Annotated in this window: 54 protein-coding genes, 1 tRNA gene, 1 pseudogene and 1 riboswitch (1 of these 57 running past the window's edge); of the genes and pseudogenes, 30 read left to right on the top strand and 26 right to left on the bottom strand. The window is 71.2% G+C overall.

Features of this window, described 5'->3' with window-relative positions; genetic code table 11:
* Window positions 1-133: 133 nt before the first annotated feature.
* Window positions 134-2,143 (bottom strand): putative Ig domain-containing protein, encoded by a 2,010-nt coding sequence (locus ACZ51D_RS19860; RefSeq protein ID WP_465622591.1) that lies wholly within the window; start codon window positions 2,141-2,143, stop codon window positions 134-136.
* A gap of 561 nt (window positions 2,144-2,704) precedes the next feature.
* Window positions 2,705-2,930, top strand: a riboswitch (cobalamin riboswitch).
* Window positions 2,931-3,086: 156 nt separating this feature from the next.
* On the opposite strand from ACZ51D_RS19860, the gene metE reads away from it, so the two are divergent.
* The 4 genes from metE to ACZ51D_RS19880 all read left to right on the top strand — a co-directional run bounded on the left by metE (window position 3,087) and on the right by ACZ51D_RS19880 (window position 8,347).
* On the top strand, window positions 3,087-5,456 hold the full coding sequence (metE, locus tag ACZ51D_RS19865; protein ID WP_465663077.1) for a 5-methyltetrahydropteroyltriglutamate--homocysteine S-methyltransferase: 2,370 nt from the start codon (window positions 3,087-3,089) through the stop codon (window positions 5,454-5,456).
* Window positions 5,457-5,642: 186 nt separating this feature from the next.
* A complete protein-coding gene (locus ACZ51D_RS19870; protein ID WP_465622533.1) occupies window positions 5,643-6,029 on the top strand; it encodes a DUF485 domain-containing protein in 387 nt (128 codons plus the stop codon).
* A complete protein-coding gene (locus tag ACZ51D_RS19875; RefSeq protein ID WP_465663079.1) occupies window positions 6,026-7,756 on the top strand; it encodes a solute symporter family protein in 1,731 nt (576 codons plus the stop codon). Before ACZ51D_RS19870 ends, ACZ51D_RS19875 begins: the two co-directional genes overlap by 4 nt.
* A gap of 3 nt (window positions 7,757-7,759) precedes the next feature.
* Entirely contained in the window at window positions 7,760-8,347 is a 588-nt protein-coding gene (locus ACZ51D_RS19880) for a cysteine dioxygenase family protein (protein ID WP_465622531.1), read from the top strand.
* Window positions 8,348-8,441: 94 nt separating this feature from the next.
* Here the strand turns inward: ACZ51D_RS19880 and ACZ51D_RS19885 are convergent, their stop codons facing one another.
* The 5 genes from ACZ51D_RS19885 to ACZ51D_RS19905 all read right to left on the bottom strand — a co-directional run bounded on the left by ACZ51D_RS19885 (window position 8,442) and on the right by ACZ51D_RS19905 (window position 12,307).
* Window positions 8,442-9,944 (bottom strand): serine/threonine-protein kinase, encoded by a 1,503-nt coding sequence (locus ACZ51D_RS19885; protein WP_465663081.1) that lies wholly within the window; start codon window positions 9,942-9,944, stop codon window positions 8,442-8,444.
* A gap of 87 nt (window positions 9,945-10,031) precedes the next feature.
* Window positions 10,032-10,517: an NUDIX domain-containing protein gene (locus ACZ51D_RS19890; RefSeq protein ID WP_465622528.1), complete on the bottom strand. Its 486-nt coding sequence runs from the start codon at window positions 10,515-10,517 to the stop codon at window positions 10,032-10,034.
* A gap of 103 nt (window positions 10,518-10,620) precedes the next feature.
* The gene (locus ACZ51D_RS19895) at window positions 10,621-11,100 is read right to left on the bottom strand and encodes an NUDIX hydrolase (protein ID WP_465622526.1); all 480 of its coding nucleotides are present in this window, start codon (window positions 11,098-11,100) and stop codon (window positions 10,621-10,623) included.
* Entirely contained in the window at window positions 11,097-11,333 is a 237-nt protein-coding gene (locus ACZ51D_RS19900; protein WP_465622525.1) for a hypothetical protein, read from the bottom strand. The genes ACZ51D_RS19895 and ACZ51D_RS19900 overlap by 4 nt, the downstream gene beginning before the upstream one ends.
* 518 nt (window positions 11,334-11,851) lie before the next feature.
* The gene (locus tag ACZ51D_RS19905; protein ID WP_465622524.1) at window positions 11,852-12,307 is read right to left on the bottom strand and encodes an SRPBCC family protein; all 456 of its coding nucleotides are present in this window, start codon (window positions 12,305-12,307) and stop codon (window positions 11,852-11,854) included.
* A gap of 311 nt (window positions 12,308-12,618) precedes the next feature.
* On the opposite strand from ACZ51D_RS19905, the gene ACZ51D_RS19910 reads away from it, so the two are divergent.
* Complete coding sequence (locus tag ACZ51D_RS19910; RefSeq protein WP_465622523.1) at window positions 12,619-14,388, top strand: hypothetical protein; 1,770 nt, start codon at window positions 12,619-12,621, stop codon at window positions 14,386-14,388.
* A 175-nt stretch (window positions 14,389-14,563) separates the two neighbouring features.
* Here the strand turns inward: ACZ51D_RS19910 and ACZ51D_RS19915 are convergent, their stop codons facing one another.
* Window positions 14,564-15,022: a DUF8189 domain-containing protein gene (locus ACZ51D_RS19915; protein WP_465622521.1), complete on the bottom strand. Its 459-nt coding sequence runs from the start codon at window positions 15,020-15,022 to the stop codon at window positions 14,564-14,566.
* A 599-nt stretch (window positions 15,023-15,621) separates the two neighbouring features.
* On the opposite strand from ACZ51D_RS19915, the gene ACZ51D_RS19920 reads away from it, so the two are divergent.
* The 4 genes from ACZ51D_RS19920 (at window position 15,622) to ACZ51D_RS19935 (ending at window position 17,358) form a co-directional block, all read left to right on the top strand.
* Window positions 15,622-16,053 carry a peptidoglycan-binding domain-containing protein gene (locus tag ACZ51D_RS19920; RefSeq protein ID WP_360504391.1) on the top strand — a complete coding sequence of 144 codons (432 nt, stop codon included), beginning with the start codon at window positions 15,622-15,624 and terminating at the stop codon, window positions 16,051-16,053.
* 48 nt (window positions 16,054-16,101) lie between these two features.
* Window positions 16,102-16,491, top strand: coding sequence for a peptidoglycan-binding domain-containing protein (locus ACZ51D_RS19925; RefSeq protein WP_465622520.1), 390 nt, complete (start codon window positions 16,102-16,104; stop codon window positions 16,489-16,491).
* A gap of 83 nt (window positions 16,492-16,574) precedes the next feature.
* Window positions 16,575-16,955: a hypothetical protein gene (locus ACZ51D_RS19930; RefSeq protein ID WP_465622518.1), complete on the top strand. Its 381-nt coding sequence runs from the start codon at window positions 16,575-16,577 to the stop codon at window positions 16,953-16,955.
* A gap of 31 nt (window positions 16,956-16,986) precedes the next feature.
* Window positions 16,987-17,358 (top strand): peptidoglycan-binding domain-containing protein, encoded by a 372-nt coding sequence (locus ACZ51D_RS19935; protein ID WP_465622517.1) that lies wholly within the window; start codon window positions 16,987-16,989, stop codon window positions 17,356-17,358.
* Window positions 17,359-17,487: 129 nt separating this feature from the next.
* Here ACZ51D_RS19935 and ACZ51D_RS19940 read toward each other — a convergent pair whose 3' ends face one another.
* Window positions 17,488-18,021: a hypothetical protein gene (locus ACZ51D_RS19940; RefSeq protein ID WP_465622515.1), complete on the bottom strand. Its 534-nt coding sequence runs from the start codon at window positions 18,019-18,021 to the stop codon at window positions 17,488-17,490.
* 799 nt (window positions 18,022-18,820) lie between these two features.
* On the opposite strand from ACZ51D_RS19940, the gene ACZ51D_RS19945 reads away from it, so the two are divergent.
* On the top strand, window positions 18,821-19,084 hold the full coding sequence (locus ACZ51D_RS19945; protein ID WP_465622514.1) for a hypothetical protein: 264 nt from the start codon (window positions 18,821-18,823) through the stop codon (window positions 19,082-19,084).
* Window positions 19,085-19,105: 21 nt separating this feature from the next.
* Here the strand turns inward: ACZ51D_RS19945 and ACZ51D_RS19950 are convergent, their stop codons facing one another.
* Window positions 19,106-19,228, bottom strand: coding sequence for a hypothetical protein (locus ACZ51D_RS19950; RefSeq protein ID WP_465622513.1), 123 nt, complete (start codon window positions 19,226-19,228; stop codon window positions 19,106-19,108).
* A gap of 91 nt (window positions 19,229-19,319) precedes the next feature.
* Here ACZ51D_RS19950 and ACZ51D_RS19955 point away from each other — a divergent pair, with 91 nt between their 5' ends.
* The 4 genes from ACZ51D_RS19955 (at window position 19,320) to ACZ51D_RS19970 (ending at window position 23,071) form a co-directional block, all read left to right on the top strand.
* Entirely contained in the window at window positions 19,320-20,192 is an 873-nt protein-coding gene (locus tag ACZ51D_RS19955; RefSeq protein ID WP_465663083.1) for an SIS domain-containing protein, read from the top strand.
* 88 nt (window positions 20,193-20,280) lie between these two features.
* Window positions 20,281-21,276 carry an ROK family protein gene (locus ACZ51D_RS19960; RefSeq protein WP_465622510.1) on the top strand — a complete coding sequence of 332 codons (996 nt, stop codon included), beginning with the start codon at window positions 20,281-20,283 and terminating at the stop codon, window positions 21,274-21,276.
* Window positions 21,273-22,217 carry a 1-phosphofructokinase family hexose kinase gene (locus tag ACZ51D_RS19965; protein WP_465663085.1) on the top strand — a complete coding sequence of 315 codons (945 nt, stop codon included), beginning with the start codon at window positions 21,273-21,275 and terminating at the stop codon, window positions 22,215-22,217. The genes ACZ51D_RS19960 and ACZ51D_RS19965 overlap by 4 nt, the downstream gene beginning before the upstream one ends.
* Window positions 22,208-23,071, top strand: a complete 864-nt coding sequence (locus ACZ51D_RS19970) for a class II fructose-bisphosphate aldolase (RefSeq protein WP_465622507.1) — start codon at window positions 22,208-22,210, stop codon at window positions 23,069-23,071. Before ACZ51D_RS19965 ends, ACZ51D_RS19970 begins: the two co-directional genes overlap by 10 nt.
* Window positions 23,072-23,078: 7 nt before the next feature.
* Here the strand turns inward: ACZ51D_RS19970 and ACZ51D_RS19975 are convergent, their stop codons facing one another.
* From ACZ51D_RS19975 to ACZ51D_RS19990, 4 genes are all read right to left on the bottom strand, one after another.
* Window positions 23,079-23,864, bottom strand: coding sequence for a DeoR/GlpR family DNA-binding transcription regulator (locus tag ACZ51D_RS19975; RefSeq protein WP_465622506.1), 786 nt, complete (start codon window positions 23,862-23,864; stop codon window positions 23,079-23,081).
* 442 nt (window positions 23,865-24,306) lie between these two features.
* Window positions 24,307-25,197, bottom strand: a complete 891-nt coding sequence (locus ACZ51D_RS19980; RefSeq protein WP_465622504.1) for an alpha/beta fold hydrolase — start codon at window positions 25,195-25,197, stop codon at window positions 24,307-24,309.
* A 92-nt stretch (window positions 25,198-25,289) separates the two neighbouring features.
* Complete coding sequence (locus ACZ51D_RS19985) at window positions 25,290-26,294, bottom strand: NADP-dependent oxidoreductase (protein WP_465622502.1); 1,005 nt, start codon at window positions 26,292-26,294, stop codon at window positions 25,290-25,292.
* Window positions 26,295-26,421: 127 nt separating this feature from the next.
* Window positions 26,422-27,108 (bottom strand): SDR family oxidoreductase, encoded by a 687-nt coding sequence (locus ACZ51D_RS19990; RefSeq protein WP_465622501.1) that lies wholly within the window; start codon window positions 27,106-27,108, stop codon window positions 26,422-26,424.
* Window positions 27,109-27,222: 114 nt separating this feature from the next.
* On the opposite strand from ACZ51D_RS19990, the gene ACZ51D_RS19995 reads away from it, so the two are divergent.
* Together ACZ51D_RS19995 and ACZ51D_RS20000 are read left to right on the top strand one after the other, a co-directional pair.
* Window positions 27,223-27,783, top strand: coding sequence for a TetR/AcrR family transcriptional regulator (locus ACZ51D_RS19995; RefSeq protein ID WP_465622500.1), 561 nt, complete (start codon window positions 27,223-27,225; stop codon window positions 27,781-27,783).
* A gap of 522 nt (window positions 27,784-28,305) precedes the next feature.
* Window positions 28,306-29,283: an endonuclease/exonuclease/phosphatase family protein gene (locus tag ACZ51D_RS20000; RefSeq protein ID WP_465622499.1), complete on the top strand. Its 978-nt coding sequence runs from the start codon at window positions 28,306-28,308 to the stop codon at window positions 29,281-29,283.
* A gap of 59 nt (window positions 29,284-29,342) precedes the next feature.
* On the opposite strand, the gene ACZ51D_RS20005 is transcribed toward ACZ51D_RS20000, so the two are convergent.
* Both ACZ51D_RS20005 and ACZ51D_RS20010 read right to left on the bottom strand, forming a co-directional pair.
* A complete protein-coding gene (locus ACZ51D_RS20005; RefSeq protein WP_465622498.1) occupies window positions 29,343-29,900 on the bottom strand; it encodes a hypothetical protein in 558 nt (185 codons plus the stop codon).
* A gap of 169 nt (window positions 29,901-30,069) precedes the next feature.
* Window positions 30,070-31,017 carry an AraC family transcriptional regulator gene (locus tag ACZ51D_RS20010; protein ID WP_360504359.1) on the bottom strand — a complete coding sequence of 316 codons (948 nt, stop codon included), beginning with the start codon at window positions 31,015-31,017 and terminating at the stop codon, window positions 30,070-30,072.
* Window positions 31,018-31,165: 148 nt separating this feature from the next.
* On the opposite strand from ACZ51D_RS20010, the gene ACZ51D_RS20015 reads away from it, so the two are divergent.
* The gene (locus ACZ51D_RS20015; RefSeq protein ID WP_465622496.1) at window positions 31,166-31,882 is read left to right on the top strand and encodes an SDR family oxidoreductase; all 717 of its coding nucleotides are present in this window, start codon (window positions 31,166-31,168) and stop codon (window positions 31,880-31,882) included.
* A 477-nt stretch (window positions 31,883-32,359) separates the two neighbouring features.
* Here the strand turns inward: ACZ51D_RS20015 and ACZ51D_RS20020 are convergent, their stop codons facing one another.
* Window positions 32,360-32,929 (bottom strand): hypothetical protein, encoded by a 570-nt coding sequence (locus ACZ51D_RS20020; RefSeq protein WP_465622495.1) that lies wholly within the window; start codon window positions 32,927-32,929, stop codon window positions 32,360-32,362.
* 157 nt (window positions 32,930-33,086) lie between these two features.
* Between ACZ51D_RS20020 and ACZ51D_RS20025 the strand changes: the two genes are divergently transcribed.
* Entirely contained in the window at window positions 33,087-33,293 is a 207-nt protein-coding gene (locus tag ACZ51D_RS20025) for a maleylpyruvate isomerase N-terminal domain-containing protein (protein ID WP_465622493.1), read from the top strand.
* Here ACZ51D_RS20025 and ACZ51D_RS20030 read toward each other — a convergent pair.
* The gene (locus tag ACZ51D_RS20030; protein WP_465663115.1) at window positions 33,242-33,736 is read right to left on the bottom strand and encodes an endonuclease domain-containing protein; all 495 of its coding nucleotides are present in this window, start codon (window positions 33,734-33,736) and stop codon (window positions 33,242-33,244) included. The two genes, ACZ51D_RS20025 and ACZ51D_RS20030, sit on opposite strands and share 52 nt — an antisense overlap.
* Before the next feature lie 342 nt (window positions 33,737-34,078).
* Between ACZ51D_RS20030 and ACZ51D_RS20035 the strand changes: the two genes are divergently transcribed.
* A complete protein-coding gene (locus ACZ51D_RS20035) occupies window positions 34,079-34,378 on the top strand; it encodes a DUF4193 domain-containing protein (protein WP_360268914.1) in 300 nt (99 codons plus the stop codon).
* A gap of 133 nt (window positions 34,379-34,511) precedes the next feature.
* On the opposite strand, the gene ACZ51D_RS20040 is transcribed toward ACZ51D_RS20035, so the two are convergent.
* Window positions 34,512-35,225 (bottom strand): hypothetical protein, encoded by a 714-nt coding sequence (locus ACZ51D_RS20040; protein ID WP_465622492.1) that lies wholly within the window; start codon window positions 35,223-35,225, stop codon window positions 34,512-34,514.
* 321 nt (window positions 35,226-35,546) lie between these two features.
* Between ACZ51D_RS20040 and ACZ51D_RS20045 the strand changes: the two genes are divergently transcribed.
* Window positions 35,547-36,071, top strand: a complete 525-nt coding sequence (locus tag ACZ51D_RS20045; RefSeq protein ID WP_465622491.1) for a MepB family protein — start codon at window positions 35,547-35,549, stop codon at window positions 36,069-36,071.
* Between the two features lie 200 nt (window positions 36,072-36,271).
* Here the strand turns inward: ACZ51D_RS20045 and ACZ51D_RS20050 are convergent.
* Window positions 36,272-36,348: transfer RNA gene (locus tag ACZ51D_RS20050), tRNA-Met, on the bottom strand.
* Window positions 36,349-36,939: 591 nt separating this feature from the next.
* On the opposite strand from ACZ51D_RS20050, the gene ACZ51D_RS20055 reads away from it, so the two are divergent.
* Both ACZ51D_RS20055 and ACZ51D_RS20060 read left to right on the top strand, forming a co-directional pair.
* Window positions 36,940-38,058, top strand: a complete 1,119-nt coding sequence (locus tag ACZ51D_RS20055) for a serine hydrolase domain-containing protein (protein ID WP_465622489.1) — start codon at window positions 36,940-36,942, stop codon at window positions 38,056-38,058.
* Window positions 38,059-38,706: 648 nt separating this feature from the next.
* Complete coding sequence (locus ACZ51D_RS20060) at window positions 38,707-39,462, top strand: DUF4232 domain-containing protein (RefSeq protein WP_465622488.1); 756 nt, start codon at window positions 38,707-38,709, stop codon at window positions 39,460-39,462.
* 146 nt (window positions 39,463-39,608) lie between these two features.
* On the opposite strand, the gene ACZ51D_RS20065 is transcribed toward ACZ51D_RS20060, so the two are convergent.
* A complete protein-coding gene (locus ACZ51D_RS20065; protein WP_360510166.1) occupies window positions 39,609-40,049 on the bottom strand; it encodes a VOC family protein in 441 nt (146 codons plus the stop codon).
* 192 nt (window positions 40,050-40,241) lie between these two features.
* On the opposite strand from ACZ51D_RS20065, the gene ACZ51D_RS20070 reads away from it, so the two are divergent.
* Window positions 40,242-40,751 carry a transglycosylase SLT domain-containing protein gene (locus ACZ51D_RS20070; RefSeq protein ID WP_465622487.1) on the top strand — a complete coding sequence of 170 codons (510 nt, stop codon included), beginning with the start codon at window positions 40,242-40,244 and terminating at the stop codon, window positions 40,749-40,751.
* Window positions 40,752-41,078: 327 nt separating this feature from the next.
* Here ACZ51D_RS20070 and ACZ51D_RS20075 read toward each other — a convergent pair whose 3' ends face one another.
* Entirely contained in the window at window positions 41,079-41,723 is a 645-nt protein-coding gene (locus ACZ51D_RS20075) for a dihydrofolate reductase family protein (protein WP_465622485.1), read from the bottom strand.
* A 500-nt stretch (window positions 41,724-42,223) separates the two neighbouring features.
* On the opposite strand from ACZ51D_RS20075, the gene ACZ51D_RS20080 reads away from it, so the two are divergent.
* The 6 genes from ACZ51D_RS20080 to ACZ51D_RS20105 all read left to right on the top strand — a co-directional run bounded on the left by ACZ51D_RS20080 (window position 42,224) and on the right by ACZ51D_RS20105 (window position 48,791).
* On the top strand, window positions 42,224-42,799 hold the full coding sequence (locus tag ACZ51D_RS20080; RefSeq protein ID WP_465622484.1) for an RNA polymerase sigma factor: 576 nt from the start codon (window positions 42,224-42,226) through the stop codon (window positions 42,797-42,799).
* Window positions 42,796-43,839: a hypothetical protein gene (locus tag ACZ51D_RS20085; protein ID WP_465622482.1), complete on the top strand. Its 1,044-nt coding sequence runs from the start codon at window positions 42,796-42,798 to the stop codon at window positions 43,837-43,839. Before ACZ51D_RS20080 ends, ACZ51D_RS20085 begins: the two co-directional genes overlap by 4 nt.
* A 153-nt stretch (window positions 43,840-43,992) precedes the next feature.
* Entirely contained in the window at window positions 43,993-44,616 is a 624-nt protein-coding gene (locus ACZ51D_RS20090; RefSeq protein ID WP_465622481.1) for a hypothetical protein, read from the top strand.
* 639 nt (window positions 44,617-45,255) lie between these two features.
* Window positions 45,256-45,954, top strand: a complete 699-nt coding sequence (locus tag ACZ51D_RS20095) for a hypothetical protein (protein WP_465622480.1) — start codon at window positions 45,256-45,258, stop codon at window positions 45,952-45,954.
* Window positions 45,955-46,124: 170 nt separating this feature from the next.
* Window positions 46,125-46,436 (top strand): hypothetical protein, encoded by a 312-nt coding sequence (locus ACZ51D_RS20100; protein ID WP_465622479.1) that lies wholly within the window; start codon window positions 46,125-46,127, stop codon window positions 46,434-46,436.
* A 141-nt stretch (window positions 46,437-46,577) separates the two neighbouring features.
* Window positions 46,578-48,791, top strand: coding sequence for a protein kinase domain-containing protein (locus ACZ51D_RS20105; RefSeq protein ID WP_465622477.1), 2,214 nt, complete (start codon window positions 46,578-46,580; stop codon window positions 48,789-48,791).
* Between the two features lie 741 nt (window positions 48,792-49,532).
* Here the strand turns inward: ACZ51D_RS20105 and ACZ51D_RS20110 are convergent.
* The 5 genes and pseudogenes from ACZ51D_RS20110 to ACZ51D_RS20130 form a co-directional block, all read right to left on the bottom strand.
* Window positions 49,533-49,787 (bottom strand): annotated as a pseudogene (locus tag ACZ51D_RS20110) (glycosyl transferase); the annotation flags it as partial.
* Window positions 49,788-49,945: 158 nt separating this feature from the next.
* Window positions 49,946-51,502, bottom strand: a complete 1,557-nt coding sequence (locus tag ACZ51D_RS20115; RefSeq protein ID WP_465663087.1) for an FAD-dependent monooxygenase — start codon at window positions 51,500-51,502, stop codon at window positions 49,946-49,948.
* Window positions 51,503-51,718: 216 nt separating this feature from the next.
* Window positions 51,719-52,315, bottom strand: a complete 597-nt coding sequence (locus tag ACZ51D_RS20120) for a dihydrofolate reductase family protein (protein WP_465622462.1) — start codon at window positions 52,313-52,315, stop codon at window positions 51,719-51,721.
* A 36-nt stretch (window positions 52,316-52,351) separates the two neighbouring features.
* Entirely contained in the window at window positions 52,352-53,341 is a 990-nt protein-coding gene (locus ACZ51D_RS20125; protein ID WP_465622461.1) for a GNAT family N-acetyltransferase, read from the bottom strand.
* Window positions 53,342-53,839: 498 nt separating this feature from the next.
* A complete protein-coding gene (locus tag ACZ51D_RS20130) occupies window positions 53,840-55,309 on the bottom strand; it encodes an MFS transporter (RefSeq protein WP_465622459.1) in 1,470 nt (489 codons plus the stop codon).
* A 151-nt stretch (window positions 55,310-55,460) separates the two neighbouring features.
* On the opposite strand from ACZ51D_RS20130, the gene ACZ51D_RS20135 reads away from it, so the two are divergent.
* On the top strand, window positions 55,461-55,941 hold the 5' portion of the coding sequence (locus ACZ51D_RS20135) for a TetR/AcrR family transcriptional regulator (RefSeq protein WP_465622458.1). It continues 83 nt past the right edge of the window; only the first 481 of its 564 coding nucleotides appear in the window; the start codon lies at window positions 55,461-55,463; its stop codon lies beyond the right edge, outside the window.

Genomic DNA, 55,941 nt, shown 5'->3' on the forward strand with positions numbered 1-55,941 from the left:
GCGCCGCCCCGCGCCGCCCGGCCGCGCCGCCCCCCCCCCCGGGGGGGGGGCCGGGGGGGGCGGGGGGGGTGGGGGGGGGGGGGGGGGCCCCCCGGCCCCCCCCCCCCCCACGGATCGTATGGTCAGGAGATGGTCAGGACACGGTGAGGGCCGTGTCGTCGATGACGAAGCTCGTCTGGAGGGAGCTGTCCTCGGTGCCGGTGAACTTCACGGTGACGTTCTGGCCGGCGTAGGCGGAGAGGTCGAAGGTGCGCTGCTGGTAGCCGGCCGCGGCGTCCACGTTGGAGTAGGTCTTCAGCGTGGTGCCATTGACCGAGACGGTCAGCTTGTCGTACGCGGTGCTGCCCGACTCCGCGGTGTCGATGTGCAGGTAGAAGCTGAGGGCGGCCTTGCAGCCGGCCGGTACGGCCAGGGTCTGGGCGAGCGTGTCGGTGTGGGCGGAGCCGTAGCCGTCGAGCCAGGACTTCCAGCTGCCGCCGTGGGCGGGCTCACTGCCGGAGTTGTCGATCACGCCGGCGCTGGCCGTCCACGGGGTGGCGCTGCCGGTCTCGAAGCCGGGGTTGCCGAGGAGCTGGGCGGGGGTGCAGCCGCCGCCGGCGCCGGTGACGGTCCAGCCGAAGGTGGTGGAGCCGCTGGCGCCGGTGCCGTCGGTGGCGGTGACGGTCACGGTGAAGGTGCCGGCGGTGTTCGCGGTGCCGGTGATCAGGCCGGTGGCGGCGTCGACGCTCAGGCCGGCGGGCAGGCCGGTGGCGCCGTAGCCGAGGGACTGGCCGGAGGCCGAGTCGGTGGCGTGGATCTGCAGGCTGACGGCGGAGCCCTGGGCGGTGCTCTGGCTGCCCGGGTTGGTCACGGTGACGGTGTTGCCGCCGGTGCTGCCGTTGGTGAAGGCGGCGGTGCCGTTGGGGGTGCCGAGGCCGGTCGGGCCGTCGTAGCCGGCGGCGGCGGTGCACAGGTAGGACGGGGAGCAGCTGCCGTTGGCGCCGCTGGTGACGTCGTACAGGGAGCCGGTGTGCGCGTACGGGTAGGAGGCCGGGGCGGTGCCGGCGGCCGGGGTGCCCGCCAGGGCGTAGACGGAGGCGATGATCGGGGAGGAGGCGCTGGTGCCGCCGTAGACGTTCCAGCCCGAGCCGCCGTAGGTCTGGTAGACGGCGACGCCGGTGGCCGGGTCGGCGACGGCGGAGACGTCGGCGACGGTGCGCTTGCCGCAGCCGGTGTCGTGCTGCCAGCTCGGCTTGGCGTCGTAGGCGGAGCAGCCGGAGCCGGCGCCGTTGCCGCCGGAGCTGCTGCCCCAGACCTTCTCGGTCCAACCGCGGGCGGTGGAGGCGCGGTTGAGGCTGGTGCCGCCGACGGCGGTCACGTACTGGGAGGCGGCCGGGTACTCGACGCCGTAGCCGGAGTCACCGGAGGAGACGGTGATGGCGACGCCGGGGTGGTTGAAGTAGCTGGTGTCGGAGCTCGGGTCGGTGGAGTCCTCGCCGCCGCCGTAGCTGTTGGAGACGTACTTGGCGCCCATCGAGACGGCGGTGTTGACGGCGGCGCCGAGGTTGCTCATGTTGGCGTCGTCGGACTCGACCAGCAGGATGTGGCAGTTGGGGCAGACGGCGCTGACCATGTCGACGTCGAGCGAGATCTCGCCGGCCCAGCCGCTGTCGGCGGTCGGGTAGCTGGTGCCGCCGCGCTGGTCGACCTTCCTGAAGCAGCCGTTGGCGGTGGTGCAGGCGGGCAGGCCGTACTGGGAGCGGTAGGTGGCGAGGTCGGACTCCGCGTTGGGGTCGTCCTGGGCGTCGACGATGGCGACGGTGGCGCCGGCGCCGGCCGAGGTCGGGAGGTTGTAGGCGGAGGCGAGGTCGCTGGGGCCCAGGCCGGAAGGGTTGATGTCCGGGGCCAGGGCGAGGTGCTGGACGAGGTCGGTGCGGGCGAGCGCGAGGCAGGCCATTTCGCCGGGGTGGGTCGGGGCGGCGCAGACGTGCTTGGTGGTGACACCGGTGGTGGGGCCGGTGCCGGCGGTCCCGCCGGGGACGGCGGCGGCGCCGGGGGCGGTGGCCGCGAGCAGGCCGGTGGCGGCCAGCGCGAAGGCGGGCAGGGCGGCGAGCAGTCTGCGCGCCCGGGCAGGGCGCGCACCGCTGGGGGAGTGGAAGCGCAAGAGTCGACCCTCCGTGGGGGTGAGGGCGCGGCCGGTGCCGGCAGTTGGGGTGCTCGCCGGGACGGGCTCGGGCCCGTGCTGACGGATCGCGTGCAGGTGCTCGCCGGCCACGGCGGATGGCCGTGGACCGGCATGGTGCTTGCGCTGTACGGGAGGTGGGGCACGCACCCCGGGTGAGCAGGGTGGTGTGGCCATGACATGCATGGGCATGTCGGAGGCCCGTACCGTTCACGGTCGGGCCCGGCCGCTTCGGTACCGCCATGAGGTTACTGACGGGTGTTCGACAACCTCAAGGTGCCGTTCGCAGCCTTTACCGGGCTTTGCCCATCAATTGTCCGGAGGATGAGGCGGGTTGCTCCGCACCGGCGGAGGCGGGCTGCTCCGCACCGGCGGAGCCGGGTCGCGACGCCGGTGGGTGTCGGTGGGTCCCGCCGTGACGAGCCGTCATGTTCCGACTCCCGCGATGGGGAAGCCCGGTCCTCCGGCCGCTCCTCGCGTCGACGCCGTCCCAGTATCCGGACGATTTGAGCGAATCCCTGTTCAGCTCCCGCGGTCCTGCGCCTAAGCTGGCCGTGCAGCTGGTTCGCCCTGTCCGCCAGGCAGGCGCGTCGCAAGAGGGAACCCGGTGGGAATCCGGGACTGCCCCGCAGCGGTGAGTGGGAACGACCGCCGTCATACGCACTGGGCCCGGGACGGGTCTGGGAAGCGACGGCCAGTAGGTGTCCGCCCTGGAAGCAGGGCGGCTGTGCCCGCGAGTCCGAAGACCTGCCACTGCCCGCGCGCGACCGATCGCGCGCGGAGATCCGGTGACCTCGAGGGCGGGTCGGCGTACCTACCAGACGGAGCCGCGCCCACGTGCGGGCGCCCGTCCGGTTCGTCACCCCTTCGCGCCTTCGTCCCGTCATCGGGGACCAGAGGAATCAGGCTCGCGAAGGAGAGTCCCTTGACAGCGAAGTCCGCAGCGACCACCACCAGCACCACCGCAGTCGCCACCACCGCCACCACCACCGGCGCCGCAACCACCACCGCAGCCACCGCGTACGGCTACCCCCGGCAGGGTCGCAACCGGGAACTGAAGAAGGCGATCGAGGGGTACTGGAAGGGCGCGGTCACCGCCGAGGCGCTGCTGAACACCGCCGCCGACCTGCGCCGGGAGAGCTGGGCCCAGCTCGCCGAGGCCGGGGTTGGGGAAGTCCCGACCGGAGACTTCTCCCTCTACGACCACGTGCTGGACACGACGGTCGCCGTCGGCGCGATCCCCGCCCGACACCGGTCCGCGGTCGACACCGATCCCCTGGACGGCTACTTCGCCATGGCACGCGGCACCCAGGAGGTGGCGCCGCTGGAGATGACCAAGTGGTTCGACACCAACTACCACTATCTCGTACCGGAGTTGGGCCCCGACACGGTCTTCGCCGCGAACCCGGCCAAGGCGGTCGCCGAGCTGCGCGAGGCCCTCGTCCTCGGTCACGCCGCCAGGCCGGTGCTGGTCGGTCCGGTGACCTACCTGCTGCTCGCCAAGCCCGCTCCCGGGGTGGCCGAGGACTTCCAGCCGATCACCCTGCTGGACCGGCTGCTGCCCGTCTACGCCGAACTGCTCGCCCACCTGCGGGCGGCGGGCGCCGAATGGGTGCAACTGGACGAGCCCGCCCTCGTCCAGGACCGCGCCCCGGCCGAACTCAACGCCGCCGCCCGCACCTACCGCGAGCTGGGCGGCCTCGCCGACCGGCCCAAGCTGCTGGTCGCGAGCTACTTCGACTGCCTCGGCGACGCCCTGCCGGTGCTCGCCAAGGCCCCGGTCGAGGGCCTGGCGCTGGACTTCACCGGCCCGGCCGCCGCCAACCTGAACGACCTCGCCGCCGCCGGCGGCCTGCCCGGCAAGCGGCTGGTCGCGGGAGTCGTGGACGGCCGCAACATCTGGATCAACGACCTGGAGAAGTCGCTGGCCACCCTGGCGACCCTGCTCGGCCTCGCCGACAGCGTGGACGTCGCGCCGTCCTGCTCCCTGCTGCACGTGCCGATCGACGCCGCCGCCGAACGCGACATCGACCCGCAGATCGCCCGATGGCTGGCCTTCGCCCGGCAGAAGGCCGCCGAGGTCGCCCTGCTGGCCCGCGGTCTGCGGGAGGGCGCCGGTGCGATCACCGCCGAACTCGCCGCGAACCGCGCCGACCTGGCCTCCCGGGCCACCTCCCCGATCACCCGCGACCCGGCGGTCCGGGCCCGGGTCGCCGCCGTCACCGGGGCCGACACCCGCCGCGCCCAGCCCTACCCCGTCCGGGCGGCGGCCCAACGCGCCCGGCTCGGCCTGCCGCTGCTGCCGACCACCACCATCGGATCCTTCCCGCAGACCACCGAACTGCGCGTCGCCCGCGCCGACTTGGCGGCCGGTCGGATCGACGCGGGCGCGTACCGCGAGCGGATGGCGGCCGAGGTCCGCGAGGTCATCGCCTACCAGGAGAAGGCCGGACTGGACGTCCTGGTGCACGGCGAGCCCGAACGCAACGACATGGTCCAGTACTTCGCCGAGCAGCTCACCGGCTACCTGGCCACCCGGCACGGCTGGGTGCAGTCCTACGGCACCCGCTACGTGCGGCCCCCGGTCCTCGCGGGGGACATCTCCCGCCCGCGCCCGATGACCGTCGACTGGTTCCGCTACGCGCAGGGCCTGACCGCCCGCCCGGTCAAGGGCATGCTCACCGGCCCGGTCACCATGCTCGCCTGGTCCTTCGTCCGCGACGACCAGCCGCTCGCCGACACCGCCCGCCAGGTCGCCCTCGCCCTGCGCGACGAGGTCACCGACCTGGAGGCCGCGGGCGCCGCCGTCGTCCAGGTCGACGAGCCGGCCCTGCGCGAAACCCTCCCGCTGCGGGCCGCTGACCGCCCGGCGTACCTCGACTGGGCCACCGAGTCCTTCCGCCTCGCCACCTCCGGCGTCCGCGCCGACACCCAGGTCCACACCCACATGTGCTACGCCGAGTTCGGCGCCATCATGACGGCGATCGACGACCTCGACGCGGACGTCATCTCCCTGGAGGCCACCCGCTCGCACATGGAGGTCGCCGGAGAGCTCGCCGAGGCCGGCTACCCGCGCGAGGTCGGCCCCGGCGTCTGGGACATCCACTCCCCGCGCGTCCCGAGCACCGACGAGGCGCTCACCCTCCTGCGGGCCGGCCTCGCCGCCATCCCGGCCGAGCGGCTGTGGGTCAACCCCGACTGCGGCCTGAAGACCCGCGGCTGGCCGGAGACCCGCGCGTCCCTGGACAGCCTGGTCGCCGCCGCCCGCCGCCTGCGCGAGGAACTCGCCGGCTGACCCGTCGGCCGACGGCCACCGGGGCGGAGGCGGCACTCGCCGCGTCCGCCCCGGTGGGCCGGGCCGTTGCCGGTTGCCGGTCGCGGATCGCCGGTTGCCGCCGCCGGTCGCTCGTTGATCGCTTGTCTACCGCGCACTTCTACGGTCGGGCCATCGGCAAGTTCCGCACCGCTCAGAAGGATTCCCATGATGGACCCCACCGTGTCGTCGGGCCGCGACGCGCCCTGGATCGGCGACGATCCGCGATTCACCGAACTGCGCGCCGCCTACCGCACGTTCGTGTTCCCGGTGACGGCGGCCTTCCTGCTCTGGTTCCTGGCGTACGTGCTCTGCTCGGCCTATGCCCGCGACCTCATGGCGACGAAGGTCGTCGGGAACGTCAACGTGGCCCTGGTCTTCGGACTGCTGCAGTTCGTCTCGACCTTCGGCATCGCCCTGGCCTACGGCCGGTTCGCCGCCCGGCGGCTGGACCCGCTGGCCGCGGCCCTGCGGAGCGTGGCGGTGTCCCACCCGACAGCCCCGGCCCCGGCCGGCCACGGCGGCGACCAGGAACCGACGGAGAACCAGGCATGACACAGCACCTTCCGCTCGCCGCGACGACGGCGCAGTCGGCATCGAACAAGGCCCTGACGATCGGCCTGTTCGTCGCCCTGGTGGCGGTGACCCTCGTCATCACCCTCTGGGCGCGGCGGAGCACCCGGGGCACCGGCGGCTTCTACACCGGCGGCGGCGAGTTCTCCGCGCTGCAGAACGGCATCGCGATCTCGGGCGACTACCTGTCCGCGGCCTCCTTCCTCGGCATCGCCGGGATCATCGCGCTCTCCGGGTACGACGGCTTCCTCTACTCGATCGGCTTCCTGGTCGCCTGGCTGGTCGCGCTGCTGCTGGTCGCCGAACTGCTGCGCAACACCGGCCGGTTCACCATGGCCGACGTGCTGGCCGCGCGGCTGCGCAGCGGGCCGATGCGCACCGCAGCGGGCGTGTCGACCATCGTGGTCTCGATCTTCTACCTGATCGCGCAGATGGTCGGCGCGGCGACGATCGTGGGGCAGCTGCTCGACGTCAAGGGCAGCGCCGCGCAGATCTGGACCATCGCCGGGGTCGGCGCCCTGATGATCGTCTACGTCGTGGTCGGCGGGATGAAGGGCACCACCTGGGTGCAGATCGTCAAGGCGGTGCTGCTGATCGCCGGCGCGGCGACGATGACCGTGTGGGTGCTGGCGAAGTACGGGTTCAACATCAGCCACCTGCTCGGGGACGCCGCGGCGGCGTCCAAGAAGGGCGACGCCTTCCTCCAGCCCGGCCTGAAGTACGGGGCGACCGACGGCTGGTCGAAGCTCGACCTGGTCAGCCTCGGCACCGCCCTGGTGCTGGGCACCGCGGCGCTGCCGCACGTGCTGGTCCGCTTCTACACCGTCCCGACCGGGCGTGACGCACGCAAGTCGGTGAACTGGTCGATCGGCATCATCGGGGTGTTCTACCTGATGACCCTGGTGCTCGGCTTCGGCGCGGCCGCGCTGGTCGGCACGGCGACGATCAAGGAGAAGGACCCCTCCGGCAACACCGCCGCCACCCTGCTGGCCGAGCACCTCGGCGGCGGCGCGGGCACCACCGGCGGCTCCCTGATGCTCGCCTTCATCGCGGCGGTCGCGTTCGCCACCATCCTGGCGGTCGTCGCCGGGCTCACCCTGACCTCCTCGTCGTCGTTCGCCCATGACCTGTACGCCAGTGTCATCCGCAAGGGCCGGGCCACGGAGCGGCAGGAGCTGGTCACGGCGAAGGTCGCCGCCGTGGTCATCGGCGCGGTCGCGGTCGCCCTGTCGATCTTCGCCAGGGACCTCAACGTGGCGTTCCTGGTGGCCCTGGCCTTCGCCATCGCGGCCTCGGCCAACCTGCCGGCGATCCTGCTGACCCTGTTCTGGCGGCGCTTCACCACCTTCGGCGCCAAGTGCGGCATCTACGCGGGCCTGGTCAGCGCGATCGGCCTGGTGCTGCTCTCCCCGATCTGCTGGGGCGGCGCGAGCAGTACGGTCCACGCCGTGAAACTGACGGCCGCCCAGGCGAAGGACTGCGGGGTGCCGGCGGCCGGCAAGCAGGTCGGCAACGCCACGGCGCTGATCTCCTGCACCACCACCGCGCCGATCCCGCTGCAGAATCCGGGCGTCATCTCGATCCCGGTCGGGTTCGCGGCCGCGGTCCTCGGCTCCCTGGCCGGCGGCCGCCGCCGTCGCGACGAGGAGTCGGACCCGCGCCGCTTCGAGGAGTTCGAGGTCCGCGCGCTCACCGGGGCGGGGCGGTAGACCGTGGCACCGGGCTCCAACCTCGACGAGTTCCTCTCCGACCTCGCGCGCTACGCCGCCGCGGACGTCCTGACCGCCCAGCTCACCGCCGACACCCTGCGCAAGTACCTGCGGGCCGGACTGATCGTTCCCGACGACCTGTGCGCCGGCGACACCGACGGCTACGCGCAGCGTCTGCTGCATGCCGGACGGACACACTCCGTGGTGGCCCTGACCTGGCTGCCCGGGCAGTCCACCCCGATCCACGACCACGTCGCCTGGTGCGTGTCGGGTGTGGTGGAGGGCGTCGAGGTGGACGAGGCGTACCGGCTGTGGCGGCTCCGCCGCTCCGGCCGCCGGGTGCTCGCGCCGGCCGGCCGGACCACCTGCTCGCCCGGCCGGGTGCAGCTCCTGGTGCCGCCGGACGAGGACATCCACCGGGTGTCGAACGGCGGCACCGGCCGCGCGGTCTCCCTGCACGTCTACGGCGCCGACATCTCGCTGAACGGGGACAGCTCGATCAACCGGGTCTTCGGGCAGGACCTCGTGGACGCCCCGCCGGACGGGGCCCGCCTGGTGAGCTGGCGGCGCCCGGACGCTCTGGCCCCCTGACCGGCACCCGGCGCCCTGACGGGCTGCGGACTGACGGGCCGTCCGATGTGCACGGCCCGTCAGCCGCGTCCCGGGCGGGCATGCCGCCGCCGCGTCACGCGGGGTGGCGGGCGCCGGGGATCTTCCACCAGAGGAGCCAGACGCCGGTGGAGACGATCAGCGCGTTCACGACGATCGGGCCCGGCATCGGGCTGTAGCCGTGCAGGCCCATCCACCCGATGGAGTCGACGTACATGACGGCGTAGAACAGCGCCACGTCGAAGATCAGGAAGAGGGCCCACACCAGCCCCGGGTGGAGACGCGGCCGGGGCAGCGCGTGCACGAGCGAGATCACGGCCGTGGCGGCGATCACGCGCGAATAGTAGGAGGGCGGCAGGTAGGACAGGTCGTTCCACGGCAGCGCCAGGCCGACGGCCCAGAGCAGCGCCATGCTGCCGATGAAGCGCAGCAACCGGACGACGGCTGGGCTGGTCCCGGGCGTGCCGTCGGTGCCACCGGTGCCGTCGGTGCCGTCGGTGCCGTCGGCGGTCGGCGCCACCGCCGGCGGGTAGGGCGGGGGCTGCTGGTGCGGCACCCGGGCGCCCTCGGCCGTCGGTACCGGGTGCGGGTGCGGCTGCGGGTGCGGACCGAGTACCGACCGCAGCGGTGCCGTGGGCGTCACCGGCACCGGAGGGACGGGTGCCGGGTAGACCGGGGGCGGACCGAACCCGCCCGACCCGAACCCGCCCGACCCGGACGTGTCGACCTGCGTCGGCGGGGCGACGAGCGGAGCCACCTCGCCCCGGGCCACCGACTCCAGCGCCGCGAGCGCCTGTTCGGCCGTCAGCCGCTGCGCCGGGTCCTTGGTGAGCAGCCCCGCGAGCACCGGCGCGAGCGCACCGGCCCGCCGGGTCGGGCGCGGGGGCTGGGTGACGACGGCGATGCAGAGCGCCGTGAACGACTCCGCGTGGAACGGCGCCTCGCCCTCCACCGCGGCGTAGAGCGTCGCACCGAGTGACCACAGGTCGTTGGCGGAGGTCGGCGGCCTGCCCTCCAGCTGCTCGGGGGCCATGTAGGCGGGGGTGCCGATGACGGCGCCGGTGCGGGTGAGCGCGGTGGTCGCGTCAGCCATGTGCGCGATGCCGAAGTCGGTGAGGATGACCCGCTCGTCCATCAACAGGACGTTGTCCGGCTTGAGATCGCGGTGGACGATCCCCGCCGCGTGCGCCTGCTGCAGCGCCTTGAGCATCGCGGCGCCGATCTCGGCCACCCGCCGGACCGGCAGGGCTCCCTCCCGGTCGAGCAGCGAGGCGAGGGAGGCCCCGGTCACGTACTCCATGACGATCACGGGCGCGCCCTCGTGCTCGACCACGTCGTGGACGGTGATGATGCCCGGATGGTTGAGCCGCGCGGCGGCGAGCGCCTCGCGCAGCGTGCGCTGCAGGAGTTGCTCGCGGTGGTCGTCGGCGACGCCCTCCGGCAGGAGCACCTCCTTCACGGCGACATCCCGACCGAGGGTCTCGTCCCGCCCCCGCCACACGCGGCCCATGCCGCCTTGCCCGATGAGGTCGTGGAGGCGGTACCGGCCCCCGACGACTGCCCCGCTCGTCGCTGTCACGGGCTCATACCTTAGTGCGGCGGCCCTGCCCCGGACACGCCCCGGCGCGGACCCGTCGGGAGGCCGACGGTGTCGGCCCCCCTGCTCTCACCCGCCGACCAGGGTCCGCGGGTCGAAGGGCTTGCCGTCCCAGCCGTGGGCGGAGAAGCCGCGCCCCCCGGACAGGTACAGGGTGAGGGCGGCGTGGGAGGTCGGGAACATCGGCAGCGGCAACGTGTCGGCCGGGGACCAGGTGACGGTGAGGTGCTTGTCCGGCTCAGTGTTCGTCAGCTCGCCGCGCCAGGCGGTGGCGAGGAACACCGACAGCAGGAACGGGCCCTTGCCGTCCCAGCCGGTACGGACCTGGACCGTGTGCACGAGCCGCAGGCCTTCCGGGTCGACGATCAACCCGGTCTCTTCCCGCAGTTCACGGGCGGCGGCCTCGTCCAGGCGCTCGCCGACCTCGACCTTGCCGCCAGGGATCGTCCACGCCGGGGTCGTGCTCCAACGGTTCGCGGCGTAGTGGATCGTCGCGATCCGGCCCCGGCCCCGGTCATGGGCGATCACGGCCACGGCCTGGCGAAGGCTTTCCACAGTGCTACCTCCAAGACGGTTGAGCGAACAAGGATTTCAGACGGTCGGGGGGCCGGCCGCGCCGCGCAGCAGCCGGTCGGCGTCGTCGGGGAGGGCGGCGCGGTCATGACGGCCAGCCGACGGTGGACAACGGGTTGCCGCGGGTGACCTCGGCGAGGGCGTGCGCGGTGTACGGCACGATGTCGGCCGGCAGCCGGTCGAGCGGCCACCACCGCAGTTCCTCGCACTTGTGCGGCTCCGCGTTGCGCACCTGCCCGCCGTAGCGGGCGGGGCGGAAGAAGAGCTGGAGACGGCTGCGCCCGTCGTCGGCGTCGAGGTGGTGCAGCGTGTGGACGAGTTCGAGGTCGTCCTCGGCGATGGTGATGCCGAGTTCCTCCTCGGCTTCGCGGGTCATGGAGCGGGTGACGTGCTCGCCGCGCTCCATGTGCCCGGCCGGGAGGTGCCAGAGGCCGTTGGCGTAGCTGGTGTTGCGGCGTCGGCCGAGCAGGACCGCGCCGTCGCCGGCCAGGACGAGGTGGACGCCGACGACCAGCGTCAGCGGGTCCGTCCCGGGCGCGCGGCCGGTGTGGTCGAGGTGGGTCACGAGGTCCTCCCGGTGGATTGGCCGTTCGCCGCGGTGAGCAGCGGCAGGTAGTGGTGCATGTAAGGCGGGACCTTGAGGTCGAGTACCTCGTCGAAGGGGACCATGCGCACGGCCAGGCCCTCGTCACCGAGCCGCAGGTCGCTCTCGGGGCCGTGCCAGACGGCGTATCCTCCAGACGCGGAGCGGTGCGCGGGCGTGCGGAAGCGCCGGATTCGGCCGACGAGAAAGCGCAAGGTGGCTTGTCTCAAGCCGAGTTGACGGAGTTGTTACGGGCGGGTGGCGTCCGATGATGCTGCTGTTCGAATGCGGTGTTCAAGTGGATTACCTCCGGGCGATCCCGAGGCGAACAGGGACACTTCGAGCACCTCCCGGGCGCGGTCCAGCGTGTCCTCCAGCTGGTCGATCACGGGGCGGAGGGCGGCGGAGCCCAGTGCGCAGGCGGCGAGCGCCTGTTCGAGCGCGGCTCCCGGCCGGGTTCGATGCGGTCGCGGACGCCATGGTGGGTGAGGAGGTCGCGCAGCGCAGAGCCGCCGACAGATTCACCCGTTCGGCTGGTCACGTACACGAGCAGGTTTCGGGCCGCGGACGGGGTCATGATCCTGGGTTCGGACCGCCGGATGTCCGGCGAGCCGGTCGGCTGCTTCTTCCGGCGGCCCTTCCACGTCCGAGTCGCCGCCCTCGATGTCTACCGGGCGGCGGAGGCCGCCCAGGCTGAGGGCGGGCAGGCCTGGTCCTGGCCGATTCGCGGTCGTCAGCCGCCCTCGGGCGACGGCCGGGGGCCGGCCCCCGCGTCGCGGTCCTCGATGAAGTGCTTGAAGCGGCGCAGGTCGCCGCGTACCTGGACGCCGAGCACGCCCAGCTTGTCGGCGGCCTTCTCGGCCAGGCCGGTGGGCTGGAAGACCATGGTCATCCTCACCCGGGTGCGGGCTGCGCCGAGCGGCTCGAAGTCGACCGTGCCGGTGTGCTTCACGCTCTCGCCGGTGGTGCGCCAGGCGACCCGCTCATCGGGCACCCGCTCGACGACCTCGGTCTCGAACTCCCGGGACAGCCCGGCGATCCTGGTCCGCCAGTGGGCACGGCGGTCGTCCAGCTGCCTGACCTCCTCCACGCCGTCCATGAACTTCGGGAAGTCCCCGAAGGTCGCCCACTGGTCGTAGACGACGCGGACGGGCACGTCCACGTCGATCGACTCCACCACCGTGCTCATCGCTCACCTCTCCACGCTGTCCTGTCGGCCGATCCGCCGCGCGGCCGCCGGGAGGGAGGTTCGCGGACGGCGCCCCTGTCAGTCTGGGCCGTGCGCCGGGCGTCGGCGACCGGTCGGTCGGGGTTCCCGGGGGCTCGGCGCCCGCCGCCGGGCGGTCGACGGCGGGTCCGCCCGGGTGACCGGCCCGGTGGCAGGAGCGAGGGGCCCGGCGTGTCAGCCGGGCCGACCGTGACCGCTCTGCCAGCGTGTTCCGCGGCCCGGTGCCGGACGAGCCGCACACCGGCACAGTGATCCGACCCGAGGAGCCCCGCTTGCCTCACCGGTTGCCCCTTCCCCGGCTGACGGCCGTCGTCGTGGCCCTGCTCCTCGGGCTCTCCGCCTGTTCCAGCTCCGGCACCGGCTCCGGCTCGGGAGCGCGCCCGGCCGACTCGCACGGCAGTTCCCCGCCCGCCGACGAGGTGGCCGCGGGCGGTCCGCTGGTCGGCGACCCCACCCTCGTCTCCGGCGAACAGTCCTGCGCGGCCGCGGAGGGCAACGCTCCGTGGTATCCGACCATCGCCGCCTTCGAGGTCCACGACTCGAACCGGACACACCGCTACGCGTGCGCGCACTTCGCGGGCGCCCCGTCGAACAACCAGGTCTACGCCTACAGTTCGCAGCAGGTCTACGCCACGCCGTACAACATCGTGGACCGCGGCCCCGACGAGCTCTACGTCTACGGCGGTGGCTACGGCGACGACCCGGCCGCCTCCGGCTCGTTCGTCTCGCGGGTGGAACCCGGAACCTTCAACGAGGTCTGGCGGCAGGTGCTCATCAACACCCACGCGACCGACGAATGGGACTACCCAGGCGTCCTGAACGTCCTGTCGGACGGCAGCCTGGTGGTCATCTACGGTTACCACATCGCCCGGATCGACCCGCAGACCGGCAAGGTCCTCGCCCGGACCACCCTTCCCACCGGCCAGTCGGCCCCGCGCGACACCGCGTACAACGGCTACGACGCGCTCTCCGACGGGACCATCGTCGCCAAGACCGTCAACCGGCAACCCGGGTGCACGGAGCAGGGTTTCAGCGCCTTCCTCAACTGCCCCGACCCGACGGCCGTACCGCCCTCGATCATGGTGGCGATCGACCCGAAGAGCCTCCAGGTGATCTCCCAGGTCACGCTGCCCGAGATGATGGGCGGCCGCATCACCACCTCGACGCTCAACGACACGCAGGAGATCTACCTGCCCGGAGCGACCAAGCTCTACCGCTACACCTACCAGAACAGCGCCTTCGCCCCCGACCCCTCGTGGGGGCCGGTGCCCTACCTCAAGGACGGGCAGACGGCCGCGTCCGCCATGGCCGTCATCAACGATTACGTCGTCGCGATGACCAACGGCGGGAAGCCGACCCCGACCCCGATGAGCGTCGTCGCCGTCTCCCAGAGCGACTCCACCAAGGTGGCGAACGTCCAGCCCTTCGCCGACAGCGGCAGCAAGAACAGCTTCATCCCGTCGATGGTCTCGGTCGACCCCGAGAACAACCGCGTCTACGCGATGGACGCCGGAGCGGGCAAGCTGGCCGGGATCGACCTGACGAACGGCGCGCTGTCGGTGGCGTGGACGCAGGACCAGACGACGCTCAGCTTCACGACCCTCATCGGCCCCGGGGACCAGCGCGTCCTGATCGGGACCGACATCCCGGTGAAGTTCTTCCAGGGCCTCAAGAAGTACACCACCGAACAGGTCGTGTGGCGCAGGGCCCAGGACGGCACCGAACTCGCCCGGTCCAGCCAACTGCCCAAGATGACCCAGGGAATCCTGGTCACACCCGGCTACGCCGCACTCCAGTACTTCCTCACCGCGGACGGCCACGTCACCGGGCTCCAGGTCGCGCCGAAGCCCGCGTCCCCGTCTCCTTCACCCGCCGCTCCGGGCAGCCCCACGAAGTCCACGTCCCCGGCGTCTCCCGCGTCCCCGGCGTCCCCGGCGTCCTCGGCGTCCTCGGCGTCTCCTGCGTCCCCGGCGTCCCCGGCGTCCCCCGCGTCGTCCGGCTCGCCAGGTCCGTCCGGCACCGCCACGGTGACCCCGTCCTGAACCTGTTCACGCACCTCGTCGGCCTGCCACCGGCCACCCATCACCGTCCCGCCCGTCGCCGTCCCGCCCGTCGCCCCGAACGACCGAGGAGCCCGAGCGCACCCGCTCGGACTCCTCGGTACCGGCGAACCGGCCCCGGGCTGGAGACCCGAAACCCCGGGTGTGAAGCACGGGGTCAGACGGCGGCCCACCCGGTCCAGTTGCCGTTGGTGTCACGGACGCGGCTCCAGATGCGGCCGTCGGTGCCCTTCGCGCCGACCTCGAAGTTGCCGAAGCCCATGTCCGTGGCGAGGATGCCGACCGGGCCCGCCAGGACACCGCCGAGGGAGAGCCAGCCGCTCTTCTTGCCGGACTTGTCGACGGTCCAACGCGTCCACACGGCGTGGTCGGTGCCGATGACGAACACCTCCTGGCGGCCGTCACGGAAGTAGTACGTCGCGGTGCCGGCGCCGTACTCGTCGCCGCAGAGGTAGTTGCCGCCCCACACCGGGCTGCTGCACACGCCCAGGCTGCTGCCGACCGTGCCGCTGCCCGCGCCGGGGGCGCCCGAGCCCGCCGCACCGGCGGGCGCCGCGCCGAGGGACAGCGCGGCGAGCGCGGCCACGGAGGCGGCAACGGCCTTGATGAGCTTCATGATTGCTCCCGAGGAGAGACGTGCAGACCGATCGGGACCGAGCGAACAGGCCGGTCCCTCACCAGTGCTGACGGGGGCACACCCGGAACGGGTTCAACCGGCCTGCCGACGGTCGCTGCGCGCCTTGTCCGGATCGGCGGCGGGCCCTGAGCAGGCTGTGGGGGCAGCCACCCGACATATCGGACCGCCCCAGAATTGAGACGTCTCAGCTTCCCCCCTGAGACAGGCATCCGATCACCGCCGGCACCCCGCGCTGGGACACCCGGTGACACCCGGCGACACGTGGTGAGACGGCGTGAGATGGCGTGAGATGGCGTGAGATGGCGTGAGACGGATCCGGGCCACCGGGAATCCAGCAGAGCGTCAGGCCGTCGATCGGTAGGCTCCGAACCCAGCGGTGGCCGTGATCAAGGTCCCGCACATCCGAAGTGATGCCGTGCCAGGGGCGAGCTGCGCTCCCGTCCGGCCGTGCCGCGCCCTTTCCTCGCGCGGCTCGTGGCGTCGTACCGGAACCAGGAACCGTCCGGAACGTCGAGGGCTTACCGGCTACCGCTACCCGCAGGTGCCCGGCTGCGCCCCGGCTGAACAGGAGGAAGTCGATGAGCATGGTGGCAAGGATCGGCAAGGGGGCCGTGGCGCTGGCGATGGCCGGTGCATCGGTGCTGGGTGTGACGGGCAGCGCGAGTGCGGCCCCCGGTGCGTCCTACATCGGACCCGGCTACGCCACCTCCGGCGCCGGTGTGTGGTGCGTGCAGCACAGCATCAACTACTTCCTCGCCAACAACGGATCGGCGTACCGCGCGAGCGCCCCGTACTGGTCGCTCGACGAGGACAGCCAGTGGGGTCCGAAGACCGAGGCCGAGGTCCGCTGGTTCCAGGCGCACTGGGGCTACGACCAGGACGGCATCGTCGGACCGACCACGGGCTTCCAGATCCTGGTCTACGGGGAGCCGAAGTTCAGCGGGACCCCGTGGAACGGCCCCGGCTACTGCTACTGGCAGGTGCCCAGCGACCACATGTACGGCGCGTAGCACGAACATTCCGTCCCCCTGTCGAAACCCCTGTCGAAAGGAATCACCATGATCAAGAAGTCGATCGGCCGAGGCCTGGTCGCAGCCGTCGCCCTCACGCTCTCCACCGCCGCACTGGCCGGTACCGCGCAGGCGTCGACCACGGCCCCCTACCTCGGTTACAGCCACACCACCTCGGGCACCGGGGTGTGGTGCGTGCAGCACCTGGTCAACGACTACCTGCGGCTGAGCGGGGAGGCGACCATCAGCGAGGACAGCCAGTGGGGCCCGCAGACCGACGCCGCCGTGCGGAACTTCCAGCAGGCCGTCCTCGGCAGCAGCCAGGCGGACGGCGTCGTCGGCCCGCGGACGGGCAGCAAGCTGATGAACGTCGACTGGACCGACCCGTACGCCGGGCCCAACGGCTCTTGCCTGCCGTTCATCCCGACCACCAGCTGATCCGCAGCCGGCTGCGCGAAGGCCGGAAGAGGCCCCGTTCCGCCGAGCCCGGCGGACGGATACCCACAAGGCAGAGGAAGACCATGCACAACGCACTCAAGAAGCTGGCGGCGACCGCCGCCGTCGGCGTGTCCACGCTCGCCATGTCGCTGGTCGGCGCCACGGGCGCGCACGCCGACTCCCAGGACGGCTGCCCCTACCCGTACGTGTGCATCTACGCCGGTCCCTCCAGCAGCACGATCGTGGCCCAGTTCCGGGACATCACCAGCTACTACCAGAGCACCTACCACGGCCCGGGCTTCAGCGTCGTCAACACGCGGAACCAGGACACGGTGTGGCTTCGCATCAACTACGGCGGCAGCGACGACTACGAGTGCCTCAGCAACGCGAGCCACGACCAGAACAGCATCGGATCGCTCGGAACCCTCACCGGCATCATGATCAGCTCCAACACCAGCTGCTGATACCCGCCCTCGGCAGAACGGATGTGACGGCATGAGAACAGGCGCAACAGCAGCACGGATCGCCGCCGGTCTGGCGTTGTCGCTGTCGGTGGTCATCGGCCTCGGCGGAACGGCCCAGGCGTCCCCGACCGCCCCCTACCTTCGGACGGGGTCGTCCGGACAGGCAGTCAAGTGCGTCCAGGCGTTCCTCAACCTCGCCGGACTCGGCCACAGGATCGCCGTGGACGGCGACTTCGGGCCGGACACGAAGAGCACGGTCGAGGACTTCCAGCGCGCGGACGGCCTGCCGATCGACGGCATCGTCGGACCCCGAACGGGCACCGAGTTGTGGAACTACTACAACGCGTACGTCTTCCCGCATGTCATGGACTACTGCTACGACTACATCCCGACGCAGTCGTAAGGCGCGCCACCCCGCTCCTGCCACGACGGCACCGCCCGGCAAGGGCGGTGCCGTCGGCATCCGGAGCCGGTGTCCGGGCGGGGCACCGGAGGCACCGTGCGGGGTGCCGGAGGGACCCGGGTGGGGGGACTACCTGACGCTCTTCGAGAGCGGCACCGCCAGCTGCATGAGGTGCGGCAGCCGTCCCAGGATGTCGTCGCCGCTGAGGAACAGCAGCCGGTCGCCGACCCGGGTCACGATGATCTCCTCGCTGTGGTACGGGCCCTGAGGCACCTTCTTCATGTCGAGGGCCTCGTCGCCGAGCCCCGGCACGGGCTGCTGGGTCGCGGTCAGCGACACCGACGTGCCGTCGATCGTCCGCCCCGTGAAGGACTTGCAGCGCTCCGTGTACGCCCGGATCTCGTCGAGCAGCTTGGCCGCGTCGCCGGGGTGGTAGGCGGCCAGGTAGACCTGGACCATGTTCTCCCCGTCGTAGACCTCCTCCATCGTGCCCGAGGCCTTGAGGTCCTGCGAGAGAATGGTTCCGGCGAGACGCATCTGGTTGCACGGTTCCTGCGGCAGCGTCGGCGTGCCCGGACTGTCCGGGACGTACGTGCCGGTGTCGGTCAGGTTGCCGTCGCCCTTGATCGTCCACCCGGCGGGCAGCATGGCAGCGGTCGGCATCAGGCCGCGCAGGACCGGACCGGCAGGAATCGGAGGACCGGTCGGCGTGCTGCTGGGAGGGCCGAACGCCGGGGCGCCGGAAGTCTGCAGCGTCGGCACGGCAGTCGTCGGCACGGCGGTCGTCGGGACGGCACCCGGGGAGGTCGCGCTGCCGTGTGCGGTCACCGCCGGCTGGTCGGCGACGGACCCCGGGCCGGAGGAACACCCCGTGACGACTGCCGTGGCCATTACGACTGCGCCGACCACGAGGGGCAACCTGCCGCCTGCTCGGACGATGGACACAAGAACCCCCATGAGTAGACCAGTTGAGTGCCACACGGCGTAGGAAAGCCGCCGCAGACCGTCACGCCCTGCGGCGAGGGCCGGAGCGTGCCACCCCCGAGAGGCCCGGGAACATGACGTCACCGGCCTCCTCCCGCACGACCTCCTCCACGGGCTGAACCGTGCCCGATCCATCCGACCCGCGGCATGAGTACCCGTACTCAACTCGGCACCCGCTGCACGCCCGTCCCGACCGTTGCCGACCACCGGCCCGGCTTCCCCATGAGTGCCGACCTCGGGCTGCCGTCGGGGAGCTCGTCGAACTCTCCCCAGCTCCCCGCTCGACCTGCTGCGACAGCGGAAGACCGCGACGAAGACCAGCCACGGCTTGGCGTGGCCCGCGTCGCCGTGAAGGCCTGGGCATGGTCGATCACGCCGAGGTCGAGCAGTAGCCGGCTGAGGACGCCGGCCACCTGGTCGAGCATCCAACGGAACCCGGGCGCTCGCCGCGCCGCTGGTGATCTCCACCGACGCCCGAATGTTCGAACCCTCCTACCTCGCCGCGCACCCGGCCGAGGCGGACCGCCTGAACTCCTCCGTCGAGATCCTCGGCAACACCGAGGTCGTCGCCGTCGACCAGGACCCGCTGGGCGCTGACGGCTCCGTCCGGCTCCTCCAGGCCGGCACGTCCGCCCTCTGCCTGACCGCGCCGAGCACCACCACGGCCGGCGATCCCGACCCGCCCGTCGTGACCAGCTGTGATCTGGCGTGCTCCATCGTGACCAGCCGTGACCAGCCGTGATCCGTCGGGTCACAACTCCTGTCACACGGGCAGGACTTCGGTGCCCTGGTCGGCGAACCGCCCGACCAGGGCACTCGGCGCGTTCCGGCCCGTCACCGGCACGGCGATGTCTCCCTGCTCGCAGCCTGCAACTCCTCTGCTCACTCTTGCGCACTAATGCTCACAAAGCTATAAATCAATCAGCTTCAATCATTCGCATGCCGCGAAGCACTGCCCACCGCTGCAGGAGGACGCCGTGACCCACGTCGCCGACGAGATAGCCAGCCAGCCCGCGCACTGGCGGCGCGCCCTGGAACTCGCTCCGCCCGGACTGCCCGAGCCCGGTGAACGGGTGGCCGTCCTGGGGTGCGGGACGTCCCTGTACATCGCCCAGGCCTACGCCGCGCTGCGGGAGGGCTCGGGCCAGGGCGAGACCGAGGCCTTCGCCGCCTCCGAGTTCCCCGTCGGGCGCCGCTACGACCGTGTCCTGGCCATCAGCCGCTCCGGCACCACGACCGAAGTGCTCGCCGCCCTCTCCCGGGCCGTCGGCACTCCGACGACGGCCGTCACCGGCGCCCCGGCCACGCCGATCAGCGACGTCGCCACCACGGTCATCGACCTGGAGTTCGCCGACGAGAAGTCCGTCGTGCAGACCCGGTTCGCCACCACGGCGCTGGTCCTGCTGCGCGCACGCCTCGGGCTCGTCCCGGCCGATCTGCCCGAGCAGGCCGAGCGTGCCCTGCTTGCCCCGCTGCCCGAAGGCGCCACCGGAGCACGCCAGTTCACCTTCCTCGGCACCGGCTGGACGGTCGGCCTGGCCAACGAGGCCGCACTCAAGCTCCGCGAGGCCGCCGGCTCGTGGACCGAGTCCTACCCGGCCATGGAGTACCGGCACGGCCCGATCAGCATCACCGGGCCCGACAGCGTCGTGTGGTTCTTCGGCGAGCCGCCGGTCGGCCTGCTGGAGCAGGTGACCGCCACCGGTGCCACCGCCTCGGTCTCGCCTCTTGACCCGCTCGCCGACCTGGTCCGCGCCCAGCGCCTCGCCGTCGAACTCGCCATCGGTCGCGGCCTGGACCCCGACCGGCCGCGCAACCTGACCCGCTCGATCATCCTGGCCACCTCATGACGAGGCGGAGCGCGGACGCGCAGGCCGCGGTCGGGCGGAGCGGGGGCACCAAGCGCGCGGTCGGGCAAGAGCGGACGGGCGGGGCGGCATGACGGTCATCGCACTCGATGTCGGCGGGACCCAGATCAAGGCCGGTGTGGTGGCCGAGGACGGCTCCCTGGTCCACAGCGAGCGCTGGTTCACCCGGGCCGACCGCGGCCCGGACGCCGTCCTCGACACGGTCCTGACCTGTGCCGCCGACCTCGCCGGGCGGTACGCGCCGAGGGCGGCGGGCATCGCCGTGCCGGGCATCGTCGACGAGGCGTCCGGAACGTCCGTGTTCGCCGCCAATCTCGGCTGGCGACGGGTGCCCGTTCGGGACTGGCTGGCGGAAGCGCTCGGACTCCCGGTCGCCTTCGGGCACGACGTCCGCGCCGGCGGGCTCGCCGAGGCCCGCCTCGGAGCGGGCCGGGGCTGCCGCTCCTTCCTGTTCGTCCCGGTCGGTACCGGTATCGCCTCGGCGATCGTGCTCGACGGAAAGGCCCTGACCGGCAGCCACGGCTACGCCGGGGAGCTCGGGCACCTGACGGTGCGGCCCGCGGGGGAGCCGTGCCCGTGCGGCAGCCGCGGCTGCCTGGAGACCGTCGCGTCGGCCTCGGCCATCGCCCGCCGCTACCGCGACGCCACCGGGGCGGCCGACGTCAGCGCCAAGGCCGTCAGCGCCAAGGACGTCAGCGCCAAGGACGTCCGGCAGCGCGCCGCATCCGGTGACGTGGTGGCCGCCGAGGTGTGGCGCGAGGCGATCGACGCACTCGCCGACGGCCTGAGCGCCGCGATCACCCTCCTCGACCCCGAGCGCATCGTCATCGGAGGCGGGCTGGCCGGGGCCGGAGCCGCGTACTTCGACCCGCTGCGGGCCGCCCTGGCCGAACGCCTGTCCTTCCAGAAAGCGCCCCGGATCGTCCCGGCGGAACTCGGGCACCAGGCCGGCTGCCTGGGAGCCGCCCTGCTCGCCCAGGACCTCCCCCCGGCCGGCCGGCCCGCGACACCCGTACGACGTCGCTCGCCGGTGCCGCGTCAGACGCGGCGGGGGGCCGACGGATGATCCTGACCGTCACGCTCAACGCCGCACTCGACGTCACCTACCGGCTCGGCCGGCTCCGCCCCCACGCGAGCAACCGGGTGCGGGAGACGGCCGCGCGGGCCGGCGGCAAGGGCATCAACGTGTCCCGGGTCCTGCACACGCTCGGCCACGACACCGTCGTCACCGGCCTGGCCGGCGGACCCACCGGCGAGGCCCTGCGGCGCGATCTCGCCCAGGCCGGGATCACCGATCGGCTGGTCCCGATCGCGGGCGAGAGCCGTCGCACGGTGGCCGTCGTCGACGAGGACCTCGGCGACACCACCATCCTGCTGGAGCCCGGACCGGTCGTCACCGCGGCCGAGTGGGCGCTCTTCCTCGACCGGTACGGCGAACTCGTCTCCCGGGCCGAGGCCGTCGTGCTCTCCGGCAGCCTGCCCGGCGGCATTCCCGCCGATGCCTACGCCGTCCTGATCCGGCTGGCCCGGGCCCACCGCGTGCCCGCCGTCCTCGACACGGCCGGCGAGGCCCTGCGCGCCGGACTCGCCGAGGCACCCGCCGTCGTCAAGCCCAACGCCCACGAACTCGCCGAGGCCAGCGGCACCGGCGACCCCCGCCCGGGTGCCGAGGCGCTGCGCGCCGCGGGCGCCCGGGCCGTGGTCGCCTCCCTCGGTCCGGCCGGCCTCATCGCCTGCACCCTGAAAGGGAGTTGGGCCGCCCGCCCGCCGGAGGCGATCGCCGGCAACCCCGCCGGCGCGGGTGACGCGGCGGTGGCGGCGCTCGCCCTGGGCCTGGTCGCCGGGACGCCGTGGCCCGAGCGGCTCACCCGGGCCGTGGCGCTGTCCGCCGCCGCCGTCGCCGCGCCACTGGCCGGCGACTTCGACCCCGCCGTCCACCGCCGCCTGCTCGGCCAGGCGACCGCAGAGCCCCTCCCCGCACGCACAGGAGAATCCCCATGCCGCTGACCGGTACCGGCCGGATCGTCACTGCTGCCGCCAAGGACGGGCGCGGCGTCGGTGCGTTCAACGTCATCCAGCTCGAACACGCCCAGGCCATCGTCGCCGGCGCCGAGGCCGCCGGGGCGCCGGTGGTCCTCCAGCTCAGCGAGAACGCCGTCCGCTACCACGGCGGACTCGGCCCGATCGCCACCGCCGTCCTCGCCGTCGCCGAGGCGGCCGGGGTGCCGGTCGCCGTCCACCTGGACCACGCCACCTCCGCCGACCTCGTCCACCACGCCGTCGAACTCGGCTTCTCCTCGGTCATGTTCGACGCCTCCGTGCTGCCCTACGAGGAGAACGTCCGGGCCACCGCCGACGTGGTCGCCCACTGCCACGCCGCCGGGGTGTGGGTGGAGGCCGAACTGGGCGAGGTCGGCGGCAAGGACGGCGTGCACGCCCCCGGCGTCCGCACCGACCCGGCCGAAGGCGCCGCCTTCACCGCCGCCACCGGCGTCGACGCCCTCGCCGTCGCCGTCGGCACCTCGCACGCGATGCTCACCCGCGACGCGGCGCTCGACTTCGACCTGATCAGCGCCCTGCGCGCCGCCGTTCCCGTCCCGCTGGTCCTGCACGGCTCCTCCGGTGTCGCCGACGGGCACCTCACCGCCGCCGTGGAACACGGCATGACCAAGGTCAACATCGCCACCCACCTCAACCGGGTCTTCACCACCGCCGTCCGCGAGGCGCTCGCCGGCGACCCGCGCCTCGTCGACACCCGCCGCTACCTCGGTGCCGGACGCTCCGCCATGGCTGCGGAGGTCACCCGCCTGCTCGGGGTGCTCCGGGCGGCCCGCCGAGGCGGCTCGGTGCAGACGTTCTGACACACCGTCAGACGCACCGCACATCCACGCCCTGGCCGCCGAGCTGCTCGACCAGCTCGTCCGGAGCGCCCTTGTCGGTGACCAGGACCGCGATCTCGCCGATGGTGCAGACCTGGGCGAAGGCCCGCTGGCCGAGCTTGGTGGAGTCGGCGACCACGATCACCTTCTCCGCCCGCTCGGCCATCGCCCGATTGGCGCTGGCCTCGCCCTCGTCGTGGGCGGTGGCACCGTACTTCGGGTCGAGCGCGTTCACACCGAGGATCGCGTAGTCCAGCGAGAGCCCCCGGAGCAGCGTGGTGGCCAGCGGCCCGGTCAGCTCGTAGGAGTTGGACCGGGCCACGCCTCCGGTCACCACGGTCTTCACGTAGGGCCGGACCGCCAGCTCATGGGCGATGTTGATGGCGTTGGTGACGACGGTCAGCGCCGTGCCGTGCGCGTGGTCGGCGAGGTCGGCCCGGGTGGCCAGCTCGCGGGCGACCTCCGTCGTCGTGGTGCCGCCGTTCAGGCCGACCACCGACCCGGGCCGGACCAGGCCCGCAGCCGCACGCGCGATCCGGTGCTTCTCGTCCGCCTGGCGCGCGGTCTTGTACCGCAGGGGCAGGTCGTACGCGACCTCGCTCAGCACCGCGCCGCCGCGCGTACGGGTCAGCAGCTGCTGGCGGGCCAGCTCCTCCATGTCACGGCGGACCGTGGCCAGGGACACGCCCAGCAGCTCAGCGGCCTCCGCGACCTCGATCCGGCCCTGCTCGCCCAGGATCTCCAGCAGCCGCGTCCACCGCTCGTGCGTCCCCATCGTCACTCCTCCACATCGTGCTGACGGCGAGCGTATCGCGACCGGACATCGATGATCACGCGCGGACTTTTTGCGCACACGGGATCGGATAGGCCCCCTGCGGAGCAGCTTCGAGCACAAGCCCCGTGGCTGTTGCGCGCATGCTCCGCGGCCCCCCGGCATGCTCTGCGCCTGCTGTGATCCGCCCCTGCGCCGACGGCACGGCTGCGCCGACGGCTTACGGCTGTGCCGCCTGCCCGTTCTCGCCGGGAGGTTGGGCATCGGTTGGGCGTCCGCGTGCTTGTGGCGAGGTGGATCCGGCATGCGGTGTCGAGGGCGTTCTCGGGGATGCCGCTGGGACTGCCGGCGGGCAGGAGGGCGTCTGATCGAGGGCGGGCTGGCTCGTCCCGGGCCCGCCTTGTCCCGGCCGCGCCCGGGACGGCGGGGGATGTGGCCTCAGCGGTCAGGCGTCGGGCCGTGCTTCGAGGAATGCGAGGGCCCTGGCCACGAACTCGTCGTGGAACTGGAAGATTCCGCCGTGCCCGGCGTCCGGGTAGAGGGGGACGAGTTCGCCCCGGGGCAGCCGTGCGGCGAGGTTGAGGGTGTTCTCGCTCGGCACCATCCGGTCGCTCTCGCCGTTGGCCACCAGGACTGGCTGGCGGATGCGGGACAGGTCGGCCGGCGGCTGGAGGCCCCACCGGTGGATGGCCTTCAGCTGGGCGCGGAACGACCTCAGCGAGATGGCTTTGTCGCGGCGGTCCGTGCGCTCCTTCAGCCGTTCCAGGAAGGCGTGTGCTTCGCGTCGGCCGTGTTCGGTGTCGGTGAAGAAGAGGAACTGCTTGGGGTCCTTGCGGGTCAGGAAGCCTTTCAGGATGTCCCGGAGGGTGAGTGCGGTGACCTTGTCGATGCCGGGGCCTCCGGCGGGGCCGGTGCCCGCGAGGATGACCTTGCGCACCAGCTGCGGTTCCTCGGCTGCGATGACCTGGGCGATGAAGCCGCCCATCGACAGGCCGAGCAGGTCGACGTGCTCGAAGCCCAGGGTACGGATGAACAGCACCGCGTCGCGGGCCATCGCTTCGATGGTGTCGGGGGTGGAACCGCCCGACGCTCCGACTCCGCGGTTGTCGAAGGTGATCACCCGGCGCCGGGCGGCGAGTCCGTCGATGACGCGGGGGTCCCAGTTGTCCAGGACTGCGCTCAGGTGGTGGAGCAGGATCAGCGGTACGCCGTCTCCTTCCGGGCCGAGTTGCCGGTAGGCGAAGTCGACGCCGCGCACGGACACCGAACGAGTCGGCACGTCCTTGTACGACGACGGGGCGGGCGTGGGGGCGGGGGAACTGCGCGGTGCGCTCATGATCGGTTCCTGGGGTGCGGAAGGGAGGGGTGGTGGGAGGCGGGATCCTCTCGCTGCCCGGGGCCTGTCGGTGGTGTGGCGGGGGTTGGCCCTCACGCCATCGCGATGACGACCTTGCCGGCCTTGGCGCGGCCCTGCTCGGCGTACTCCATGGCTTCGAGGGTCTGCTCGAAGGGGAAGACACGGTCGACGACGGGGCGGACCTCTCCGGCGTCGATGAGCCGGGTGAGTTCGCGCAGCTGGTCGCCGCTGGCCTTCATGAACAGGAAGGAGTAGGTCACGCCCTGGCGCTTGGCGTGGCGTCGGGTCTTGAAGCTGAGCGCGTTCATCGCCTGCCGCAGGACCAGGTTCGCGCCGAGCTCGCGGGCGAAGTCCGCGTCGGGGGGCCCGGCGATGCTGATGACCTTCCCGCCCGGCTTGAGGACCCGCAGCGACTTGTCCAGGGTCTTGCCGCCGAGGGTGTCCAGGACGACGTCGTAGCCGTCCAGGAGCTCCTCGAAGTCCTGGGTGCGGTAGTCGATGACGACGTCCGCTCCGAGTTCCTTGACCAGGGCGGAGTTGGCCGCGCTCGCGGTGGTGGCCACGTGTGCGCCCAAGTGCCTGGCCAGTTGGAGGGCGACGGTGCCCACTCCGCCGGAGCCTGCGTGGATCAGGACTTTCTGGCCCGGCTGGACCTGTGCCCTCTCGACCAGCGCCTGCCATGAGGTGAGGGCTACCAGGGGAAGGGAGGCGGCCTGGGCCATGGTGAGGGTGGCCGGCTTGTGGGCCAGGTCGTTCTGGTGGACGGCGATGAGTTCGGCGAAGGTGCCGATGCGGTCCTTGGTGGGCCGGGCGTAGACCTCGTCACCCACCGCGAAGCGGGTGACGGCCGAGCCGACCTGGACCACCACTCCGGCGAGGTCGTTGCCCAGCACGAGTGGGAGGCGGTACGGGAGGATCCGCCTGAAGGCACCGTCGCGGATCTTGAAGTCCAGAGGGTTGACGCTCGCCGCGTGGATCTCGACCAGCACGTCGTCGGCGCCCGGCTCCGGATCGGGCATCTCGGCGGCGCGCACCGCGGACTGGTCACCGTACTTCTCGATCACGTAGGCCTTCATCGCTGTCTCCCTGTCTCGTCCGCACAGGGACGGGATCTCCGCTCGCTTCGGGCTGCCCCGGTACGAGGTACTTTCTGGTATCAACTGCTGGTTCGTGACGCCCCACGCCGATGCGGGTGGGTGCGCCTCACGCGGCGTTCGGCGATACGGCCAGGCTCCGCTTCACGTGCCGGGTGGTCTCGTCGGCGAGGATCTCGGGCAGTCCCCGCTCGATGCCGGCCAGGGCCTGGGCGGCGACCTCGGCGGGGTCGGCCTTCTGGTCGGCGGGAACGCTCGCGGCCATGCCCGTGTCCATGTATCCGACGTGCAGCGCCGAGACGGCGATGCCCCGGGGCGCCAGTTCCTCCCGGGCCGCGCCGGTCAGCGCCCAGGCCGCGGCCTTCGCCGCGGCGTAGGCGCCGAGGTCGGCCGGGTGCAGCCAGGACAGGACCGACAGCACGTTGAGCACGGCGCCGCCGCCGTTGGCCTCGATGACCGGGGCGAAAGCCCGCGTCACGGCGAGCGGGCCGAAGAAGTTCACCTCCATCTCCAGGCGCACCATGTCCGGGCTGCCCGTCATCAGGGGCGTTCCGGTGGAGATGCCCGCGTTGTTGACCAGCAGCGTCGCGTCGGAGGCGGTGCGAGCCGCCGCCCGGATCGACTCCGCGTCCGTCACGTCGAGCCGCAGCGCGATGGCACCCGGAAGGTCCACCGTTTCGGGGCGACGGGCCGCCGCGTACACCTTGGCCCCGCGTTCCACGAGCTGGGCGGCCAGATGCCGCCCGAGCCCCCGGTTGGCGCCGGTGACCACTGCTACCGCGTCCTTCAGTTCCATGCCCACTCCCAGCGCCACGGCCGCGTTCAGGCGACCGCACCAATTAGATTACGACTGCAATCTAAGCACTGGTCTAAGATAGATGCCAGTCGACATCCAATCGGGAGGTGGCCGATGGGCCGCGTATCACAGGCGCAGGCGGAGGAGAACCGCCGGCGGGTCGTGGAAACCGCCTCCCGCCTGTTCCGGGAACAGGGGACCCACGTCAGCGTCGCCGACCTCATGAAGGCGGCTGGTCTGACCCACGGCGGCTTCTACAAGCAGTTCGCCTCCAAGGAGGCACTCATCGACGAGGCCACCGCCCACGCGTTCGGCGAACTCGCCCAGCACCACAAGGACGGGCTCGATCAGTACGCCGGGCAGCGCGACGCCGCCCAGCGGGCGCTGATCGACGCCTACCTCTCCGCCGAGCACCGCGACAGCGCGGCAGACGGGTGCCCCGCCGCCGCACTCGCCACCGACATGGCCCGCGACGGCGGACAGAGCGAGGCCCGCCGCGTCTACACCCAAGGAGTGGGCGACTTCGCCGACTGGCTCGACACCAAGGACCAGGACGGCATCACCCGGCTGTGCACCATGCTCGGCGCCCTCGTCCTGTCCCGGGCCACCAAAGGCTCCCCGCTCTCCGAGGAGATCCTCACCACCGCACGCGAGGCACTGACGGCCACCGACTGACCGGAACCACCGTGCGGGGCGGCACGCCGCAGGAAGGGTGCGCTTCTCGCGCGATGCCTGCGATGCCTGCGTGCCGCTGTCGCATCGAGTCGGCGGGTCGGCAACGGGTTGACGACCTCGGCGACCCGCTCGTACGCGGTCACCGCCAGCCCCCACCTCCCGGCAGGCCGTTCCCGGGCGGGCTGCTGACGGTTGCTCAGCCGTCGAGGGCCTCCGCCATGGGGCGCTGTGGGTCGTAGGCGGCCCAGCCCGGGTTTCCCGTCCTGCGAACGCGACCCAGGCGCCGCGCACCCGGGCGGCGAGTCCGGCCTGCGCGACTTCGGGCCCCGCAGACGAGCGATCGTCGGTCCGCAGCCGTCCGGCAGGGACCGCCCGGGCTGAGCACACTGCCGACGCCTGCACCTGCACCCGAGTGAAAGACAGCGGCGGTACGAGGCGGGCTCACGCCGCTGCGTGACCTCCTGGGGGATAAACGGCTGGAGCGGCCGACGGTGGCGTCGGCCACGATCAGCGGGAGCAGTTATGGCGATCATCGGGACCTGGAACCTGGAGAACTTCTGCCGACCGCTGCCGGCCGGCAGTACCCCCGACCCCACCAAGTGCGCCGCCAAGGACCAAGCCACCTACGACGCCAAGGTCGAAGCCCTGGCCGGCGTCATCACCCAGCTCGGTCCGGACCTCCTCGGGGTGCAGGAGGTCGGCAGCCAGGAAGCGCTGGACGACCTGGTGGCCAAACTGCCCGGCACCTGGCACACCGCCCTGTCGGACCACCCGGACCCCCGCGGCATCCGGGTCGGCGTCATCAGCCGCTTCCCGCTGCTGGACGTCCAGCAGCGCAAGGACTTCCCGGATCACCTGCACGCCATCCAGGTCGAGGACGACGGCATCCCGAACAGCCAGACCAGCGAGATGGGGCGCGGCGGCCTGGCCGTCCGGGTGGAACCGACCCCCGGCCAGAGCCTCCAGGTGGCCGTCTGCCACCTCAAGTCGAAGCTGCTGACCTTCCCGAACGCGCAGCACAGCACCACCGACGAACGCCTGCGGGCCCGCTACGAGGCGTACGCGCTCTTCCGCCGCACCGCCGAGGCCGTCACCATGCGCGCCCTGGCCGACGACCTGCTCCAGGGTGACGGCCGGACCCACGACGTCATCGTCCTGGGCGACTGCAACGACGAGTGGCAGGCCGCCACCACCCAGATCCTGTACGGCCCGCCCGGCTCCCAGATGGGCACCCCCGGCTTCGACCGCCCCGACCAGGGCGACGCCGAACGCCTGTGGAACCTGGCCCCCAAGATCCTGGAACAGGGCGGCTTCTCCCGCATCTTCGAAGGCCAGCACGAGCTCATCGACCACATCATGATCAGCCACTCGCTGCTGGCCAGGTTCCAGAAGGTGTCCACGGGGAACGGCCAACTGCCGAACGTGACGGAAGCCCGACCGGCGGCCCCGCACAACCAGCCCTCGGACCACTCGCCGGTGCTGGCGACGTTCAACCTCTAGTACGCCCAGGGCCGGCGCCGCCACCGGCGGCGCCGGCCCCGATTGCGCGCTTGACGCGATCAGCCGAGCGTGACGCCGCGCTCGCGGGCCAGGGCCTCCAGACCGTACCGGGCCACGTGCTCCGGGCTGTTCAGGTCGATCGTCCGGATGCCCGCGGCGGCCAGCCGCTCGTTGATCTCGTCCAGGTGCTGCTGCACGAGCTGCTTCTCGGCGTCGGTGGTGCGGCCCTTGTGCGGCCGGCCGGCGTGCTCCAGGCTCGCGTAGTTGACCCGCTCCCTGGTGCCGGCCGGCGCCGCGGCCTGGCTCGGAACCGTCGGGGCCACCCGCTTGGCGCTGCGCAGTACCTCCGTCATCGGGGTGGCCGAGGCCAGCCGGTTGAACGCCTCGGCCTCCATGACGACCGTCTCCGGTCCGTCGGCGTCCGGGTAGTGCAGCTCGACCGTCACCAGGTCGAGCGCCAGCTCCTCCACCGCGGTCAGCTCACTGCCGAGCGCCTCGATCTCGACCGGGCCGTCCTCCAGGTCGGGGTGCTGGCGCACCACGATGCGCACCAGGTCGTCGTCGTTCTCCACGTGCGTGCCGGTCAGGTCCGAGAACCGGATGATCTTCTGGCCCATCTCTACCTCTCTTGGCGACTGCGATCAGGCGAGAGCCTACGCGGGAGGTGATCATCGCCGGTTGCCTCACCATCGCTCACCGGCCGTGGTCCAGCCATTCGAGAACTGGAGGGGGCGGCGAGCGGCCACCGCCTCCCAATCCGCTGCGGTGATGTCCTGGCCCCCGTCGTCACTCGTATCCGCGTGGTTCGTCGCCTGCCGTCCTGGCCTGCTTGCGGTAGGCCCCCGGCGGCGATCCGTAGTGTCGTTTGAAAGCCTTGGCGAAGGCGAACTCCGACGTGTACCCCGTGTGCTGCGCGATTGTGCTCAGCGGGGCCGGCGACTGGTGCAGCAACCGTGCCGCGGTGGCCATCCGCCAGTTGGTCAGGTAGGTCAACGGCGGCTCGCCGACCACCGAGGCGAAGCGGCGGGCGAACGCCGCGCGGGACAGTCCGGCGCGGGTGCCCAGCGACTCCACGGTCCAGGGATGGCCGGGATCGTCGTGGATCGCCTTCAGGGCCGGGGCGACTGCCGGGTCGGTCAGCGCGGCCGCCCAACCCCGGGTCCGCTCCTTCGGCAGTTCGGCGTACCACGACCGGAGGATGTACAGCAGCAGCAGATCGATGAGCGCCGTGACGACCGCGTCCGAGCCCGGCTGCGACGCGTGGAACTCGGCGCACAGCTGATCGACCGCCGAGCGCAGCACCGGGTGGCGGCCCGGAACCGCGGGGAGGTGGATGACCTCCGGTAGATCACTGAACAGCGGATGCGGGCGGTCAACGTCGATCGCGTACGCGCCGCACACCAGCACCGTGTGCGGCCCCGGTCCGTCCACGGTGACCTGGCCGATCGGCGAGGAACGGTCCACGCGGTCCGGTACGAAGTCCACCGGATCGCGGCCCGGCACATCGCACAGGGTGTGTCCGCTGCCGCGCTGCAGGAACACGATGTCGCCGGGTCCGAGCGCGAGCGGTTGGCCGTGCGGTGGCAGCAGGTAGCAGTGTCCTTCCACCACCACGTGGAAGCCGGCTCCTGAGATGGGTTGGAACTTCAGGGCCCACGGGGCGTGCGCGTCGGTGCGCGTCACCATCGGACGTCCCGTGCGCAGGACTTCGAGTGTGTCGCTCAGGATGTCCACAGCGCCACTCTAGCGCCTGCATGGCGAGACGATATGACAGGCAATCGAGACTTCAAGGCATTCACCGTCTCAATGTGGAGGCGTACGTTCTTGCCATAGCGGTAGCCGAACCCCGGCACTGCATCGACGAAGGAACGGATCCCATCCCATGTCTCTGGCTGGCAAGAAGATCGTGATCATCGGTGGAACCTCCGGCATCGGCTTCGCGGTGGCCCGACAGGCCGCGGCGGCCGGCGCGGACGTCGTGGTCGCCTCCAGCAATCAGGACCGCGTGGACGCCGCGGCGAAGCGGCTGGGCGAGCGGGCCGAAGGCCGCCGCCTGGACGTCGCCGACGGCGACGCCATCGCCGCATTCTTCGAGCAGGTCGGGGAGTTCGACCACCTCGTCTACACCGCAGGCGAATCTCTGCTGATCAAGCCGTTGGTCGACACCACCCCGCAGGAGGCCAGGGCCGTCTTCGAGCGCCGGTTCTGGGGCGCGTTCCTCTCCGCCAAGTACGCCGCACCGCGACTGCGCGACGGCGGGTCGATCACTTTCAGCTCCGGCGTCCTGGCGATCCGCCCCCTGTCCGGAACCGCGCTCACGGCAGGCATCACCGGCGGCATCGAGGCCCTGTCCCGAGCACTCGCCGTCGAACTCGCCCCTCTGCGCGTCAACGTGATCCAGCCCGGTGTGATCCGCACCGAGCTGTGGGACGGCAGTGTCCCGGACCCGGAGGCTTTCCTCCAGGGCGCCGGGTCCGAGCTGCTCACGCGGCGTGTCGGCACTGCCGAGGAAGCCGCGGCGGCCTATCTCTTCGTCTTGTCCAACGCCTACGTCACCGGCACCACGCTCGCAGTAGACGGCGGCGCGGCGCTGGTGTGACACAGGGCGCCACACACAACAGCCAACGGAGCGACGCCGCACCGACGCGAGGCGTTCCTTGCCGCGGCAATCGACGACGAGAGGCAGACCAGACGTGCGGATCAGAGGGGCCGACCAGACGTGCGGATCAGAGGGCCTACCACTGCAAGGACCGCGAGTACCTGCGCGTTGCCCGAGTCGTCGACAGCGAGGATCTGCGCGGCAGGCTGGAAACCGCCGCTCGGTCTGACAACCCATGGGCGCGGCGGCATGCCGGCTATGTTCTTTGGCTCCTCGATCGCCCCGAGGTGCCCAACACCATCCACGTCTGGCAGAACTGGATTGCGGCCGAAGCCAGAGGGTGGTGCCTCCAACCCGCCCCCTCCGCAGGGCGGTTGCCGACTCGGCGTGCGGGTGGCTGGGGACATGCTCTGCCTGCGGACGGACGGTGCGGCCCGCGGTCGGCGACCGTGGGCCGCACCGTCCTCGGGGGGCGGGTCAGCGGCCGAACAGCCTTCGCAGGCCGCGGCGTTCGGGCTTGTCCTGCGGGGCGGGCGGGGCCGGGTGTGTGGCCGCGACGGGGCCGGGTGCCGACTTGGCCAGGAGTTCCACCACGGCGGTCAGGAAGCCGGACAGATCGGCTGCCGGGCCGGGGCCCAGGTTGAGGTGGCTGCCGTCCGCCCACTCTCCGAGCACCGTGTACGTCTCCCGCGTGAACGGGTTCGCCGCCAGCTCCAGGGTGAAGTACCGGCAGTGGTCGGCGCCGCCCGGCTGGACGACGGCGGTGTAGTACGCCTCCGCCGGTGCGGCGGGCCGTGGCAGTTCGACCACCAGCAACCGGTGCGGGCCCAGCGTGATCAGGTTCGCGTCCAGGCCGTCGCTCGGCAGCCGGTCCGCTGCGGGGAGCCGCTCGCCGAAGTCCTTCCAGAGGGAGACCAGCCCGGGGCCGAAGCCCTGCTCCGGTTCGCCGTCGAGCATCCGCGGCCCGAGGTCCCGGGCGAGGCCGGCGAGCACCTTGTGCGCGAAGCGGTAGTGGTGTGGCCGGGGGTCGTTGTCCACGATGTCCATGCGCGGAAGTATGCCGATCACACCGGGATCGTGGGAATTGCCTTCACGGCGTCAGTTCCGGGACAGCGTCGGTCGACCGGCAGCTTGATAGACAGCCGGGTGTGCATAAGACTCCCGAGTTCCCGAGCTGCTCAAGCTGATCGACGAGCGGTCGTCCGTGTTCCGTGCCGTGGTGCAGTCCGCGCCCGATCTCGGCGTGCAGGTGCCGACCTGTCCGGGGTGGACGCTGCTGGATCTGGCCCGGCACCTGGGCGGCGGGCAGCGCCGGTGGGCCGCCATCGTCACCGCCGGCCCGGACGCCGGCGCGCCGGCTCAGTCCTCGTCGGAGATCGCCAAGGCCGTCGCTTCGCTGGTGAGGGCATAGCTCACTGTGACCTCTGGCGAATCGACCGCGCCGCGGAATACAAGGCGTCGGGTAGCCCACTCTTCGAGCACGGGGATGGGGGCGTTGCCCATCCTCCGCCAGGTGTTCTCGTACCAGCCGAGCCCGTGCCGGTTGCAGTTGATGCAGAGCATGGCGCGCGCGCAGCTCGGGCAGTAGTTTCCGGGCTCGTGCAGGGGGCAGTTGTGCGCGTGGTCGTGGTCGAGATGCCATCCTCGCTCCCCTGGGTCGGATGTGCCGCAGAGGCACACGCCATTTTGGAGGGCGAGGATGGCGTCACGAGCGAACTGGGAGATCCCTCTGCCGTAGTGCGTGGAACATAGGCCGCGTGAGTGGGGAGGTTCCTGGCAGTCCCGGTAACGGCAGATCGGCCCCCACTCTGCTTGTGACTTCCATCCTTCCCACGCCGAGGGGCGGCCGTTTATGCCGACCGGAGGGACCTGGAACCGCCAGACCCTCGGATGCTACTCACGGTGACATCTACGCCCACCACGCCGAGGAATACAGGCCAGACGATCACAGACTCCTACCAGTACTGGAGCCCCTGATCCTTCCACCGTGCCGGATCACGGCCGGGATCCGGTGCAGTGCCTCAGGACGTCGGTGCCCTCCACAAGGCCGGGCGCGCGCCATCCGGCCCCGATAGGTGGGATGGTGGTGCACCACGGGCGGGATCGGAAACAAGCACGCGCCCGGCCCGCACTTCGCGGGCCGGCAGGCGGCACGACCCGCCCGCCGGAAGCAACCCTTGAGGAGAAGACACCACCTTGGCAACCGACTACGACGCCCCGCGCGACACCGGCGACGAGAGCAGCGACGACAGCATCGAGGCACTGAAGAGCCAGCGCGACGACAAGCAGAGTTCCGCCGTCGACGTGGAGCCCGAGGCCGTCGAAGGTCTCGAGCTTCCGGGCGCCGACCTGTCCGGGGAGGAACTCACCGTCCGGGTCGTGCCCCTGCAGGCGGACGAGTTCACCTGCATGACCTGCTTCCTGGTCCACCACCGTGCCCAACTCGCCGGTGAGGACAAGAACGGTCAACCCATCTGCCGCGACTGCGCGTCCTGACGGCCGCGGGAGCGGCAGCGCGGCCGCTCCCGATCGGCGCGTGAGCGGGGCGGCCCGAACGGGTTCGAGCCGCCCCCGGCGCGGCGTCCGGACGTGACCCGGCGCCGGCGGTGTGCCCGGGGTGGCCTGCGCGTCAGCCGCCGGCGGCGGAGCGGTACGCCGTCACCGCGGCCGTGAGCACGGTCTCCGTGTCCGACGACGCCTTGTCCACGGCGGCATGCTGCACCATGAGGATCACATCGCCCACGCGGGCGAACGCGGTCACCTTGACGAACGTGGTCCCGTCCTCGGGGAAGGTCGACGTGAGGTGGAGCAGCAGGCTGTCGTCGGTCGGTACCTTGGCCGCCGTGACGGACGCGGTCTCCGGGAGCTGCGTACCGTCCACGAGCGTGCTGGTGTAGGAGGCGCAGCGCCCGGCGGCACCGCGAATGGCGTCCATGACCGCGGCCGCCTGCCCGGGCGCGTACCGGTCGAGCACCTCCTGGCCGAACCAGCCGAGGTCGTCGTCGCCGACCGGTGTCCGTTCCACTCCCACCGCGACATCCTTCGCGGGTGGGGCGTGGGTCGTCATGAAGGAGTCGACACCGAGTTCCTTGCACGGCATCGCCGCGATGGGGACCGTCGACGGGGTGTACGGAGGACGGGTCGTCGTCGAGTTGACCTCCTCGGTGTTCAGCCGGAATCCCTGGGGGAGCCGGTTCTGGGTCAGCAGGCCGTCCCGCAGCCGCTCCAGAGGCACCCGGCTGGAGGCCGCGCTGCCCGGGCGGGGCTGCGGGCCGGTCGAGCAGGCCGACACGGCGAGAACCGCCAGAACAACCCCAGCCACCGCGCAGTGACGTGTGTGCATTGGTCCACCCCCAGGATTCATGATCGCGTCGTACTCTCCCACACAGGCCCTTCACCCGCTCCGACCGGAAGCGTCGCTCGCCCTCACACCGGGCGGGCCACGCGGGAACGACGTCGACGGCCTCGGACCGGTAACGGGCCGACTGCCGCAGGTGGTGAGGTAGGCTCCGCGGCGGTGAGGTCGCCCGCACGGTAAAGGACGGGCCCCGGGGTGCGGACAGGGTCGGTTGCCTCACCCCCCACGCCCCTCGCGCGAGCCGCATTCCTGGTTGAGAACCGACGCGGTGGCTGTGACCTCCGGGTGTGGTGGCAGGATGGGGCAATGGCGACGAACCGGCCGTGGGCGGGGCTTCACGGTGACCTCCTGGCGGCGAAGGCATCGGTGTACGACCCGAGTGGCTTTGCCTGCTCGCAGCCGGTGCCCGAAGCGGAGAGTGCCGAGTACGCGGCGCACGGGTTCACCCTCGACGGCCTCGCGGTTCGGTTCCGTGTGGCGAAGACCACCCCGACGAAGGTCGGCCAGTTCGTCACCGTGTGGCAGCGGTCCGAGGGCGGGCCGATCAGGCCCTTCGACGCCGATGACGGGGTTGACCTTGTCGTCGTCAGCAGCCGCGACGGCGGCCACTTCGGGCAGTTCGTGTTCCCGTGCGAGGTGCTGTGCGAGCGGGGCATCGTGTCCCGGGACCACGTGGGCGGGAAGCGGGGTTTCCGTGTCTACCCGCCGTGGGTGACCACGGCCAACCGTCAGGCACGTGCCACGCAGCTGTGGCAGGTGGGCTACTTCCTGCACCTTGACGGGGACGGGCCTGCCGACATGGCGCGCGCCCAGGCCCTCTACCACCCGTAGCAGCCCATCTCACTGCTCCCTGCCCACCGGCCAGGCCGCGAAGTCGGACGCCTTGGACGCCCGCGACGCCCTCTTCGAGCCCGGCACCCTGGTCGACGCCGACCAACGGTGAGCACCTGCTCTCGGCAGCCTGGCCAACCGCCAACTGGCCTGACAAAAAAGGCCGGGTCGGCGCACACTGTGCGCCGACCCGGCCTTCGTGGTAGCGGGGACAGGATTTGAACCTGCGACCTCTGGGTTATGAGCCCAGCGAGCTACCGAGCTGCTCCACCCCGCGTCGGTGAACCCGACCCTACGCCATCAAGGCAGCTGAGGAGAAATGCATTGATCCGGGCGGCAGCGGCTGATCCTCTGGTAAGCGGTCTGCAGCCACTGGACAGTGCCGTACGTGGCCGGCCCGAAGGAGCTGTCCTTGTCGAGCTGTGCCGGAGCAGGCGGCCCCGGGTGCGCCGAACCGGCAATGAAGTTGAGCATCTTCTCCTGGACGCACCAGACGGGGGTCCCGTAGGTGACGTGGCCGTATCCGATGTACGCCGCGTTGGAGTTCGCGCGGCGTCAACGGTGGCGCACCCCACCGAATGTCACAGTCCGGGCGCTGGCTTCCGCTCCCGCTCCCGATCCGGCGAGTCGAGGCGGCAGCCTCGGCGGAGCGTTCATCATCATCCCATTGCAATGTAAAGGTAACTGTCGTTGCGTTAGATTCAGAATCACTGCAACGATTTAAGCGCTCTGATCTGGGCTGATGTCACTTTTGCGCAATGAGTTGCTTGTTGGAAATTTGAAAGCAACGTAGCTTTTCTGTTGTCGGAAACGCGGAGCGCAAGCGCGGAAGAGGGGCCACGCGTCCCACTACGAGACGGGAATGATCATGAGCGAGTCCCTGCACACCGTCGGGCACAACGACCGGTCCTACCGCCCGGAACTGCAGAAGGCCATCGAGGAGTTCGTCGCCGCCGGCTTCGCCGGGGTGCAGATGCGGGTGCATGACGAGCACGGCGAATGGGTCGGCAGCGCCGGGGTGCGCGAGCTGGGCGGGAGCGCCGAGCCGGCGACGGACGGGCGGTTCTGGGCGGGCAGCGTCGTCAAGACCTTCACCGCGACCGCGGTGCTGCAGCTGGTGGCCGAGGAGAGGATCGGCCTGGACACCCCGGTGGCCGACCACCTGCCCGAGCTCGGGCTGGACGAGCGGATCACGGTGCGGATGCTGCTGCAGCACACCAGCGGGTTGTTCAACTACACCGGCGAGTACTACGAGGACGGGACGGTCGTGCCCGGAATCCCCGCCACGGGCAAGGAGTGGGTCGACAACCGGCTGCGCACCTACCGGCCGCAGGAGCTGGTCGAGCTGGCGCTGTCCAAGCCGGCGCGGTTCGAGCCGGGGACGGGCTTCAGCTACTCCAACACCAACTACACCCTGGCCGCGCTGCTGATCGAGCAGCTCGCCGGCCGCCCCTACGGCGAGGAGATGCGGCGGCGGATCCTGAAGCCGCTCGGACTGCGGGACACCGTCCTGGCGGGCGCCGTCACGGACCTGCCCGAGCCGCACGCTCACGGCTACTACCGCTACCAGGACGGCGACGAGTGGAAGGTCGTCGACGTCTCCCGGCAGAACCTCTCCATGCTGCTCGGCGCCGGCGGCATGATCTCGACCACCCGGGACCTCCACACCTTCATCTCCGCGCTGAACGGGGGCAAGCTCCTGCCGGAGCCGCTGCTGGCCGAGATGCGCACGCCGCACGGGGAACTCGGCTACGGCCTCGGGCTGTTCGTGCAGGACCTGGGTCCGGACGGCGGCACCGTCTACCACCACAACGGCGGCGCCCCGGGCGGCTACGGGGCACTGATGTACAGCACGCCCGACGGCAGCAGGACCCTGACCGCCGGACTGACCACCGGGGATGCCGAGGTGAACCCCGCGGAGGTGTTCCCGAAGGCGTTGGACGGGCTCGTCAAGGCGGTGCTCGGCAACGGGCGGAGCGCGGCCTGACGACGGGCCCGGACATCGCGGCCCCGTCCGCCCCGCCGCCGGGCCGGCCCGGGTTGAGCAGGTCAGGGGGCGGCGGCGACCCGGACGCACTCGACCCGAACGCCACGGCAGACGGCTGAGCCCCCGCAATGGCGCCGCTCATCAGCACGTCGGCGGTTGCACGCCGCCCACGGCTCGGCCATCGCGCGCGCGGCTTCGCGGACCGGGGGACCGCCTCCTGTAGGCGAAGTCGAGGAGGCGGCCATCCGGGTTTCCTCAGGGTGCGGCGAGCGTAACGCGGGGCACTGACATTGGCCCCGGCTCAGCCGTTCCGGAGCCACCGGCACGGGCCCCCGACCGGTCGCGCTCCCGGCGGGACCGGTCGGCCCCGGCCCCCGGCCCCGGCAGCCGACGCTTCCGGGATCCCATGGCCGACCGCGTCCGCACTCGACGGCGAGCCGCCGGCGGGCGGGGCGCGGTGGGATGCGGCGCGGAGGGGTTCGGCGCGAGGTGACGCGATGTCAAGTGCACTGTGTCCCATCGAATGTCACAGTCCGATCCCTGTCATGTCCTGACGATTGTGACGCTCCGGGTGCCACCGAATGCCGTCCGCCGACGGTCCTATGGGGTGTCCGAACAGTCAGCACGCATCGTCATCGGGGAGCCACCATGTCCGTCCGTCACCGTCGTCGCCCGCTGCTCGTCTCCGCCGTCCTCGTCGTGGGGGCGGGGCTCGCGTTGACCGCGTGCGGGCCCGACAACACCGACTCGGCGGGCGGCTCGACGGCCCCCACAACCGCCGCCCCGGCCCCCGCCTCGGCCACCGCGCCCTCGACGCCGGGCGCCCCGGCGCCCGCTGCTCCCACGGCGAGCAAACCGGCCACCGCGGGGGCGCCGCACACCGCCACGCACGCGCCGTCCGGCGCGAGCCCGTCCGGCGGCACCCGGTCCGACGGTGGCGGTGCCGGTTCCGACGCCCGCCCGTGCGACATCCAGAACCTCGAGATCAACGCGACCGTACGCGCCGGGGCAGCCAACCAGTGGGTGATCGACGTGCACAACACCGGCACGACCGCCTGCTCCCTGAGTTCCTCCCCGGGGGTCGACCTGGGCAACTCCGTCTCCCCCGACCAGAGCAAGAACATCAAGCCGATACTCGCCAGCGGCACCTTGCGGTTCCCGGTCCCGGCCGGCCAGCACGCCTACGCGGTGATCGACCTCGACCCGAGCGGCGCCACCACCGGCACCGCCCCCGGCATCGACGAACTCAACGTGCTCGTCGACGACGACGACACCAACATGCCCCTCGCCAACACCCGCAACTTCCCGCTCAACAGCGGTGCACGAGTCCTGAACCCGCAGATGGGCATCTACCGCCCCAGCGTGGCGGAGGCGGTCACCTCCATGAAGGCCGCCGGCAAGTAGCCCCGCACGTCGGCTCCCCGCAGGACGCGCCTGCGGCCGACCTCCAGCACCACCGACGGCCTCGCCCCCTCATGACGGGGGCGAGGCCCTCACGCCGTCCGCCTCCGCCGGCCTGAGCCTGAGCACTCACCCGTGCGAGCGTGCCGTCAGCCGAGCTGCTCGGCGAGTCCGACGACGATGCCCTCGGGGCCGCGGACGTAGCAGAGCCGGTAGACGTTCTCGTACTGCACGATCTCGCCGACGAGTTCGGCACCGTGGGCCCGCAGGCGGGCGACGACGTCCTCGATGTCGTCGACGGTGAACATGACGCGACGGAGGCCGAGCGTGTTCGCCGGTGGGTCCTTCGGCTCGGCGGTGATGGCCTTCGGCCGGTGGAACTTCGCCAGCTCCACCCGCCCGTGGCCGTTCGGCACCCGCAGCATGGCGATGTCCTGGCGGACGTCCTCGAGCCCGATGACGCGCTCCGCCCCGCGCCATTCGAGGGGCCCCTTGCCCTCCAGCTCCATGCCGAGTTCGACGAAGAACGCAATGACGGCCTCAAGGTCGTCGACGACGATGAGGACGTTGTCCATTCGCTGGATCGCCATGCCGGGCCTCCTTCGTGGCACGGCCACGGTAGCCGCCTGTGCCCCTGCCTCGCTGTTCCGACCCGCCGCTGACCGCTCTCGCCGCGCACAGGGCGGCGGTCTCGCACGCGTTGACCGTTTGTCTACCCGCGCTGCCTAGCGTCCTTCCCCGTACCCGGCCCGACCCGGGCCGGCATCGAAGGGAGAACTCGCGTGTTACGCAAGACCCGTGCTCTGCTGACCGGTTCGGTCGCCGTCCTGGCCCTCAGCCTCACCTCGACCACCTTCACCGCCAATGCCGCCGGCGACCAGAGCGGCATCGACGCCTGTGCCCGTGAGGCCCAGTTGGCGGGCTTCGCGAAGGACAAGTCCGGCGAGGGCCGCAACGACGACGCGATCTACGCCGTGGCGATCGCCATGGCCGAGTCCGGCTGCAACCGTCTGGCCGTCCACACCAACCTTCCCACCGATCCCGACCCGGGCACCAAGGACCTCGGCGCCTGGCAGATCAACGAGCGCTGGTACCCGGAGGTCCACTACCACGACGCGGAGGTCGTCACCGCCGAGAACTGGCAGGACATGGGCTGGTCGGCCCGCAAGGCCTTCAGGATCGACAACGACGGCACCGGCCGGGGCTGGGCCTCCTGGGCGGCCTGGAACCTGGGCACCTACCAGCAGTACCTCGGCCAGGCGCGCGACGCCGTCTACCGCGTCTGGCAGTGACGCGCCGCCGCAGGTGACCGCCTCGGACGGTCCTCGAACGGTCCGTGAACGGGTCCGGGGACAGGTCCTCGAACGGTCGTGAACGGTCCGCGGACGGTCCGCGAACGCGAGCGAGGCCCGGCACCCGAGTGGGTGCCGGGCCTCGCCCGACCGTGGAGCGCCAGGCCCGGGTCGCACGGACTCTTCCTACTGAAAGTAGGACGTGCTCTGGTAGCACCGCTGACGCCTGATGAGGAATCATCTCCCTCGCGACGAGAAGAATATTAGCAGGTCAGCGGCACGGCGTCGAAATTGCTCACCCGTGGTCCTCGCCGTCCGGGGCGGGTGTCAGCTGTCGTGCCCGAGACCGCGGTCGGGCGCGCTCATGTCGCCCGTGACGGGTGTGCCGTCGGCGAGCCCGTAGCGCAGGAAGACGGTGCCCTGCGGGCCGGCGGCCGGCGGTTGGAGGAGCGTGAGGTTGGTGGGCACCGCGCCCTCGTCGAACACCTTCTTTCCGACGCCGAGGGTGATCGGGTGGACCCAGAGGTCGAGTTGGTCGAAGAGCTTGTCGCGCAGGAGGGTCTGGACGAGGTCCAGGCTCCCGACGACCTTCACGTGTTCGTGCCGGTCGCGGAGCTCGCGTACCGCGGCGGGCAGGTCCGGGCCGAGCTGCGTGGAGCCGGCCCAGGGCAGGTCGGGAGTGCCCCGGGAGGCCACGTACTTGGGGACACGGTTGAAGAGCTCGGCGATCGCGTTGTCCGGCCCGTCCTTCTGGTGCGGCCAGTAGGCGGCGAAGATGTCGTACGTGCGCCTGCCGAGCAGGAGGGCGTCCGTGTCCTCGTACGCGGCGAGGATCTGTGCCCCGGTGACCTGATCGATCAGGGGCGCCTGCCAGCCGCCGTACGGGAACCCGACCGGGTCCTCGTCGGGGCCGCCGGGCGCCTGCCCGACGAGGTCGAGGGTGGTGAACAGTTCGATGTGGATGAGGCCCATGCCTTACTCCAGACTCCTCGCAGAGCACACGCCGACCGGTCGTGAGGCGCGCAGCACGGTGCCCGGCGGACGCCTCCTGGCCGGGACGCCGCACCGGCACTCCCGCTCACGATAGGTCACGGGACCCGTCCGGCCCGGCCGATCGGCCCGCGCCGCGCGTCGGCCGGGCTGTCACAGAATCCTCGGACCGGTTAACGCTTCCGCCTTCTCAGGCCTCCTGGTTGTAGAAGTGTTGAACGAGAGCAGGGGAGTGCGAACGGTGGATCCCGTCGTGGGTTCGGTTGCGGCAGCTGTGCTGGGACTGGTGGGGGCCTTGGCCACCCTCGTGGGGCAGTTACGGTCACGCCAACAGGACCGGCCTCAGTCGCCTCCGCCACCTCTGCCGCCTCAGTCGCCTCCGCCTCCTACGGTCGTGGTCGTCCTGGCGCTGCGCGCGTGCGATGCCGACGACGCCGGCCAGGGGCAGCCGGTGCAGCAGGAGAAGCGGGGTCACGACGCGCATGAGTGAAACCGGTCCGGACGGGGAGGCCGCCTCGGCGGCGTCCCTCGGGCACCTGCCGGCCTCCGCCTCCGACAGCGGGAGTGAAACCAGTTCCCGAGACGGGGAGTTCGCGTACTTCTATCGCACGTGCATCCGCAGGCTGGTGGCGTTCCTGATGTGGCAGGGGGCCCCGGCCGCCCTGGCCGCGGACTTGGCCCAGGACACGATGGTCAAGGCGTACGAGCGGTGGGACCGAATCCAGTCGCCGGAAGCGTGGAGCCGAAGAGTTGCGTCCCGGGAGCTGGTGCGGGCCTTCAGCCAGGTCGAGGAGAGCATTGACGAACTCGCGCTCGAACCGACCTCGCTGTTGCCGGTGCCGGACGAGGCCGCCGAATGGGAGGGACAGCAGGAGGTGTTGCACCTGCTGCGTGACCTGCCCGCCCGCCAGCGACAGGTTCTGGCCTGGACGCTGGACGGCTACAAACCGACGGAGATCGCGGCCGAGTTGGGGCTCAAGGCGGCGGCAGTCCGGGCCAGCCTGTTCAAGGCGCGCTTGGCCGTGTCCAGCAGGATGACCGATCGAGAGGGGGATTGATGGGCGAGCATTCTGTTCCCGAGCGGCGCACCCGTGAATTCTCGGACTGGCTGACAGCTGTGCAGACGGCGTTCCTGACGGGGCTTGACCGTCACCTGCACGTGGAGGCCGGGCTGCGCGAGGTGATGCTGAGTGCCGACCACAAGGATCTGGCCGAGGGCCTGGACGCGGTGTTGGACGTCGAGGCCGGACTGGTGTCCATCATGTCCCGGACCACGGCCAGGACCGAGTTCGAGGAGACGGCCGCGCCCCTCTACGACGTCGGCCTGATGCACCAGCGCTTCGAGCTGATCGGTCCCGAGCAACGGCTGGAGCTGCGGGAGCATCCGCTGGTCACATCGGCGATCCTCGCCGATCTCCTGATCCGGACGGTCGTCCTGGCGCAGGACCTCACCTTCGGACTCGGGTTCGGCCGGTATCACGGGATGCCGTTGAAAAGGGCCGTGTTCGCCGCTCAGGGAATTGCCCAGGGTATCGCCCACGGATTGGACGGGCGGGCCGCCCTCGGGTGGGAACTACGGGACATGGCTCACGAAATCGTGGCGCTGCTCGAACCCCATTACCCGGCGATCGACCAGGCGGGCAGGGTCGGACAGGTCCTTGTCCGAGAAATGGCGGGGACGATCGACCAACGCGTGAGAAGCGCGGAGCATCCGGCGATCGCAGAATTCCTGCGGGCCTGCCAGGTGTTCCTGTACGCGGTGCGCGGCGGAGAACTGACCCGTGCTGTACAGGAGGTGGAGTACCTCACCCGGGCGCTGGCCGCGCAGGTCGGAGAACTGCTCGGGCTCGGCGAACCGGAAACCCTCGACCTGGAATTCCTCTCGGAAATCCTGGACGACTTCACCACCGCGGACCTGAGCACCGCCGACCTCACGCACGTCGACCTCGCAGGAGTCCGCTGGTCCGAGCTGCGCACCCGGTGGCCGGCCGAGATCAGCGTCGACCAGCTCCGGGAGGACTCACGGGAGACGCTGCCCGGGTCCGGGATCTACGTCATCCGGCCGGGCACCGGAGCGCGGGACGTGACCAGGGTCTGACCTGCCGGTCCACCGGTTCGCCCTGGTGTCGGACAGCGGTCCGGTCGACGCCGGCGCCGCACTCGCAAGCACTGTCACGTAGTTGCAGGCAATGCCAAGCACTGCCGAGCACTTGCAAGCAACGCACGGAGAAAGGCACGAGGAAGGTGTCAGGTGAGGTTTCCCGTCACTGAGGAACTGATCGACTGCACGGCCCTGGGCGACCGGACCCGGTGGGACCGCTCCCTGCCGGCGGTGGCCGCCGAGGGCGCGGCGGCCCTGCGCCGGCACGGGTTCTTCGTCGTCCGGATCGGGGCGCTGCGCTGGGGCGAGGAGGACAGCCGTGACGTGGCGCACCGCCTCGCGGCGCAGCTGCGCGAGCGGCTGCTGCGGGACGGAGCGCCCGAGCAGCTGCGTCCGCTCGCGGATGCCGCCAAGGAGCTTTTCCCGCTGCTGCGTTCGCTCAGCACGCGGTGCCCCTGCAGGGACTGCGAGGGAGAGGTATGGCGGGTGTTCTGCCACGTCACGACCCCGGGGGCCGGGCTCAACTGGCGCCGGTTCCGGGAGCGTTACGAGAGCCTGGCGCCCAGCGAGCGCTTCGACCTGCTGATCGGCGACAACCTGACGATGCACCACGGCGGGCTCGCCGGCGGTCCGGGCCCTGGGGATCGAGCACACCCGGACCGGCACACCGGTGCTGGTCTCGGCCTTCGTGGACTCCGACGCCCGGGCGTCGGACTGGTCCGAGGTCGGGGCGCTGTTGGAGGGCAGCCGGAATACGCCAGAAACGTGCCGTAGGGGTCAACCCCGACGGCGGGCGGCGGGGTCGCGCTCAGCGACGTGCCGGGCGACCGCGTCGACGCCGGGGCGAGCGTAGCGTTCCAGGGACCGTACGGGGGGTCCGGCACTGGTGAGCCCAAAAGGGGCAGTGGGATGATCTTGAAGGGCTGAGTGCCTGCTGCGGCTCTATCACCCGGGGCCCGGCGTTGTTTCGGCTTCCGCGGTTCTGATCATCCCAGGGCTGGGTGCCCGAGAGGATCCCGCGCGGGCGCGTACGGCGCGTCCGGTAGGGGCTGGAAACCGGGCGGGGAGGGGATGACCTCGATCGAGAGGACCGCGTATCCGCGGTTCAAGCGGCTGATCACCGCGCGCGCGAGCTGCACGTGTTCTTCACGCCGTCCGACGACGTGGCCGGGGGTGACACCGTTCCTCAGGCAGCGGGCGACTGCCCGGCGTCCGGCCGACAGGCCTGCTTGAGCTTCATCTCTGCCTCGTGCCTCTTTGCCACGCCAGCCCAGTAGGGGTGGGCGTACAGCTCGGCGGCGATGGAGCCGAACGCCGCGCGGCGCTCCTCGCTGGGGTCGGCGGCCCAGGCCGCCTCGGCCGCATACCAGCGCTGCTGGAGTTCGAGCAGGTCAAGCGGAAAGCGCGCGCTGCGTGCTCCGCGCTCGCCTCGCCACCGAGTTCGCCGGCCCCGACGGCAGCACACCCGACCAACTCGCGCCGCTGATCCAGGCCCTGCTCGCCGTCGCCCGGGCCCGATCCATCCTGACGTGGCTCAACAAGCCGAGCGGCGGCGCCGCACTCCTACGGAACCTGGCCATCGCGGGCGTCGTGGTGACGCACGACGTCCTCGATGCCGAGGCCAACCGGCCCGCAGCCGTCGTCCTGCGCGCCACCCTCGTTCACCTCGGCGTCCTCCCCGAACGCCACGAGTCCCTCGAACGCCTCGAACCCTGGCTGGAGATGAAGACCGCCGGCGCCCCGCCCGAGCACCGCAGCCTCCTGCGCGCCTACGGCAGCTGGGTCGTCGTCCGGGGCGCTCGACGCCGCGCCGAGCGGACGCGGTTCACTACGGGGAGCCTTGCCCGCCTGCGGCAACACCTGCTGTCCGTCATCACCTTCCTCACCTGGACGACCGAGACCGGCCTCGCCCTCGACGCCGTCACCCAGCGGCACGTCGACGACTGGCTGGACGCCGGCGGACGTCCCGGCGCTCCATTCGCGGCTTCCTCAAGTGGACCTCCCGACGCGGCCTCACCACCGACCTCGACGTACCGGGTCTGCAGCCCGCGGCCGAGCCAAGGGACTGGTCCACACCCGAACAGCGGTGGACCCTGCTGGACCGCTGCCTGAACGACGACAGCCTCCCGCTCGACGTCCGCGCGGCAGGCTGCCCGACTCTCCTCTACGGCATCAGCGGCCAGCGCATCACCGAGCTCACCACCCGCCACCTCACCGGCGGCACGCAGCCCACGACCCAGCTCGGCGTCCACCCTGCAGCCCTCCCGCCGGCCGCGTTCCACATGCTCGCCCAGCAGGCCGAACACGCCGTCACCGCCTCGGCCATCGCCCGCACCTCGGCCCGGCCCAGCACACCGTGGCTCTTCCCCAGCCAACTCGCTGACCAGCCTGTCACCGCCCACCACCTCACCTCGAAGCTGCGGCGCCACGGACTACCGGTCATCCCCCTGCGCAACTCCGCCCTGATCACCCTCGCCGCCGACCTGCCCCCGTCCGTCCTCAGCTCACTCCTTGGCATCAGCCTCACCAGCGCCCTGAAGTGGACCCGCCGCGCCGGCCGCGACTGGAACACCTACCTGACCACCCGAACCTGATCACGCGGTCGGGGTTCCTGCGGGTAGCCACGGTCGTGATGCGGTCGACTTGTATCTCTTGTGCAGGTCGCCTTGTGCTGGGCGGAAACTGACGTTGCTTCTACGCTGGGGCCCGGCGAATCGCGTATCCAGGGGGCATAGGTGACAGGTCACGTACTGGCAGGACGCTATCGGCTGACCGAACAGCTCGGGGCTGGCGGCATGGGGGTGGTGTGGCGGGCCGAGGATCTCGTGCTGCACCGCACCGTGGCCGTCAAGACAATCGCCGCCAGGCCTGGGGTCACGGCAGAGGCGGCGGACCGGCTGCGCCGCGAGGCCCGGGCCGCCGCCGGACTCTCCGACAGCCCCCACGTCGTGACGGTGCACGACTTCGGCCAGGACGGCGACACCCTCTTCATCGTCATGGAGCTCGCCCCCGGCCGGACCCTCGACCGAGTCCTAGCCTCCGACGGACCGCCCTCCCCCGCCCGCGCCGTGGACTGGGCCCGGCAGGTCTGCGCCGCCCTCGCCTTCGCCCACGAACGCGGCATCGTCCACCGGGACATCAAGCCGGCGAACGTGATCCTCACCCCGGACGGGACGGTCAAGGTCCTGGACTTCGGCATTGCCTGGTTCCACCCGGCCCTCGGCCTGGAACAGTTAAGCCGGACCGACAGCATCCTGGGCAGCGCCCCCTGGATGTCTCCCGAGCAGGCCCACAACCGGGGTGTCGGCCCCGCCTCCGACCTGTACTCCCTGGGCTGCCTGCTGCACCACCTGCTCACCGGTGCCCCGCCCTTCGGCGGCCGCGAGCTCCTCGCCCAGCTCGTCGCCCACGCCTCCGAGGCCTCCGAACCGCCGTCCCGGAGCCGCCCGGGCCTCCCGCCGGAGCTCGACGCCCTGGTCGCGGAACTGCTCGTCAAGGACCCGGAACAGCGCCCGGCCTCGGCGGCCGAGACGGCCGCCCGGCTCGGGGCGGTGGCCGAGCTCCTCGGCGCACAGCCCACCGCGGGCTCGGCACCACGGCCCTCGTTGCCGCCACGGCCACCTCTCCCACCAGCTGGCTCCGACCCAGCCGAGCCGGCCGACGACCGGAAGGCGAGCCGACGCTCGGTACTGCTCGGCCTGGGCGTCGTCGTCGTGACGGGTGGCGCCACCGCCGCGCTCGTTCCCCGGATCCTTGACGGCGGCAAGGGCTCGGGCAGCGGCGGTGCGGCGGCGACGGGCGCCTCCACCGGGGCTACCGCCCAGGCGGTCCGACCACGCTGGACGGTACCCGGCAACGACGTGCCGTCCGGCCAGGTGGGCCCCCTGCTCATAACGAGCGCCGGCCCCCGGGACGCCCAGTCCGGCAAGGTCCTGTGGCCGTATCCGGGCCAGGCCACTCCGATCGCTGACGCCCTGCGCCTCTTCTGGGACTCGATCCTGGTACGCAACGGTGACTCGGTACAACGCCTCGACAACGCTACCGGCAAGGCGCGTTGGTCGCAGGATCTGAGTCTCGGCAACGATGAGGTGAGCGATGGCCTCCACCACATCGAAGTAGCGGACAACGCCCTGTACGTCGGCAAGGGCAAGCACGTCTGGCGCCTGGACCCGGCCAGCGGCACGGTGGTGTGGACGTACGTGATCGGCAGGGACGTGACCGAGGTGATGGGCCTCGACCTGGCCGGTGGCGCCGTCCTGATCTACGACATGGTGGACGGCTGGCTCGCAATCTCCCAGGACACCGGGAAGGACCTCTGGAGGCGCAAACCAGCCGACCGGAGCGAGGACACCGAGCTCGCCGGCTCCACTGACGACCGAATCTACTTCGCGGGCACCAAGGAGCTCCATGTCGTGGCTGCCGCTGACGGCAAGGTCCTTGGGCCGCTCCAGGCCGGCGGTCTGGTCCTCCCCGAGTTCGGCCTGGTCGCCGGTCGATCCCCGGCGGAGAACTACGTCTCAAGCGCGTGGAACCTGGCCGATGGCCGCCGAGTGTGGAGCGTCGCCGACACCATGGTGATCCGCAGGTGGGACACCGCCCTGCAACTCATGAACGTGCGCAACCCCGGCAGCCGGGTCGTCGACATCCGTAACGGCACCACCCTCTGGGACGCGCAGGACCTGCGTGACGTCATGCCCGACAACCGGAAGGCCACCGCCAACCCCGGCCCTCCCTGGTGTTTTTCCGCTGCCGACTCGGCCTCCGACCTGGTCCTGGTCGACCCGGTGAGCGGCCGGCGCAGCCGCCCGGTCCGCTTCCCGCAGCGCATGGTGCGGTTCGCCCGGGTCCTCGGCGACGCCGTGTACGTCATGTGCGACGACGGGCAGAAGGTCGGCGACTCCCTGGTGAACCCGGTGATTTACGCGATCGACCGCCCGGACCGCCCGTAAACGGCACCATCACGGCTCACTGGACTCCTACGCTGGCCTCGCTCCCGCGACCAGTTCCTCCGGATCGTCCCCTTCAGGGCGAACACGCCCCACGCATACGACGCACATCGAATACGTGCCTGTCACCAGCTGTCCGAGCCGATCTATGCCCGGAGCAGATCACGCGGTAGTACGCCAGCCAGGGCTTAAGGGGCTGGTTGAGCTGCCCAACCCGTCAACCGGCCACGGATGGCCAAAGTGCCTAATGTGTAAAGAGGCGGCTGTTTCGCCGCCTGCGAGAGCCGGTTCTCTCGGGGTTAGGGATGGCTGTGGGCCGAGTGCGCCGTGGGATGCTGAGGCTGCTGACCGCAGTGGCAGTTGTGGACGCGACGCTGTCGGTGCTGGCGGGCAATGCCGCGACTGGTGACAAGCGGTGGCCAGGCGTCCTGGACAGCCTGCGGACCCATGAGCTGCCCCGACTTTCGTGGAGTCCGTGAACAGCCGCCTCGACCTGGGCCTGGAGTTGACCCCAGCAGCGACGGTGCCCGGCCCGCGCGCTTCCGAGGGCCGGGGCGCCACGGCATCCACCTGACCAGAGCCGGGCGCACGGTGGAGGCATGGCCGGGCGGGTGCGCCGCTGTGCAACATCTTCTGAATCCACTCCGCCGCCCCGCCCTTGGCGGTGATCTTTCCGCGCTTGTCCTGCAGGTACATGTTCTCGGATGAGGACGGCGCCAGCCGGGGAACGGAAGCGGCATTGCTTCAGAGCGCGGGGTCCTCGGCGGCGGCCAGCATGTTCTCGATGAGGTCGGCGGCGCGCGGGGTGCCGCCCTCGGCCCGGGCGGCGGCCTGCAACTGTTTGGACCGGTCGACGCGTTCCGGATCCGCGACCAGGTCGTTCAGCGCCGCGCGAAGGGTCTCGGCAATGGCGTCAGCGGTGTCCACACGGCGGGCGACACCGAGCTCCACGAGCCGGTCGGCGTTCATGAACTGCTCGGCTCCCTGCGGCACGGCGAGACTCCGGCGTACCTGCTCCGGAGCCGTTGCGTAATCTGGCCAGCGTGACCACGACCGTCCCCGGCCGCCGAGGCGACCGGTTCCGTCTTGTCTGCCATGACTCGTCCGATCCACCTGGCCCGAGAGCCCGAGGCCGAGCGCCGGGCCAGGCTGCCGTATCACAGACTTACACGATCATCTTTCAGACACGCTCCGGGTGTGCCGAACCAGCAGGCGAGTGCTTCTCGCAGCGCGGGCGCGGTGGTGTCGGCGGGTTCGTCGACGGCCGCGGCCCAGGCGATGTGGGCGTCCGGGCGGATCAGGAGGATGCCGGCCGGTGGGTGATCGGTTTTGGCGGTGTGGATGTCGACGCGGTGCTGCCAGTCCCGGGCGGCCTCGCGAAGGTCCGGGCGGTCGGCGAGGTCGAGGAGGATGGGCCGTGCGGGGCGCATGAGTTCCGCGACGCTGGTGATGCCCTGGTCGGTGTGCAGGGTGAGATCGGGTGCGAAGGCGCCGGTCAAGGCATGGGGCTCGGAGTCCGGCACCGGATAGCGAATGTCATTGTGGGCGACAAGGGCTCCCATACGGCGCAACGCCGGCTCGTCGACGAGCAGTTCCTGGAAGACCTGCCGAAGCGCATCGTCGGCCGCGTCATGTCCGCGCCGCAGTGCCGCCTGGGCTCGGGTCTGCAACAGCGCGCGAGCGCTGGCGAATTGGCGTTCGTCGTGATAGGTGTCCAGCAGGCCGGTCGGCGCCCAGCCGCGGATGTCCGCGCCCAGCTTCCAGGCAAGATTGACCGTGTCGAGCATGCCGACATTGAGCGCGGTGCCGGTGGCGGGGAACAGGTGGGCCGCATCGCCGGCCAGCAGGATCCGTCCGTCACGGTACCGCTCGGCCTGCCGGTCCTTGAAGGTGAAGCGCGACAGCCGAACCGGTTTTCCCAACGGGACGTCCCCGCCGAGTACCCGGCGAATGCTGTCGCCGAGCTCAGCCAGGGTCATCGGCTCGTCATCGTCGTATTCGGCGGACTCGTCCTCAGTGGTCATGAGGGACAGCACCCCGTCGGTGACCGCGAACGCGAACACGCCGCGGCCTGTTCGGGTGAAACCCGCATGGATCGTGCCCAGCCCGGGGACGTCGATGTCGCCGTTGTCGAGCACGGTCAGCGAATCGGGCACGGTGACCACGGCGAGCCGGTTGACCTCCGGGTACGTGGTGCCGGGGAACGGGATGCCGGCCAGGTCGCGGACTCGGCTGCGCGCGCCGTCGCAGCCCACCAGGTATCGGGCGGTCACCCGGCAGGGCCCATCCGGCCCGTGCACCTCCGCGGTCACGGTGGCATCGTCCTGGCCCACCCCGACCACCTCGTGCCCGCGGCGGATGTCGGCGCCGAGTTCGCGGGCGCGTTCGCCGAGGAGTCGCTCGATTTCTGTCTGTGAGATCGGCAGCGCCCGCATCGGAGGATCTGCAAGCTGTGTGAGGTCCAGATGCAGGCTGCCGAACGGGAATCGGGGAGCGATGTTGGGGTCACTGCTGGCTGCTTCGAACCGGTCCAGAATGCCTCGGTACCGCAGCAGGTCCAGGATCCGCCCGCCGATACCGCTGGCCTTCGGTGTGTCTCGGGGCTGCTGATGCCGCTCCAGCACCAGGGGCCGCACCCCGGCCAGCCGCAGTTCACCGGCCAGCATCAGGCCGGCCGGCCCTGCGCCCACGATGATCACGTCGGCGTCCGTCACCGGACGCTCCCCGCGCGACCTTTCGCCGCGCTCCAACTCGTCCCGGTCATCGACAACAATACGCACTTCGTTTCTCCCATTTCCGCAGGTTCTGGCCTCAGCTGGGGATCTTGCGGCACGACCCGGGTCGTGCCGCAAGTCCCGGCGCGCTGCGCCCGTGTGGCGCTCCGAGCGCGCCCGCGCCCGGCCTCCACAAGCGGCGCCCGCCCGGATCACTCAGCTGCTGACGCGCGTGTAGGTGAGGAACATCGCGCCGCTCTTGAGAGCGGTGTGGTCTGCGAGTGTCCAAGTGCGCGGGTCGAAGGCTGCCTTGCGGGAGAACAGCGGGAGCCCGCCGCCGATGGTCAGCGGGCCGATCTTGAGGATCAGCGTGTCGATCTCGGCGTACAGGGAGCCCGCGAGCTCGGCGCCGCCGACTAGCCAGATGTCCTTGCCGTCCTGCTGCTTGAGCTCGCGCACGGTTGCCACCGGGTCGTCGGCGACCAGTTCGACGGCCGGGTCCGGGCTCTCGGTCAGGGTCCGCGAGAACACCAGGTGACGCAGGTGGGGGTAGGCGTCGGTGATGCCGGCCGCGAGACCGATCTCGTAGCTGCGCCGCCCCTCGAGCACAGTGTCGAAGTGTGTGCCCTCCGCCGTGACGGACAGTGCCTGCCGGGCCTGGACGGGCAGCGTCTCCGGGTACTCGGCCACGAGGTGCTGGATGTAGTCCTCCGTTATGGGCCAGAAGCCGTTCGGACCGGTGGGGTCACCACCGTCCGGGCCCGCGATGAAGCCATCGAGCGTGGTGGCGATGTAATAGGTCAGCTTGCGCATGGACTGTCGATTCTGTGAGGAGGATGAGGTTGCGGGTCAGGCTGCGGGCACGTCGAGCTGGAATTCGTGTGTGCGCCGGTAGGAGCGGAAGCCCAGTGCGTGGTTGACCGCCAGCATGTGGACGTTGTCGTCGGCGTTGTCCGTCTCGATCTCGGCTACGCCCGGGTGCTCGGCGCGCAGCCTGCGCACCATGGCGGCTTTGACCCACAGCCCGAGGCCGTGCCCGCGGTGCGCGGGCACGACCGCCGTGTCGTACTGCTGGGCCCGCGGCGGCGCGCCGTGGGGCAGGAGGATCTCGGTGTAGCCGGCCATGGCGCCGTCGTCGTGGACGGCGGCGATGGTCAGCAGTGTGTCTCCGCGGTCGGCGACCACCGTGGCCATGGCGCGGACGCGGTCGGCGTCCCACGCCACGGTGCCGTAGTCCAGGTCTCCGAGGGGCATGTCGTTCATCGCGTTCTTGGCCGTGGCGAAGGCATCGGCGAGGCCGTCGGGAACCGTTCCGGTCCATCCGGTCAGCCGGTAGCCGGGGTGCTCGGCATCGGCGGTCTGGAGCAGGTCGGCCCGGCCCATCTCGTCGAGGCGCAGCGTGAGGTGATTCAACGTCAGTGCGCGGCGGAAGCCCCACCGTTCGCTGAAGGCTTCGCCCGGACTGTCGGCCGCGGCTGTGGCGATCAGGCTGCGCCGGTTCTCGGTGCGGCAGGCTGCCACGGCAGCCGACAGCAGGCGGGAGCCGGTTCCCAGGCGGCGGTGTGCGGGGTCGACGTGGAGTTCCAGTTCGGCCAGGTGATGCTGGCCCGGGGAGGTGAACACCCGCAGGCCGGCGACTGCGACCGGGACGCCGTCCGCCCCGGTGGCCAGCCAGGCCAACCGGTGGCTGTCCAGAGCGGGCTGGGTGAGCTGGGCGTGGATCTGCCCGGGGGCGGGCGGCGGTACTCCGGGCAGGTCGTGGGCCGTCGAGGCCGCGACGACCTGATGCCACGCGGCGGCCTCGGCGACCGAAGCGCGCTGGAGTGGATTGACTTGCACTGATGTGGGCAAAGTGATGGCTTTCGTGGTCGGGTCGGTCGTAATTCGCGATGGCGTGAGGGCGTGCTCTCGTCGGTCGAGGCACCGCAGCGGAGGGGGCTTGGAGGGGGCTGGGGCAACCCGGTTCAGGCGATCCAGCTCTGACCGTGCCATCGCGTTCGCGTTCTTTCAGTCGGTGTGGCGCACGAGCGGCCAGTCGATGTCGACACGGGCAGCCGTGGCGAGGTAGTTGGTGAACACGTTGAGAGCGACATGTGCGATGACCTCGACGATCTGCCCGTCGGACAGGCCGGCGCACCGGGCCGCGGCCAGCTATTCGTCGGCAACGGTTCCGCGGTCACGGACCATCACGGCGGCCAGATCCAAGACAGCGGCGGCCGCCTCGGCGCGCGTGTGGCATCGGCCGCACTCAGCCCGGCCAACTTGGTCCCGCGGAACGCATGCACGGACAGGCAGTAGTCGGACCCGTTCTCCTGCGCCACCAGATCGGTGTCGCCGTCAACGGCTGTTCGCGGATACCTCTTTCGAGGTGGTTACCGCACCTGGATCGGTGGAACGTTTCGGCGCCGCGGAGCCTTCCGCGGGCTTGGACCTCGCCAGCCACAGGCCGGTGAACACGGCGGTGGCCAAAGTGACGGTGCCGGCAGCGAGGAAGGCGCTGTCGAGGCCGGCCTCGAAGGAGGCGCCGCCGGATTGCCGGGTGCGGACGATGGCTCCGAGTACCGCCACGCCCAGCACCGCGCCGATCTGCCGGGTGGTGCTGCTGATGCCTGATGCGAGGCCGCCTTCCTGCGGGCTGACTGCTTGGATGGCGGCGCCTGTCAGTGGGGACATGGTCAGGGCGAAGCCGATGCCGGCGAGTCCCAGTCGCCACCACACGTTCGCGTAGCCGGTGTCGGCGTGCACCTTACCGAGCGCCAGCAGTCCCAGGCCGGCCAGGGCCAGGCCGGTGGTAACCACGATTCGGAAGCCGTGCCGGGCGGCGAGTCGGCCCGCGTACGGGCTGACGATCACCATGGCGAGGGATACCGGCAGGGTCTGCAGGCCGGCGCGCAGGATTGAGCTGCCCTGGACGTACACGAAGAACTGGGAGAAGAAGAACGACGAGCCCATGAGTGCGAACCCGACCACGATCATGGCGGTGTTGGACACGGTGAACAGGCGCTGCCGGAACAGCCGCAGCGGCAGCATCGGTGCGGAGCGACGGGCTTCGACGGCGACGAAGGCGGTGAGGAGGATCGCCGCGGCGGCGAAGCTGCCCAGGATGACCGGTGAGGTCCAGCCGCGGGCACCACCCTCGATCAGCCCATAGGTCAGTATCCCCACCGCCAGAACGGACAGCACCGTGCCCGGGATGTCGATCGCGGGGGCGCTCGGGTTGCGGGACTCGCCGAGGTGGCGCAGGCCGACCAGCAGCAGGACCACGCCGATGGGCAGATTGACCAGGAAGATGGCGGGCCAGCCGAAGGCTTGTGTCAGCACGCCGCCGGCCGCGGGGCCTGCGGCCAGACCGATTCCGCTGAGTCCGGCCCACAGCCCGATCGCCTTCATTCGTTCTTGCGGTACCGGATAGGCGGCGGCGAGAAGGGCGAGCGAGGCAGGGCTCAGCGCCGCGGCCCCGATGCCCTGCAGCACCCGGCCGGCGACCAGCCAGCCGAGCGAGGGCGCGAGGCTGCACAGCAGCGACGCGGCGGTGAACACCGCCACGCCGGTCAGGTACACCCGCTTGCGGCCGAACCGGTCGGCGAAGACACCGCCGGACAGCAGCAGCATGGCGACCAGCAGTACGTACGCGTCGACGATCCATTGCAGACCGGTCAGCTGAGTGTGCAGCCGGTGCTGCATATCGGGCAGTGCCGCTCCAACGATCGTGTTGTCGAGCAGGACCATGAATTGGCCTAGGCAGGTCACCGTGAGCAGCACGGCCCGGTTTGATCGACTGCCTACGGTCGCATGCGATGCAGCCATGGGATCCCCCTCAATCGTTAGTTGCCCCCGGTCGCGGTCGACGCGGGGTGGCGATACACCCGAGCGCCCTAAAGCAGTCAGCGACTGCGTTAGGTGACTATAGGGAGGATCGCCTCGCAAACGCAAGTTTTGACTGCGTTAGGGTGGGGGCATGAACGAGCGACAGCGAGCCCGGCGGCCCGGCGGGCGCAGCGCCCGCGTCGGCGCGCAGGTGCACCAGGCCGTCACCGACCTGATCAGTGAGCGCGGCTACGGCAACTTCACCGTCGGCGAGGTCGCAGCCCGCGCAGGCGTAGCCGACAGCAGCATCTACCGCCGGTGGGGCAGCCTGGAAACCCTGCTCACCGACGTGGCGCTCACCCGCCTCAATGCGCAGTCGCCGATGCCCGACACCGGGAGCCTCGCCGACGACCTGCGCACTTACGCGGCCCAAGTGGCCCGCGAGATCACCGGACCCGACGGTCTGGCGGTGCTGCACCTGGCCGTCGCCCTGTCGAGCAGCGGTCAGCAGGGCCTGCAGGCTGGTGCCGACCTCCGCGCCGAACGCACCCGGCAACTGCAGTCCATGCTCGATCGCGCCCGCGACCGTGGCGAACACGCACCCGACGCGTTCGACGTGCTGGACCACATCC

Source organism: Kitasatospora sp. NPDC033851 (assembly GCF_055576085.1).

Coding starts and splice junctions, on each gene's coding strand:
- ACZ51D_RS20040 (WP_465622492.1), bottom strand. CDS start 35,225: ATGCACACACGTCACTGCGCGGTGGCTGGGGTTGTTCTGGCGGTTCTC.
- ACZ51D_RS20080 (WP_465622484.1), top strand. CDS start 42,224: ATGAGTGAAACCGGTCCGGACGGGGAGGCCGCCTCGGCGGCGTCCCTC.
- ACZ51D_RS20045 (WP_465622491.1), top strand. CDS start 35,547: ATGGCGACGAACCGGCCGTGGGCGGGGCTTCACGGTGACCTCCTGGCG.
- ACZ51D_RS19920 (WP_360504391.1), top strand. CDS start 15,622: ATGAGCATGGTGGCAAGGATCGGCAAGGGGGCCGTGGCGCTGGCGATG.
- ACZ51D_RS19930 (WP_465622518.1), top strand. CDS start 16,575: ATGCACAACGCACTCAAGAAGCTGGCGGCGACCGCCGCCGTCGGCGTG.
- ACZ51D_RS19905 (WP_465622524.1), bottom strand. CDS start 12,307: ATGAGCACGGTGGTGGAGTCGATCGACGTGGACGTGCCCGTCCGCGTC.
- ACZ51D_RS19915 (WP_465622521.1), bottom strand. CDS start 15,022: ATGAAGCTCATCAAGGCCGTTGCCGCCTCCGTGGCCGCGCTCGCCGCG.
- ACZ51D_RS20020 (WP_465622495.1), bottom strand. CDS start 32,929: ATGGACATCGTGGACAACGACCCCCGGCCACACCACTACCGCTTCGCG.
- ACZ51D_RS19940 (WP_465622515.1), bottom strand. CDS start 18,021: ATGCCGACCGCTGCCATGCTGCCCGCCGGGTGGACGATCAAGGGCGAC.
- ACZ51D_RS19980 (WP_465622504.1), bottom strand. CDS start 25,197: ATGAGCGCACCGCGCAGTTCCCCCGCCCCCACGCCCGCCCCGTCGTCG.
- ACZ51D_RS20130 (WP_465622459.1), bottom strand. CDS start 55,309: ATGGCTGCATCGCATGCGACCGTAGGCAGTCGATCAAACCGGGCCGTG.
- ACZ51D_RS19970 (WP_465622507.1), top strand. CDS start 22,208: ATGCCGCTGACCGGTACCGGCCGGATCGTCACTGCTGCCGCCAAGGAC.
- ACZ51D_RS19990 (WP_465622501.1), bottom strand. CDS start 27,108: ATGGAACTGAAGGACGCGGTAGCAGTGGTCACCGGCGCCAACCGGGGG.
- ACZ51D_RS20005 (WP_465622498.1), bottom strand. CDS start 29,900: ATGGGCCAGAAGATCATCCGGTTCTCGGACCTGACCGGCACGCACGTG.
- ACZ51D_RS19965 (WP_465663085.1), top strand. CDS start 21,273: ATGATCCTGACCGTCACGCTCAACGCCGCACTCGACGTCACCTACCGG.
- ACZ51D_RS20120 (WP_465622462.1), bottom strand. CDS start 52,315: ATGCGCAAGCTGACCTATTACATCGCCACCACGCTCGATGGCTTCATC.
- ACZ51D_RS20055 (WP_465622489.1), top strand. CDS start 36,940: ATGAGCGAGTCCCTGCACACCGTCGGGCACAACGACCGGTCCTACCGC.
- ACZ51D_RS20100 (WP_465622479.1), top strand. CDS start 46,125: ATGCTCGCCCAGCAGGCCGAACACGCCGTCACCGCCTCGGCCATCGCC.
- ACZ51D_RS20000 (WP_465622499.1), top strand. CDS start 28,306: ATGGCGATCATCGGGACCTGGAACCTGGAGAACTTCTGCCGACCGCTG.
- ACZ51D_RS19875 (WP_465663079.1), top strand. CDS start 6,026: ATGACACAGCACCTTCCGCTCGCCGCGACGACGGCGCAGTCGGCATCG.
- ACZ51D_RS19960 (WP_465622510.1), top strand. CDS start 20,281: ATGACGGTCATCGCACTCGATGTCGGCGGGACCCAGATCAAGGCCGGT.
- ACZ51D_RS19925 (WP_465622520.1), top strand. CDS start 16,102: ATGATCAAGAAGTCGATCGGCCGAGGCCTGGTCGCAGCCGTCGCCCTC.
- ACZ51D_RS19935 (WP_465622517.1), top strand. CDS start 16,987: ATGAGAACAGGCGCAACAGCAGCACGGATCGCCGCCGGTCTGGCGTTG.
- ACZ51D_RS20060 (WP_465622488.1), top strand. CDS start 38,707: ATGTCCGTCCGTCACCGTCGTCGCCCGCTGCTCGTCTCCGCCGTCCTC.
- ACZ51D_RS19945 (WP_465622514.1), top strand. CDS start 18,821: ATGTTCGAACCCTCCTACCTCGCCGCGCACCCGGCCGAGGCGGACCGC.
- ACZ51D_RS20015 (WP_465622496.1), top strand. CDS start 31,166: ATGTCTCTGGCTGGCAAGAAGATCGTGATCATCGGTGGAACCTCCGGC.
- ACZ51D_RS20075 (WP_465622485.1), bottom strand. CDS start 41,723: ATGGGCCTCATCCACATCGAACTGTTCACCACCCTCGACCTCGTCGGG.
- ACZ51D_RS19975 (WP_465622506.1), bottom strand. CDS start 23,864: ATGGGGACGCACGAGCGGTGGACGCGGCTGCTGGAGATCCTGGGCGAG.
- ACZ51D_RS19870 (WP_465622533.1), top strand. CDS start 5,643: ATGATGGACCCCACCGTGTCGTCGGGCCGCGACGCGCCCTGGATCGGC.
- ACZ51D_RS19995 (WP_465622500.1), top strand. CDS start 27,223: ATGGGCCGCGTATCACAGGCGCAGGCGGAGGAGAACCGCCGGCGGGTC.
- ACZ51D_RS20065 (WP_360510166.1), bottom strand. CDS start 40,049: ATGGCGATCCAGCGAATGGACAACGTCCTCATCGTCGTCGACGACCTT.
- ACZ51D_RS19985 (WP_465622502.1), bottom strand. CDS start 26,294: ATGAAGGCCTACGTGATCGAGAAGTACGGTGACCAGTCCGCGGTGCGC.